The following is a 57,671-nucleotide window of genomic DNA, read 5'->3' as shown; positions in this document are numbered from 1 at the left end:
ACTGCAGATACGTTTTAGTTTGTACTAAGCAATCTAAATATGCGTTGGCAGCACTTAATGCGTTTATGGTCTGCTTAAACTCTTTAGAACCTGCGTTCATAACACTCCTCCATTTTTATAAAAATAAATGTATTTAATCCATCATCTGATATGCCATTCTTCCCTAATTGTATTAAATGTAATCTCATCTCTACACATATTATAAAACTTCACGTACCGTATTTATTAATTATATTTAAAATATAGTCACCAAGGGGATTTCTATGCCAAGAGAAAAAGCATCCCTCTGGATGCCTCACTTACCCTATTTATTAATTAAATACATTTTCATCATGATGATATAAGGGATACTTCTAAAGGATAAATTAAGAACTATTTCTTCATCCTCTCTTCAACCCAACTAATAAAACTAGTACTTAGTTGCTGTTCTTGCAACCAGTCTTGTAGCTTTCTATATTTATACCAATATGTTTCCCAATTCTCTTTTACAGACTCCAATTACTTCGATTTAGTTGTAAAATATATAAATTGCTCTTCAGTAAATTTAGCCATATTTTTCACTTCCTTTTTTTCTTGCACTTTCACGAAGCTTATTTTTGTAGTACAAACGCAACACTATCAAGCTAACAAAACCGGTTGAGCTCAAAACAAAAAATGAATTTCATTACTATAAAAGTCTCTATTTTTTCATTTTGCTTCACTGGAGAATTTTTAACTTAATTATAATGGACCATAACCCTAGAAGCGTTAAAATATTAAACGCCCTTAGATTCTTATTTGGCTAGCAGCCCTAATATGCTTGAATTATAATCTTTGTAAGCGCTAAAAAAATAATTGCTGAAATAGAAGTTAAGCATATAATTAGAAAAGGACAAACTTTCTAAGGTGAGAAGTTTGTCCAAAAATATAATTTCTTTGATTCAACAATATAAAATTCAGTTCATCTAGGAATTTTTCCATCTTTTTTTATATGTCACTATTTTTGCATCAGAATTAATTCTAGTGAATTAGAATAATGACCTAATACTTGCTAGGACAGTAAGGATACCTATAACAATAACAAATACATTGCTCATCTTCCCTCTATATTTAGCTAGTACAGGCACTTTATGAATTGCATACATTGGTAATAGACATAAGATAGCCGCAACTAACGGACCGCTAAGGGCATCAATGATTCCAAGAATACTTGGATTGGTATAAGCAACATACCAGCATGTTAATACGACAAAAGTAAGAATCATTGTCTTAACTGTTTTCTCTCCTAAATCTTTCCCACGTTTTTTACCGGACTTGATAATCATGTCACGCATTACCTCATACGCTCCTATATAATGGCCAAGGAAAGACTTTGTAATAGCCATAAACGCAATGATTGGAGCTGCAATAGTGATTACTGGCGAATTAAGCTCATTAGCAAGATATGATAGGATTGACAAGTTCTGTTCTTTTGCCACCTTAAGATCATCTGGAGTCAAACTTAAAGTACTGCTCCAAACAAAGAACATAACAACAGCGAATGTCATGATATAACAAACTTTTTGTATTTGAGCACACTTGGCATCAGTAGCGTCTATTCCATACGTAGCTCTCTGTTTCATAACGAATGACGAAATCATAGGAGAATGGTTAAACGAGAATACGATGATTGGTAGAATCATCAATATCGTTCCCAAATATCCTGTTCCTGTTGAAGCAGTAGAAACAGCTGAAAAGCTAAGCATTGACGTATTCCACTGTGGAATTAAAGATATTGCGATAAACAGTAGAGAAGCTATGAAAGGATACACTAGCATACTCATGATCTTTACAGTAATATCTTGACCAAAATTCAATATAGCGATAAGACCAAGAACTAATACAAGTGATAAAATAGCTCTTGGAGGCTCTGGCATGTGCAATTGATGCACAATAAAACTACTTGCAGTATTTGTAAGTGCAACCGAATACATAAGCACGATCGTATAAATTGAGACGAAATATACAATGTTAAAAATGATACTTGCTTTATTTCCGAAATACTCTCTTATTGTACCTGTAATCCCCTCTTCGGCAGAATTAGAAGCGTATATCATTTTAGCAAGCGCCCTATGTGAGTAATACATAACAGGATATGCAAGTATAGTAATTAACAGCAATGATAATAAACCACCTGAACCTGCATTAATAGGTAAGAAGAGGACTCCTGCTCCAATTGCTGTTCCAAATAGACTCAATGCCCAGGTAGTATCCTGTTTATGCCACTTTTTAGGATCCAGATATTTCTCATTTTTTACTGCAGTATTATCAACTTGAAATTCTATGTTTTTTGCAGTATTCCCATTCATATAATAATTCCTCCTAGTTTCCTATTCTTACTTCTCTATTTAAGGCATCGGAATATAGATCGTTCTTGAAAAATGAATTGCTTATAAAGTGCGCCACATCGTATTTCCTTCTTCTAAGTTAATCTAAATCAAAAAATTAGCGAAGCATCAACCTGACAGGGTTGTTACCACTTACAAAATATTTCAATTATATAGTAGTATATTTTATTAGTAATTCCCCCAATATACAGACATCCTTAGGCGAGCAATAGAGAATACATTGTTAACTTTTTCACAATATACCCGATAATTGTTCATTAATTTAATTGTTTCTCTCCAAAGATTTTATTTTTAATTGCAATCCCTGTAGGTGTAGCTGCAATTCCACCTAAACCTGTCTCTCTTAGTTCGCGAGGCATCTGTCTTCCAACTCTATACATTGCTTCAATAACCTCATCAGCATTGATGATATTGTTTACGCCGGCTAATGCGATGTCCGCTGCTGCTAAAGCATTTGCCGTTCCAATGGCGTTTCTCTTTACACAAGGAATTTCTACTAGACCAGCGACCGGATCACAAACTAAACCGAGTAAATTTTGTAATGCAATCGAAAAAGCTTCAGAAGATTGCTGTGGCGTTCCACCTGCAGCTTCTACCGCAGCTGCAGCTGCCATTGCTGAGGCACTGCCTACTTCAGCTTGACATCCTCCGTACGCTCCTGAAATACAAGCGTTGTTTGCGACTATTGTTCCAAATAACGCTGAAGTAAATAGAAAATGAATCATATCTTCATGGCTTAACTCCAACGTATCTTTAATACTAAATAGGACTCCCGGAATCGTCCCACTCGCACCTGCTGTTGGAGTTGCACAAATAGCTCCTAATGCAGCATTTACTTCATTAACACCGATAGCACTTTGAATCCCTAACACCATCAAATTTCCAGAAAGGGTATTCCTATTTTCTCGATAGTTTTTAATTTTAACAGCATCACCTCCGGTTAAACCAGTTGGAGAAAATACACCATCGCCCTCGATACTTTTATTTATAGCATTTTGCATAGTCGCTAAATTTCGTTCCATTTTACTCCAAACTTCTTCATAAGTAGATTTAGTTTGTTCAATTTCCTGTTCAATTGCTAATTCATAAATTGTCTTTTGGCTTTTATTAGCTGCATCCACAATTTCTTTTATGGCCATATACATATTTTTTCACTCCTTAATGTAACTAAAGAATAATGAGCTTAGCTATATTGCTTAAATTTCCTAATTCCTCCTGGACATTACCAGGCAATAGCGTATCCAAAGCAAATGCATATAAAAATTTCCTGTTTTCTTCTAAACTATGAAAGTTGTTTATTTCCACATCATATTGTTTAAAGATCCTGCGTAAGACAAATTCAAAGTCAGCTCTTTCAGAAATCGCAATAATAACTGGCAATGGCCCCTGCAGGTCTAAGCTAAATCCGTCAATTTCAACATGTTTGATTTCAATTAATCCACCGCCAACCGAAATCCCCATCGTTCTAATACTTCGATTTTCATCCTCTAAATATACATCTGCCGTATTTGGATGGCCAGCAGGACTATCACCTGCTTCTTCAATAAAGGTAATTTCAATTCCTTTAGATTCTGCTATTTCAATAGCATCTGGCACTTTGCTGTCATCGGCAGCAAATCCTAATATCCCAGCAATAATTGCAAAATCAGTTCCGTGACCTTTATGGGTTTCAGCAAATGATTCATAATACCTTACCACGACTTTTTTTGGAAGACCTTGAAATAATTTATTGGCTACTGTTCCAATAGCCAAAGCACCTGCAGTATGTGAACTTGAAGGACCTATCATTATGGGCCCAATCACATCAAAACAACTTTTGTATTTAACAACCTTTTGTTCTTTAATAGATGCTACATTCATGTTCATATAAGCACCCCCATAATTTATTATTTTTAATTGCAGTTGAATCTAAGTTACTAAAATGACTGATTCAAAACAAGACCTCATTGAAGACGCTTTCATTCTCGTGTCAAATACACTTTTCCTTTTGATCACATACCTTTCTTAGAGTAATCATGTCAGTATGTCCAAATTTAAAAGGTTACTTACAATGTCATTAGGATTTTTGCTAAAAAACTAGGTTTGATACTTTCTCTAGAGGTAATAAATTCTTTCTCGACGCCCTCATTATAGCTTGTATATTTATGAGTACAATATTTTTTTATTTTTAGAAAGATTGAATAAACAGAATCTTGAATGGGTAATAGATTACACTTAGCATGTAGCAATTGTGTCCTTTGTTTGAAGCTGTATTAGTTAGTAGAAAAGCAAAAATAACACAGAGTTCCTTTCATTAACACATTGATTATATTGGAAAATCATTATAATGATACTTATATTATCCTTTGTTGAAACATTTAATTTTGGACATGAAAGCTGTTGCAATAAATGATTAATAAAGATAGCAAGTAATAAATTAATGAACTATAAAATCATTTTTGAATATTAATCATTAATTTTGCATTAATATTAATTTTTCAGAAAAAAGGAACTTCTTTTTATAATCTTAACTTAAAGTAATACTTTGGTAATATCCAACAATTTACACCATCCCCTTTACAGTTATGGAAACCCTAATTAGATTTAAAAAGAGAGAAGAGCTCATCGATGCTCCTCTCTCTTTTTTATTTACTTAAGATTACTATTCAAATTGCTTATTGCATCTTTAAGCTGACTTTTAAATTATAAACTTTAATTTCCATACTTCTTTACAAGCCGATAAATGAAAAAAGTATATGTTCCTTCAAAATTAAGTTATAAAAGAGTTATGTTTTCCTGTAACATATTATTCATCCTTCTATTCACAGACAGTACGCTTCCACACTAAATAAAATCTCTCCGTAAACGTCCAATAGCTCTAAAATATACAAAAATTGAGAAATATGAAAAAGACACTCTTATGAGTGCCCTTCTTAGCAACTAAGTCCGCTGCAGCTATTACCATATCTCATATGAATTTCGCCTGTAAGAGGAAATTTTAAGTTCATATTTAATTATTAAAATAAGCCGCACCAAAGTTTTCATTAAATCTTTTACACCAAACAGAAACCGAACCATATTCACTTACATCTATCCCTTCAGGAATTTCGTAGTTTTGGTCTCCTTTATTTCCCTTTAATTTTCCTAAATCAATATACTGATAGTTTTTTACGTCTTCATTATTTTTCAAACGATTTGTAGGAACTAATACAACTCGTACATCTGGCCCATTTGATGTTGCAAAATTAGAAAGTCGTAAAACACGTTTTCCATCCGCTAATTGGTGAATTTTTGCCGTTCCAGTTGTTTCATGGACACCGGTTTGAAACTGACCTTCCCTTAATACTCGATCACTTTGTTGCCTTACTTCAGTTGATTGTATCTCTGTTTGTGGCAATGATTCATTTACGTGCTTATCAATAAATAATTTCTCTGGTCGGAACAATGACCATAATATCCCCAATACAATTATCAAACCACCTATAAGCCATACATATTTTCTTTTCATAAAGTAAAAAACCTCCTGTATCATACTGTGTAGTAGTATGTTAACAAGAAGGTCTTTCATTTTTCTAACGTAAATGTTACAAAAGTCTTTCAGCCATCTTATTTTTTTACTGATGTGATGGGAAGAGTGAACCAAAATTCACTTCCCTGCTTACCATCTGCGCGATTCCTTACACCAATTTCCCCTTTGTGCATTTCAATCAATGATTTTGCAATAGCTAATCCAAGTCCGGAACCTCCAGATTGTGAACTTCTTGATCGATCTGTTCTAAAAAAACGTTCAAATACACGTAATTGATCATTTGGAGAAATTCCCATTCCTTCATCCCGCAAAATGAATTGAACCTGTTGAGTTAGTTTATTTTCCACTACAGTCAATTCAATTGTTCCAGAGATAGGAGAATATCGAATTGCATTATGTAATAAATTACCTATGACCCTTTCTATTTTACAAGGCATAATCAAAAGTCGAGGTAATGTATCAGGGACATCCAATTGCACATGGATTTGTTTGTCTCCTAATAAGACAGAATGTGACTCTAATACATCTAATAGAACTTTATCTAAATGTGTGAAACTTGGGTGAAAATCTACTTGCTCAAACTCTAACTTTGAAAGATCAAATAAGTCGTTAATTAATCCATTTAATCTTTCTATTTCTTTTAAAACCGTTGCTAAGTATTGCTTTTTCATTTCAGGATCTTCAATCAGGTTATCTTGTAATGCTTCTATCATCATTTGCATGCTAGCCATAGGTGTTCGTAAGTCGTGTGAGATATTGGTAATTAGCTCCTTACGAGAGTTTTCCTGTTCCTCTAACTTAGTAAACCCTTCTTCTAATTTTTTTGCCATCTGTTGAAAGGCTGTTGCCAATTCTTTAAACTCACGTGGTTCTTGCCCAATTATATACATCGTTTTAAAGTGTCTATCACTAAATTGTTTTGTCAATTTTATTAAATTTTGTATAGATCTCATGATAGGACGTGTCATTAACCAATAAATAAACGTTGAAATAATGAATGCCACAAATGCAATTACTGTTAATAACCGCGTTTGTTCCGGTTCAAGTAACATTTTGGTCTCACTATACCATATAGCAATTACCATAATACTGGTACTTAATAGATTCATGAGTAACAATTGAATACGTAATCTCATGTTTCATTTCCTCCATTTGGCTCAAAGCGATATCCTATACCCCAAACCGTATGAATCCAACGATTCTTTATCGTATGCTTCTCGAGCTTTTCACGTAAACGACTCACTAACACGGTAACTGTATTTGATGCCCCTTCATGTCCAAAATCCCAAATTAATTCAAGAAGCTGCGAGCGAGAAAATACTTGTTTTGGATGCTTTGCCATGAGATAAAGTACCTCAAACTCTTTTACCGTTAACTCCACTTCCTTATCACAAACAAGTACATATCTGGTCTTTGGATATATTTTTAAATCTGGAAACTCTATCACTTCCAATAGGGATTCTTTCGCTTGTATTGGTACATGGCTTCCTCTTCTTAGTATAATTTGAACCCTTAATACTAATTCACGAGGGGAAAATGGCTTTGTTAAATAATCATCAGCCCCCATTGTTAAGCCTAAAATTCGATCCCTTTCCTCTCCCTTAGCAGTTAACATAATAATAGGGACATTTGACTGTTGACGAATTTCCTCGCATAATTCCCATCCATCTTTTTTTGGCATCATCAAATCTAATATAATTAACTCTGGTTGATGTGTAAGAAATAAATCCCAACCTTCTTTACCATTTACAGCGGTATAAACTTCATATTCTTCTCTTTCTAAATACCGTTTGCATACTTCTCGAATATTCTCTTCATCTTCTACGATTAAAATTCTTTTCTTCATATACTATCCTCACTTCTTTTTCACCAATAACACAAAATTTATTTTTCTATTATCCAATAAAAATATCTTTATAGGTAAAGATATAGAAACTAATCACATAAATAAATCAGAATTCCACATTTCAGCCTCGAAGCGAATGAAAATTCGGAAAATAAATTATGTAATACAGATAGTAATCTTAACATTTGATTACTTATATGACTAGATAAGTATTTAAAATAGTAGTTACTAAATTATATAAATTAAAAGGAATGAGTCCGATTCAACATCGAACTCATTCCTTATTAGTAACCTAAATTATTGTATCTAACTTTTCGGATTCAATTCATTTCCGGTTCCCTTTCCAAACTTAGCAACAGAACTGTTACCTATTACTGAACTCTTGATAGATTCCATGCTATAGTATCAGTCCCATTCTCTCCATTACCATATTTCATATAATCGATTAAATATCCTACCTTTAACTTGTTACCATTAGATAGTATGTTCCATTGCTTATGGTGTCCAGTGAAATTCTTTGGATATGCATGATTAAATTTAAAAGTACTTGCGTTCTGTTTTTGATCTAAATGGATATAACTATCTTGAAGTTTTAAATATGCATAATCTGAATAAATAGGATTTCGAAATTTAATTAATACCTCTTCATCCTTTTTAATTGGTTTTCCAGGTTTAGGTTGACCTACTCTTTCAATAATTACATTCACTTTTTCATTGCTAGATTTTTCAGCCAAAAGATACTCCCATTTATTCCCGGCTTGATGACTTCCCCAATAAGCTGTATTTCCATATGAAGCTACGGTATAAGGAACTCCTTCTGTAACAAATTCACCTGAATTATCTACTACATAATCTTCAAATTCTTTATTAGCTTTAATTTCAGTATCCATCTTTTGTGTAGGCGTTAGATTGTGTGCGTCATTGATTTCAAATGTAACCTTTCTGTGCGCAGCAATTTCAGATTTAATAGGGTGTATATTTTCTTTAGACTCATATGTAAATCCATTCTCACGTTTAACTAGTGTTACTGTTTGTGACGGAGCATTCCATTTCTTGCTATAAGTAGTAGGAATCTCTTTACTCACTCCAAATAAACCAGGTAAAATTGTTGCCCTAATCTTTTGCGTCACAGAATCATAACTACCTTCTACTAATGTTGGTTGCTGTAGTTTTGCAAAAGCACCGTGTACAGAGTCATTATGTAAATAACCGCGATCTCCATGTCCCGCTTTTAAATTGTTCAATGCATCAGTTCCATTATTAGCTGAAACCACTGATACGTTATTAGTACTTTTAGCCTTATTTACAATATGATTTACTTTTTTCGTATCTATATTTACATGTTGAAAAACTTCGTTATAGGATAAAACTGGCTTATCAGCATGGGATTTGTCTTTAGGAGTATATACCCTAAACTTTGATATATTTCCTATATCTGTTTCTAATTGTTCAGTAGCTGCATTTACTCTAGACTCATATCTCCCTGAATCCCCCAAATGCATAATTTCTTCACCTTTTTCAATAGATAAATCCATTGTACTTGTAGGTAAAACTTCAATCGAAAGAAGTTCCCCTTGTTCAACAGCTTTCAATTCATCCAAAGATAAGACAATATTCGCATCTGCTTGTCCTTCTAAACTGTCAATTACTACTTCTGTTTTATTCCGTCCACCTTTTTCTGTACTTAAATAGTTTGCTTTATAACGATCTTGTGTTGCCTTTACAGTATTAATAATTTTGTTTCCTAAACGAATATTAAAATGAGGCGAAACATTTTCAGCGGATGCTGTTCCTACATTCTTATATTCCAAATGTACCCGTAATTTTGCTGCGTTCGCTGTATCCACAGTTGTTGCAGTAGACCAATCAAAATTATTTGTATAACTCTCCGTTTCCGTAGTTGTTTTTGAATATCCGTATCCCACATTTGCTGAAACACTTCCGGAAGGAACAGGACCGGCTGCTGAGCCTTCTACACCACCTGAACCACTTAAACCTATATTAAATGAATGTTGTGTAGATACACTTTTTTCCCATCCTCTGCTAACTGATCCGCCATTATTATCCGTAATAGTTGCAATAGGAATTACTTCAATTCGTTTGACACCAATTTGCAAATTCGGCATGTTGGCAACTATCGGATTGAAATTAGTATCAGAATCGTTGTTATAATTCTCAACCTCATACATATCAGTAAAAGGATCACCATCCGTATTTGCATTCATAGGATTCGATATAAATTTTGGTTTCCCTTTATCCTTCTCGGGATCCCATGCTTTCGCTTCATTTTTTCCAGTTTGTGAATTGAATGCAATTCTATATCCATTAATCTCTAAGTCGTTAGAAATACCATCTTTATCCCAATCGTTGTTTGCCATTTCAATTTTTTGTGTAATGAGTGAACCTATTTCCCCATCAGATCCGAGCGTGAAATTCTTATCTTCTTTTTTTACATTTGCATTCTCTTTGAATATTTCAACTGTACCTCCTGGATTCGGTTGTTTTACATCTGCTAAAGCAGGAGATGCTAAAGTCAGTGCCATCGATACACTACCTAATACACTAATTGCTGGCTTCAATTGTTTCATTGTTATTTTTCCTCCTTGGTTTCTAGGTCAATTAGAACACCTACTAGTAAGATTAATTTCATCATATATAACAAATCTTTCTTTTCTCTCTCATAACTGTTAAAAAAGTCTCTCGTAAATGTTACAAAACACTTACAGAGTTTTTAAAATCTATATATAAAACATCAAAAAGCCGTAATATGAAGAATCGATTACAATATATACAAAAAAGCAGCTAGCCAAAGCTAACTGCTTACTCATTTATAAAATTTCAGTAAAAGAATGTATTAATTTTGAAGTGTGCAAATTGGAAGAGTTACTTCAACTATAGTTCCCTTATTCACTTCACTCTCAATAAATACCTTCCCCTGGTGTGTTTCAATAATTTTATAACAGACCATTAATCCTAAGCCGATTCCCTCTTCCTTAATACTGTAAAAAGGTTCTCCTAAATATGGTATACGTTCTTTTGGAATCCCACATCCTTGATCGATAAAGCGAATCCTTATTTGATTATTATCAAGTTTATCAAATTGAATCAAAATTTCTCCTCCTGTTGGCATGGATTCAATTGCATTTTTTATAATATTAACAAATACTTGTTTTAATTGATTTCCTTCACATGGAATCAGTGGAATACCAGGTGTAAAATCAATTCTAATTTTTATATTATTCATCATTGCTTGAGGTTGCAGTAGCATTAAAACTTGATCCATTAGCACACTAATATCATTAGGTTGTATCTTTACCACCTGTGGTTTGGCTACCGCCATAAATTCATTAGTAATACTTTCTATACGCTCAATCTCTGATGATACTATATTTATATAACCCTGATTATTCTCAGTTTCCGTTGATTTTAATAATTGCATAAACCCTTTCATTGCGGTTAATGGATTATTAATTTCATGAGCCATTGCAGTCGCTAATTGTCCTACGACAGCAAGTTTTTCAGATTTCCGTAGTAATTCTTCTGTTTTTAGCCGTTCAGTAATATCACGAGAAATACTCAGGAAAACTTTTTTACCATTTAAGTTAAAAACACGGACACTAAACTCAGTTGTTATTATTTTTCCTGTTGGAAAAGCATATTCATCTTGCAAAGTGAAGGAAGTTTGTCCCTCTCTAATTTTTTCTAATAACCTTACAATCATTTTAGAATCTTGTGGTACGACATTTGGAAATGGTAACGAGAGCAGCTCTTCTCTACTATATCCAAATCTTTTACAACCAACAGGGTTTACCTCAATGAATCGACTTGGAACATGATTTTCATTCAGCTCTACTACATATACTGCATCAGTTGCTTGTTCGATTAGTGCACGGTACTTCATTTCACTATCTTTTAATTGTTGGTGTAATCGATGTCGTTCTCTTTCTGCTTGTTTTCTTTCAGAGATGTCTCTACATATTGCAGATAAAGCTATTACATTTCCTCTTACGTCTAGTATAGGAGAAACTGTCAGACTGACATCAAGTAGACTTCCATCGTTACGTCGTCTAACAGTTTCTAATCTAGTAACTACGGATTCTCCTGTTAGAATTTTCTGAATATTTTCAAGTGATTCTTCCATTAAGAAATCTGGTACACAGGGTAATCTCTTACCTACGATTTCTTGTAGTGACCATCCAAATATCTTTTCATAAGCTTTATTTGCTTGTAAAATATGCCCTTTTCGATCAGAAATGGTAATAGCATCTACATTATGCTTTATAAATGATTCTAGTAATTCTTTGGTAGCCCTTAATTCTGATTCTACCTTTTTTCTTTCGGTTATATCGACTGTAGAACCAACAACTTCAATAACTTGTCCATTTCGTTTAATCGGCCTAAGTGCAATAAGAATAATTGTTTTATCATCTGGCCAGGGTAATTCGAATATAATTTCTTTCCCTTCCCATGCCTGAAGATAATACTTCATCAATTGCGGAACTAAATGTGGTGGAACAATAGAAGCATCAATAGTCCGTAAGCTTTTTCCTACCACCTGTTCAGAATAAAATCCTTTTTGATAATAAAACTGTCCATCACATAAAGTGTGTATAAAGTGCTTACCCACTTTTTTAAATTTAAAAATCCCTCCTTGAAGCTCATGTACGGTATCTGTAAGTTCTTGCTTGGATTTTTTTAATTCCCGATTCATTTTAGATAAGTCCTGTGTTAAATAATACAATCTCTGATAGGCTTCCATAAGAAATAGCCCAATTAAAAGTCCTAACGCTATATATAATAAACCTCCAGAGTAAAGTAACGTAGTATTAAAGAATACACCAACTAACCACTTTATTCCGACAAAAATAGAAAAATATAAAGATGCACTTTTAAAAGGATGAAGGTTTTTAAAATATGTTTTAAAAGTAGAAAATAGAACACTCATACTTAAATATGCAATCACAGGTGGCTCCCAATACCCACCAATGAAAAAGATACGCATTATAATTATGCTAATTAGTGTAATCCAGCCAGCAATGCGACCAAAATAAATAAAAGATAGAATAAGAGGAACAACTCGAAGATCGTAGGAAAATCCCATGTATGGAAAAGAAAAGAGCATCAAAGTAACTGCAATAATTCCTCCATAGAATTTTTCGAAATATCGCCTGGAATGAACCAAAAACACTTGAATAAATATCGCTGCGCTAACTAATAAAGAAAAAATAGAAATATTGATGAAATAGTCTTTAATAATCATGTAATGTCCCTCCTTGCATTAAAGATATATTCGACAAAAAAACAGAAATTCCTACAAATAGTATAAACAGTTCAGGTGCAAAAAATATAATTCCGTACATGATAATACATGTAAATAGTATCATATTGATTCAAATCGAAAACCAGGGAATCTTCCATATGAACCTGCAAATCCCCCAAAAATAAGGTGTTTATTTAAATGTTATGTACAAAAAAACGTAGGAATATTTAATTCCTACGTTTTTTATAAATTAATCAACTCCTTCACTATTACAATTCTTCTAATTCCTCAATTTCGGCTTTTCGCTTTAAAAATATTGCAATATCTTTATTCTCCCTTTCTATTAAACCAAGAGCATGTCTATCATTTAAAGCTAATTCTTTATAACCCCATATATATTCTATTGTTGTCGCTTTACTATGTTTATGATCCGCAAAATACCATTCTAAAGGTTGTAAAGGGTTCGATACTTCAAACAATTCCGCTGGGTACCATGAAGGCAAGTTTTCATTATCACCCAAGATTAGATAGTCTAATGCTCTATTCAATGAACTAATACCATAAACCACATATTCCTTATCGGTTTCTAAATTTATAATAGAGTCTCGATTATATCCTTGATCTAATAAAACCTCTGAAAATGTATCTCCTGAATTTTTTATACATAGTACCTTCACATACAAGCTCCTATCAACAAAAAATTAATTTTTAAATTTAAAATCATTAAATTCTCCTGTTCTATTATTTTTAAAATAATGAATTGCTACAAGAGTTACATTATGCGCCATTTGCGCCTAGCCACCTTCTTTGGGTCAACAAGAATCTGTCATTGGTATTCTCGTTAGAACTATTCTTTGTGGATTTGAATTAATTTTTTTCATTGCAAGTCGTTCTTTTAATGTATTTGCAGGGCTTCTACCTGCGGAGCCTCTTCCTAATATTTCAACTTCATATTTTTTATTTTTTATAGCCTCTTCTAGTTCCTTTTCTTTTCAGGTTTGCGTAGATTTCATGTCAAATTACAGAAGTGAGTCAGGTCACTCTAAATCGTAGATTAGAAGAACATGAATAATATTCTTTTTTGAATTGTAATTAAACCTCAGAGTGGCACCCCATACCCAGAATCATTTCCTTACCCAACAGAAGTTAATAAAACATGGTTAATTATTGCTTCACCGCTTTGGCTACAAGTGCTGCGTATGCTTCTGCACCTACTTTGGTTAAATGCACACCGTCAGGTGCAAAGTAGTCTTTCTTTCCAGCACTTGCTGCATACCAATCAACTAGAGTTACATTCGGATATTCAGATGCCGTTACTTTCAGTCTCTCATTCACGATTGATTCCCACGGACGTGGTACTCTCGTATTAATAAATATGATTTTACGTTCGTTTCCAATTTCTTTTATTAATGAAACAAGTTGCTCAGTAGTAAAGGCTCCATTTGTACCTAATCCAATAATGACATAGTTTCCTAAATTCCCTTCATATTTTAACTGTTCAACTACCGGAATCGCTTTTGACAGCTGGCGACCAATTTGCGCATCAATCCTAATATCAGGAAAAGTATTTTTTAAATACGGAGTAATATCAATCATAACGGAATCACCTATCGCAGTAACCGTGAGTGAATTTTTAGGTTGCGCAGAATTTACTTCTCTTGATTCCCCTTGTTTTTGAGGCGTCTCTTGATTTGGATTTTCCCAAACTGCAACTGGATGTGGCGCCGGTTGTGTTTGTGCTACTTCCACCTTATCTTGTTGAGAATTCTCCTTAGCCTTACTAGCTTTTGATAACCCTACGACTGCTATCGACGAAACGAATAATGTACAAATTAAAGCTAACTTAACACCTAAAGTGACATTTTGAATTCTTAAATTCTTAAACTGAATGTTCCGGAGCGCTCCTTCTCGGATTGGTTTTTCAATAAACTTCCATGAAATTTGCGCAATCAATATAATCAAAAGAAATTGAAGGATTGCTCTTATTAGTGAAAAATCCCCAGCATTTACCTTTGAAGTCGTCAATGTAAGAATTGGATAATGCCAGAGGTATATACCATACGATCTTATCCCTATCCAACGTAAAGGTCTAAATCGTAAAAATTGAGCAATACGACTAGCTGGATGAGCTAGATTTGCCACTAACAATGCTGTTGCAATTGATAAGAGAACCATTCCTCCCTTGTATAGAAATGGATCATATTGATTGGTCTTCCAAAACATAACCAAAATAATAATAAGGGCAATGCCCCCCACTACATCAAGAATGAAACGCGCCTTTGGGATAATTTTATTTGCAAGCCTATTGCTTGGCCAAACTAAGGCAAGTACCGCTCCGATAAGTAAGGAAAAGGCCCTCGTATCTGTACCATAATATATTCTGCTTGGGTCAGCTCCAGGTTCATACAAAATTGCCATCGCTAAAGCTGAAGCAACGGCTCCCAGACAAATTAATAAAATCATACGGGATTGTTTTTTTATGTAGTAAAGCCCTAAACTAATGATAAACGGCCAAACAACATAGAATTGTTCCTCAACTGCTAACGACCAAAAATGATTCAATGGAGAAAGCTGGTTAAAATTATCAAAGTACGATAATTTATGATAAATATACCACCAGTTACTAACATAAAATAATGCCGCTAATGAATCTCCGCGCATTTTTTCAAGTAAAGAGCTATGAAACATCGTAATCCATGCCAACGTTATAACGAGCATAACAAGCATTCCCGGAAGCAATCTTCTTGCCCTACTAAGCCAGAATTTTTTTAAATCAATTCTCTTATTTCTCTTCCACTCTATCGCTAGAATATCTGTAATTAAATAACCTGAAAGTACAAAAAATACAGTAACTCCTAAAAACCCTCCAGGCATCCAATTAAAATTAATATGATACAAAATAACACCTAGTATAGCTAGACCCCTTAGACTGTCCAACCCAACCATATAACGACTATTTTTTTTAAAAGGTTTAGTCATCCTACATTCACCTCTATTTCTTGGAAATTAGGTTAATAATAACGGCATAAAATGCTATTAATCCCCTAAAATCGTATAAGCTAAACTATTACAAACATCTTTTTGTAAGGCTCTTTTTTTATCTTTACATGCACAGTAATTAATACTTTAACACGTTATCTGGCTCTGTTGTGAAAATTTTTAAGCTAGATGTTCTTGTTTCTCTTCCGAAAAAGAGGAATATGATATATAACGTATATTTGAACATTTCCCTGCAAAATAACGTTATAAAGAAGGGCTACTGGTTATGAGCAGCCCCTCTTTTACCTTACTTCACATATACATATGTTTCATTTGAAATCACATTTTATGTCTTGCCCTTACTGTCGTGTATTTTATATTGCAGCGAACCTTGCATCAGAACAATATGTGTTCTAGTGCAAGGTTTTTTTAACTAGAATAAATTCTGGGAAAGCAAATAAGGAACATGACAGATGTGATATTTTAAAGAAAAATAGTTTAAGAAAAATAATAGTAGCCATTTGCTACTATTATTTTTTTCTTTAAGTTATCGTAATATGCCTGGAATTCTAACGGGACGTGGTATGTCAATTCATCTAACAACCATTATGTGCTGAGTTCGTGAATGCGGAAATTTCCTTCGTGATTTTTGAAAAATAAAACAAAAAAGAAAAACTATCTTTGAAAATGGATGAAACCTACATAAATGTCAACTAATCTATGTACGAATTCCTTTGCTTTAGCTAGGTGTTCTAGGAAATAAGGAGCCATATGCCGGTCAATTTTTCAATTAACTTGGTGTCTAGTTTAGTGTACCATCTCCAATTAATGCGTTTTTTGGGGTTCAGTTCATTATATTTTCTACTTTGTCTTTATACACAACATATTCTTTTCCATCCACTACTGCTACCACCGCAAATTCATCATTTGGATTGAATGAAAGCCAGTCAGCCCACATGCTTGTATTAGCTCCTCCACTCCACATATGATGAACAGTGTTTTTAGTTAAATTCATAACTTTATAAGACGCATTTGGTGCATTTGTTCCAGTCTTTATTTCAAAAGTGTATGCGTTATGGATTTTTTTATAAAAGTAAAAAACGTTTGATGGACGAAGTAGATTCATAAAATCTTGTTCTTTCTTCTCTGCAATTTTTATGCCTTCTAGTAATGTGACAACATCTGCTCTTAATGTTTTCCAACTGTCTTTAGCTGAATTCAAGTTAGACTTTAAAAATTTATATCTATTTTGATCAGCTTTTTCATCAGCTTTATCAATATGCCCCATTACGCCCGAATATTGAGAGTCTAAATCATCCCATTGTGTGGACATATAAGTAAGAGCAGTAATAGCACTATCAATCGTACTATGCATATCACTAATATTATGAAATGCAACTCCGACTACACGATTTAATGTAATTTTATAATCTACAGTTTTACGTAATTCTGCTAAAGCAGGCTCTAATCGACCTAAATTATCTCTAGCAGTACCTATCATTATGCCACCAGAAATAAGCGTGGGGATAAAAGGGACTTTCACCATTATTAACCCATCAGATTCTAATTTCTTATAATAGTTTACTTGTCCTAAAACTTCATCTAAACGCTTTTGATCAGTCTCTACATCAGCTCCTTGGTTTTTTAAAATCGATTGCAAGGTCTCTTTATGGCTTCCAAATACTCTAACATCTTCTCCAATAGCGTTTTTAAATTTAGTTAATTCTTCTATTAATGCTTTTGCAGACTTTTGGTTTCGTTGAATCCCCACCCTTAAATCTGTAATCCCCTTTTTTAAAGTATCCCCATTTCCATTATTGATCGCCTCTGCTAATGTTTCATAATAATTTTCAAACTTTGTATCGTATTCAATAATGCCGGTCAATGTATCTAAAAGCTGTTTTTTTACTTTTGTATTCCATGTAACAGCATGTGCTCTTGCATTCTTTTGATCCTGTACAATTTTACTAGGTAAATCTGCATACCCATTAATAGAAATTCCTTCAAAACTCACATCCGGATTATTAATTAGCAAATAAGAATATTCATTCATAGCCTTTGCAAATAACCCAGCATCTTGTACAGTTTTTTTCATCTTTTCTTCATTTGCTGAAAGAGACATATCTCCATTGTTCGTTTGTTCAGTTTCAATTGCAAAGGTTGCTACTGGTGCGACTGCATAGGTAGTTGTCATAATTAAAAATGCTGATACAGCCAGTATTTTATAAGGTTTTTTTTTCATCTTTTCTTATTCCTCCTGTATAGAGTATGATTTCAAGTCCTATTCTTATTAAAAGACGATGTTGTTGCATAGATTCGATATTATTAAGCAAATCTATATAACCTGTCCTCTATTGATTAATTCTGTTACAAATTTTTAAAAACAAGTAAACTACATGACTAACTTTTTATTTGGATAAAACTCATATATAAGTGAAAGGCGAAGTCTTTAATGAGACTCCGCCTTTTTAATATATAAGGATTTGTTAATTATTGCTTTACTGTTTAACAGTGTAATCATAGACTCTCTATGTTACGGGTCACTTTGCAACAGAATAAATATTCCCCTATTTTTGTGGAGTAACAGTTTCCACTTTTAATTCCTTTATCCCCTCTTTTAATGTAACCGCATCTGTTCTTAATGTTTTCCAACTGTCTTTCGCTGCATTTAAATTAGGTTTTAAGAATTTAAATTTATTTTGATCCGCTTTTTGAGCTGCATTCTCAATATGCCCTAGAACGCCCGAATATTGAGAATCTAAATCATGCCACTGCGTTGACATATAAGTAAGAGCGTTAATAGCATCATCAAGCGCCTTGTGCATTTCATTAATATTACTATAAGCAACTCCAACTACACGATTTAATGTTACTTTATAATCCACGGTCTGACGTAATTCTGCTAATAAAGGCTCTAACTTACCTAAGTTGTCTCTTGCTACTCCCACTATAATACCGCCAATTATTGGTAGACCCAAAATAGCACCCTTCATTACATTAAACCCATCAGATTCTAGTTGTTTATAATAGTTTACTGATCCTAATACTTCTTCTAGACGCTTTTGATCTGCATCAACATCTGCACCTTGGTTTTTTAGAATCGACTGCAAAAGATCTTTATTGCCTCCAAATGCTCTAACATCTTGTCCAATAGAGTCTCTTAATTTAGTCAATTCTTCTATTAATTGTTGTGCGTACTTTTGGTTTTGTTGAATTTCACCTCGTAAATCTGTAATTCCTTCTTTTAAAGTTTCTCCATCCCCTGTATTAATCGCCTCAACCAATGTTTCATAATAATTGTCGAACGTTGTATCATATTCAACAATACCAGTCAATGTATCTAAAAGCTGTTTTTTTACTTTCGTGTCCCAAGTAACAGCATGTGCTCTTGCATTCTTTTGATCTTGTACGATTCTACCAGGTAAATCTACATATCCATTAATAGTAATTCCTTCAAAATTTACATCAGGATTCTTAATTAGCATATAAGAATAGGCATTCATAGATTTTGCAAATAATCCAGCCTTTTGCAAGGTCTCTTTCATTCTCGCTTCATTTGCAGAAAGAGCCGTATCTCCATTGTTCGTTTGTTCAATTTCACTTGCAAAAGTTGCTACTGGTGAGACTACAGAAGTTGCTGTCATAGTTAATAGAGCAGATGCAACGATCAGTTTGTACGGGATATTTTTCATCATTTTATATTCCTCCAATATAATTTTTCATTTTCAGTTCTATTCCTGTTTAAAAGCGATGTCTTTTGAAATGAATTCTGCATCTTTATGAATATCATTCCAACTTTCTTTAGCAGCTTTTAAATCATCCGGTATTAAAGAGAATTTGTGGTCTTGCATAGAATCGATATTATCCAGTAAATCTGTATAATTTGCGCCCATTGTATTCCATTGCTTTTGAATATTTGTTAGAGACAATATCGCTTGATCTACAGTCTGGTATAGATATGCCAATGTTTCTTTCGCGTTAGTAAGCGAAAGAACTGCTTGATTAGCACGATCTGCTTTCATACTTAATTCTCCGATTTTGTTAGAAATTTCGTTATAGGAGTCCATATGCTTAGATGCCGTGACACCAGCTGCAGTTCCTAGACCGATACCAGCTGCTCCAAGAGCTGAAAGTCCACCAACAACAGCCGGTGTTGCTGTACCACCAGTTACAACAATTACAACTGCTCCTCCAATAGCTGCAATAACTAAAATAGCTGCTCCCAATCCACCACCAATTGACCATGCTAATACATCATCAAAATGTTTTTTCTGAGTAGAACGAAGTTGCTCAATTTCAGCTTGAAGTTGTGGAATCGTTGCCTGTTGACCTGCTAATATTGCAGTTAATCCACCTTTCCCATCTGGACCACCAACATTATTTTTAAAATCTGTAGAATTTTGATATAGTTTCCCTTTGAAGTCTTGTAGCATCTTAATTACATCTGTAACCTCTTTTGAATTTGTATTAATTGTTGTAATTAAATCATTTATGCCCTCTTTTAGACCTGCCTTATCTTTCTTTTGTACAGTATCTACTAATGTGTCGTAATAATTTTGAAATTGTTCATCGTAATTTACAATATTACGAGCTGTTTTTTGAATCTGTGGCTTCGCTGTATCTAACCAATAATTCGCATTGATTCGTGACAGTTCTTGATTAAGATGAATATTTTTGAGCAACTCTCCTCCTTCTGATCCTAAATCGATATTAGATAAATTTACATTCGGTTGCTTAATCATTGTTTTTGCGTACAAATCCATTACAAGAATATGAGACCCTGTTTCAGCCAATGCTTTCTTCAGTCCTTCAGGACCTAAAGCATAATTGCCTACTTTTTGTTCTTGAGCGGTCGTTTCTTGTGCAAACGCATGAATAGTGTTACCAGTAGTAGCAGTTATAACCGTTGCCAAAGTGGCTAAAGTTAGCACTTTGAATGGGAATCTTTTCATAACTATTCTCCTTCTTTCGCTAGATTCTTAGAATCTTTATATTTTTTCAAAAAACGTAATATTAAAATTTATACACCTGTTCTTCAAGGTAACTTATTACATTTTTTAATTGTCTTAATGTATCTTTTTGAGACTGCTCGTTAGTTGCATCAACATTAATAGATAATTTTGTAATGTTATTTTTTATTAGATCCAAATCTGCTTTATAGCGCTTTAGTAGGTCAAGTTCTACATCTACTTGGTTTGCAAACGTATGCAAATCATTTTGTGAAAGAAGAAGCATTGATTTTTGTAAATCTGCTATTGATAGTTTCGTTGTTAAATCATATATTTTTTGGTTTTGTTTCTCTAAGTCATCTAAATATGCTCGCTGCTCTGCTGTTAGTTTATTTACTTCTGCGAAGACACCAAATGTTTTCTTAATTTTTTCAGTATCAATGGCTTTCATCAGGTCATATTCTTGCGTTTTTGCGGCTGCAGCTGCAGCTATTTCACCTTGTTTGCTTTTCTCAATTGCTTCACGAGCTGCTTTTTTGGCCGATTCAATTTCTAGAGCAGTTTTACCTTGTTCTGTCGCTTCTTGCGCTGCTTTTTTCTCAGCTTCTAGAATAGAGTTGTTAATTTCTTTTCCTTTGTTATACGCTGCCATCCCTGCTTGAGCAGCCGGTTCAATAATTTCTTTTGAAAGACTATAAACTTCTTTGAATATAGCAAATCCCTGTTCATTTAAAGCTCCTGGTATTAATGCAATTTGTTGTAAATCATTTTGAATTGCTTTTTTGGTATTTAATATTTCATTTTTTAACTGATCTATTTTTCCTGTTCCATCTGTACCTAATATGCCTTGCGCAGTTGCCACATCAGTATCGAAATCTTTTAATTTTTTATCAAGCTGTAATTTAAGATCAGTTAACTCATTAATTTGTCGTTGCGCATTTTCTTGATTCGTCATAGCCATTTCTTGAAGTACTTCAAGTCTATCCAAAAAACCTTCTCTATCTTCATTATTGTCTACATACGATTTTAATGTCGGATAATAGCTATTAAATTTCGTTACAAATCCTTTGCTTTTTGAATTTAATAGAATTAACTGTGGATAGAGTTCCGATGACCATTCTTTCATATCTTGTTTGATTAGAAATTGATTTGTATTTAAAGCTGGGACTTCCTCTAGCTGTACATTAGGACTCATTAAAGATTGATCAATATACGTTTGGATTAATTTAGATTGCGCACCTAATTTTCGTAATGATGAAGAAATATCCATGTTTTCCTGTTGAGTTTCTGCTTGAACGATTGGTGTTGCCAGAGTATTGATAGGAATAGTTGCTCCAGTTACAATGGATGTTATTAAAAATCCTGTCATTATTTTATTTTTCATTCCGTACACTCCTTTACCATTTTTTTTATAACTTGATTCATATAACTGTACAACCTAGCTCTAGGCTCTCTGCTTACACACGCCTGAGGAAGAAGAGGTCTTTCATATAGGATGTTATCGTTATTATTTACTTCTAATAGAATCTAAGGATTTTACTTCCCTCTCATTTAGCTCTATTTTTCAAATAATAAACGATAAAAATTCATCAGCTATATTTGAATTAGCTGCCCAATGAATAGTAAAATACTTCCACCCCTAGAGCTGCTGTTTAACTTACAGAACCATGAAGATAGATAAACCATTGAATCTAGGGTTAATCCTGTCATGACTTTTTTTAATATCAATTTCATAATAGGGTTTTTAGTTTTTTCAGCAAGAGCCTTACAAGACTACAAAAGATGAACTTATACTGTACATTGCTTATACTTATATTGCGGAATTAATTCACTTTTGCTATGTAGAAACTTAAAACCCTATTTTTTAAAAGTAATACTTTTGAGATTCTACATCCGCCAAAAATAAACTGATTATTAAGAAAATTAATCGCAACATACTTTACTTGCAAATTTATTAACCTCTATTAGTTCGCTCTTCTCCTTTCTTTGTGGTCATACCAGTTATGATGTTCATTAAAACATTAAATTTCTGATGCGTAAATAGCGAAATTTTGTCGATTGAGCTCGATAGTTTAACTGTTAAGTAAAAATATACGTTAAAAAAATTATATCGATATAATTAATTGGAAATTGCATCTCTGTAATTGTAATGATTACAAATTAAAGTGTATACGGTTAATAAATAACCATTTTAGCTCAACGGAGCAATTTCATTTTAAAAAAAATACTTATAGAATAATTTAATAGGTTTTTTTATACTTTTTTACCTTTATTTAGTTATGTATAATTGCATATAATATAGATATATCAAGTGATATATGTTATATTGTTAAACTTTATGTAATAGTCCCTAATATCACCATTATTAAATACTCAACATGCCAACCACTTTAATACTTAACATGAAGATATCAATCTATAAACTTATTTGTTATAACTATAGTTTTTAAAATATAAAAAAGCCGCAAAGCTTTCTCGAAAAGAACCTTTGCAGCCTTCTGTTTTTTTGTCTCCTGAGAAAAATAATGGATAGTGTACTCATAAATTAACAACATGTTATAAATCTTACCCATGTCTTTTAGCTTCACTAAATGTTTCATAGATTCTTCAAGATCTATTTGAATACATATTTCTTTTCTAGATCAATCACATACCCTTTCTAGAGTAAAATAAACAGTATGCTCAATTTTTTGAGTTACTTGAGCGTATATTAAAGTTTTTTCACAAGAAACTGATACTAAGCTCATATTACTGTATATTTTTCACGATACTGTCTAGGTGTCATGTTAGTTGATTTTTTGAAAACCCTTGTAAAATAGCTTTGGTCGTTAAAATTAAGCCAAGCACAAATATCTGATAATGGATATGTAGTAAGTGTTAATAATTTTTTTGCTTCTTCAACTCGTTCCCTTTGAATAAATTCACTTAAAGGAATTCCTACTTCTTTTTTAAATAATTTAGATAAATAAGTAGGCGTAATATCCAAATGATTAGCGAGTTCATTGAGTGATATTCCATCGTATACATTTTTACTAATATGGTTCATACATGTAGTAACCGCATTTGAAAATTTTTGCGCATTGAATTCTTTCACTCGATCTGCAAAAGTACGTAAAGCATCTCCTGACAATCGCCTTACAGAGTCCACGTTATCTAGTTGTTCCATGGTTTGGATATACAAAATACTAAGTGCAAAAGCAATGTCTGGTGGGAGATTACCTTCTATCGCATATCGAGTAGCTAAAGTAATCGCAATAATCCCATGGTTTTTTTGGTTTCTAAGTGGATCCGCTGTTAAAATTAATTCAGTATCTTCCTGCGAAACTGCATACATATATTGCAACAACTTCTTTCTATTTCCCTCTTTGATTGCTGAAAAATAATTATGTACTAATGCCATGTTGTGAGTTTTTGGTTTATTTTGTTGACGTTTTAAAATATATAGATCGGGTTCCACAATTTTATAGGGAACTTCCTCTAACACTTTATTTTTTTCTAAAACAATATTAACATCTAACTTTTCATTGAAAATCATGTAATGCAATAAAATCCCCATATCAATTAAAGCATTTTTTTTTGCCTCAGGTAGGGATTGATAATAAGTTAGTCTTTCTTGAATATTAATATTTGAGTTAAATTCTTTTCGAAGTTTAAATGTCACATCATCTGATCCCTTTGGATGTATAGTTGGGCCAATTATTATAGTCCCTTTTATATAATCATGATTTGCTATATGAATTAGGATAAAATTTTCAAGATAACTGTTACATCTGAAAAGGGGCAAATTATCGGGATCATTTTCTTGATAAATGTCACTAAGATGTTCTTCTTTAGAAGAATAAAAAGGACTACAAATATCATCAGAAGTAGACTGATATAAGATTTTTTTGTCTGTGGATAAAATGTGAACGGGTACATTAAAGGCTTTATGTGCGAGATCACACAAGTGTTGTATATCGATAGAATTATTCATTATCTTCTCCTTTTAATTAGATTAACTAATAAATTTTTACATCTTTACGGTATAAATTCATAAATTATTTTCCGTCAGGTATAACTCTCAACAAAATATTACTATAAAATATCAAAATAGTACAATTCACGACAAAATATTACTATATTTTTTTTATAAAAATCATATATTATTTAATTGTAATTAGCATTTAAATATCAGAGTAGCGTAGATAAGATAAGATAAGTAAATGAAATAAGCGAGGATTTTTTCTTAATTCTACAAAATTTAATCATTGAACTTGAAAAAACAGTAAAAAACTTACAAAATACAGTGGTAGTCTATGCGAGTACCAAGCTGGAAAAAAGATTCAAAATATGGCTAAAGTAACATGAGATACTGTACCATCGCAAGAAACAACAGTCAAAATTTGAATTCAATTACATGTACAAATTGAATTCAAAAAATGGATAATGCTAAATTAAATGTAAAACTGAAAAATTACTGTGTTTCAGATTTTAGACAAAAATAACAAAAAGTCGGGAAATTAACAACAGAGGAAAATGATAAGGATATTTATGAACCACTATGCTTTGAAAGTACAAGCTAGAGGAAATTCAAGTATCAAACAGATACATGTTACTTAAAGATTTAATTGAGAGAAAGGTCTTTTCATCAGTACAAAAATAAAAATAGAAAACACAAAAACAGAATGGAATATTTAAAATACTGGTGATATAGGGACAACTATTTTTATCTAATTGGTACTATATTACTAGTCGCAACATTAGTTTTACTTCCCACCAAAAAAGAAGAAATATATAGATTTTAAAAATACTAGGAATAGCAGCCGGGATAGAACAGATGAATAACCTATTTATTGGTTGTTCATCTTTGTATTATTAGTCTTTATATTACCTAGTTTTATTATTACATCACATATACTTATTATTAAATTTTCAAATACAATAGCTGTTAATTAACAAAAACAACATCCATAATTAAGGTGCACAGTAAATTGACCTCAAAAAAATTCTTAAGTGACATATCTTTAAATCCATTTAAATATTAAGTATACTTTGTACACTACTTTTTATAAATTGATATATATACCCCTCTTAATTTCTCACTTTATTTTTAATTAAGAATCAAATTATTTATGAATGAAATTGTATTAAATTGGCTTAAATATTATGGAATTAAAATTACGAATAATAACAAAAAGGTTTTAAACAACCTTACACTAATCGTATCGAATTTATTTTATACTGATACCTATAACATTGACTAATCCACAAAAGGTTGTTACAAAGGAATCTGAGGGTCTGTTTTTCAACTTCAAAATTTATTTTTTGAAGTTTTTGTAAATAAAAGGAAGAGGAATCCATTTGCACATGAATTCTTCTTATTTACTGCATTAACTTAGTGTAATCTGTATTGACCTGTTAATTGTTCTTCAGCCATTCGAACTAAACGTTTTGTAATTTCTCCACCGACAGATCCATTTGCACGTGATGATGTATCAGGTCCTAATGTGACTCCTAATTCACGAGCAATTTCATACTTCATTTGCTCGATAGCACTTGCAGCAGCAGAAACAAGAATTTCATTTGTATTACTTTCGTGTCTTTGAATATTCATAATTGCACCTCCATTATATTTGTATATAACTTGTGCCTAATTATGATATTTATGCATGAGTAACCTAGTTTCTTCTATAAATGAACGCCAGGACTCTACTTTTCTTGATTTTTCTTGACTATTTCTTAATGTGTAGATATTTGAGTACTCTATAATTAATCCTCCTCAAAAGTTAAATAATGTACATTGCATTTCAGTATAAAAATAAAACCGCCTGTAAGAACGGTTTCTCTTTTCGTTATTTTTTTATGGCTCTACGCTTTTTTATTTAATATATTTTATGTTACGTATGCCTAGACGAATTGACGCGAAGATAAGGTAAATCATTATAATGACGTAGACTACTAACCAACTCGTATAAATATATGTACCCTGAAATCCATTTTCAGTAATCCAGTTAGTGATCCACATTCCACCAAAATAAACTGGGATTGTTAACAAGCTTACGTCTTTAGGATCTGTTGCAAGATAAATCATTAGAAATAGAAAAGCAAGTGCCCCTATCGTACTAACATTTTCAAAAACCATTATCGGAAATCACCTACTTTATGATTAATAATATAACAAGTATTAATTTCTTACCCCTTCCGTGGATAACTCGTTTCGCGGTTTTCATAACTACCATTCCTTGGGGTAAGTATATCAAATACCAAGGTAAATTTCCCCAATAAGTATGATGTCTACTTAACAGTTTCTTCTTCGGCCAGTAATAGAATACTAATTTTTATTGCAACATATCCGCAAAGGAAGTACCTACATTATTCTTTCGCTTCATATGCTTCTCTAAATAGATTTTTGTTGTTTGAATATTTTCATGCCCAAGCGTTTGCATTAAATGATATAAATCCGCATTTCCTTGTTCAACTGCCATGATTGCAAATGCATGCCTAAATGTATGAGCGGTTACTGGATTTTCACGATATTGTAGAAACTCTAAGTTTGTCTTTTTTATCATGTCGGTTACCTGATTTGATAACGTTTTAGGGTTATAAAAATTCCCTCTTTGATTTACAAATACAGGATCCTCATCTCCTTGATCTAATATGGTTTGAAACCCTCTTTTCCTTCTCACTTCACAGATACACTGATACAAATGTTCTGAAATGAAAAGTTCACGTACCTTTCCACCTTTTCCTATAACTTTTAACCAATACTTTCCGTCATAGTATAAATCTTTTACTCTTGTCCGACACAATTCCTGAATACGTGCTCCAGTACTAGCTAATGCAAGTAAGATTGTATAGTTTACTAAATGTCCTCGTACTTTATAAAAATCTAAAATTTTTATTACCTCATCATATGACAAATCACGATTAGGTCTATCGTTTTCATTTACATTTGCGCGCTGTAGTTCCTCATGAAGTGGCTTATCAACATAGCCAAATAGGTGAAGATGTTTTAAAAATGAACGAATCAATACTGTTTTTTTCGCAAGCGTTGCAACGCTATAGCTTGAATTTCCCCTGCCATTCTTTACACTTTTTAACCAGTTACTATACTTACGTATATGCCAAGGCTGTAATACCTTCAATAAAGATTCATAGCGCTGTACGTCTTCCCCATTTAATTCAAATTCTTCCGCGTTCTGCACCATGCATTGACAAAATGACAAAATTTCAGAAACATAACTCTTTTTCGTATGCTCTTTCCTATTTTTCTTCTCATCCATATCTTTCTGTAAATGGACAAAATGATAGATCACTTCAAGGTCATTTAGAAAATCATATTTTCTTTTACCCTCTTTTTCTGCTTTCTCCATCTTTTGTTCTACAGCATCCATATAACGATTGTTATGTAGGAATAACACAACACCATTCATATCCTCTAAATATGTATCTATAAATCCTTTTTTATAATTTGTAATAGGTAAAACTTCATTTTCACTTTTACTATCCATAATTTTCATTCACCACTTTTTGCACATATTATTAAACTATATCTACTTATTAAATATACTATATTTTTCATTTCCTTTGTAACAATTGTACAAAATAAAAACATTACTCTTTCTATAAGAATCCTTCATTCTTCTTCATTAACCTTTACTTGTATTTTTTTATAATTTATTAGTAAATAGATATCAATTAATAGATAATACCTTAAATTTTAAATCTATTTTATAAAGAAATTAAATTTAAAAATATATTAACAGATAAATTGAATATAAAATTCTTTCGAACCACAAAAATTTGTAAGAACTTTAATAAATTCCATTTCTAATTTTAAATATATCTCATATTCTGATATGATATATACATATCTAAAATACTAGTAAACAATAGTTATGGAGGTGTCCTTTCATGACACAAGATTTATTGTTCATTACAAAACCTACTGTAACGACAAAAGAGGCAGCCGACTTATTAGGAGTAACGGTACAAACAATTTTAAAGAAAGAAAAAAATGGATTAATAGAATGTGTATATAAAGATAACTGGAAGCAATTCGGTAGTAAGATTTTCTATTTAGAGGATATTGAACGTTTAAAAGATATCGAAGAGATTGAGGGTTATAGTACAAAAGAAGCAGCTGAGATTCTGAATGTAGCACCATCTACTGTCTTTACATATATCAAATCTGGAAAACTACCTGCTTCAAAGATTGAAAAGCGCGGAAAAGAAGTATATATCATTAATAAAGAGGACCTTGAAACTTTTCAACTTACTTATGAAAAAACTACATCAAAAGAGCGAAAAACATTCATTGCTAAGATTCAAGACGAAGATATATATTTATATCAATTATTAACACATCAACATACGGGGAAAATAGGGAGAGTAATAGAAATTAATGGAGCAGACGGCAAGATTCTTACAGAAGACGAAGAAATCTTCCCTTTATCCACGTATAAAGAACATGATTACTCCTTTGAACCTTTCCGTAAGCAAGCTGTAATTACAAAACGAGGGTATTTATCTTTTTCCTTTAAAAAACCCCAACTATTTAATTCCATTACTTATAATCTTATAAATTTATTTTATAAAGAGCTAGGTGTCACAAATATGCGATTGAGTGTTTCATCTGATACTATTAAATTAGAAATTAAACCTTTCGTATTACAAGTTGATCCATTGCAATTTCAAGAAGAGATTAAATACTTACATTCTCATATGAAATCCGGTACGATACTTCCACATGTTGAAGGAATTTATTTTAAAAGTAATGTAGAGCCATTAACTTTTCATGCAGATCATGAATTTAAGCAGAAAATAGTTCAAATGGCAGCGAGTGCAGGTATGGGACAGGAAGAATTCTTATTACAAGCTGTAAAATCTTATATAATAAATTTAGAGCAACAATAAATATTTCTTAAAAATAAAACCCGTAGAAATTAAATATTTCCACGGGTTTTATTTTTACCTAAGATCCTTTAAATTATTTTACAACAATATAGAACTTACCAGGCATTTTTTCTTGTGCATCCTGAAATGTTTCTAGAATTATATCTGCCTCTTGACCTAACATTTTTTTACTTTCCTTAAAATACTCCCACTCTATTGTTAAAGGAAGAATAACCCATGCTGTTAGACAATCCCATAACGCATCAGCATTTTCTCCATAATAATGAGGTAAATCTAGTTTTTCCTTTAATACTTTGTGTAATACCTCTTCACTTGTAAATTGTCTACCGTCTAATTTTAAAAATTCCATACATACTCTCCCTACTTTATCTCAGTAAATGTTTTATAATGATCTGAAGTTTTATAAACTAGTCCATCACTGGAATAGACAATTCTATTATTACCACGATAATCTGAAACATAATTAATATCTGCTTCGTACCATGTTCTACCAGGTGCATTTGGTAGTTGCTTCTTTCTGTTTTCAAATATATCGCCACCTATACTTTTACCAGGTGCAACTTTATGCAGATTCCCATCCCTATTCACCCAACCAAGCGCTTCAGCTTGTTGCTTTGTGATGAAATTATCCGGTAATTTCTTATTTTGTTTTATGTACTGAGCGACTTCATCAAAACCCGTAGGATATTTCGTAAATTTTGTACTTTTGGCTGCCGCTTCTAAAGCCTTACCTTTCTTCTCAAGGTCTCCAGCCTTCCCTACAACTTTACCGATAACCCGTGTTGTACCACCAGATACGACAGCCAATGTACCCCATACATAATCTTCTGGATCATATTTTTGACCTGTTACTAAGTCTTCCCCTTTGATGAGTTGTCCAATTTCTTTTCCTGTACCAATTATAGGCGTCATACCCAATACGAATGATACATCTCCATCATTCTTACGATCATATACTCTAGATGGATCGCCACCTAAATCACGAAGTGCATTACTCAAGTCAATATTTCCAACATTGATGGCAGCAGCAGGAATATCAATCTTATGACTTGCTATTCTATTAGCGGAGTCCATAAATGTATTTGCAAGGTCTAATCCCATGTTGAAATCTGTGAAGAATCCTGGGACTTTCGCATCCAATGCTTGTAAATCTTGCGCAATAATTGGAGCATTTTTTCGCGTTACTTGTACAAGTTCCTCCATCCCAGGTTTTGCCTCATCAATGGAATGTTTCAGATTAATGGAGCTATTTACAACTGGTCCTAAATCTTTAACTACACCAGATAACCCCTTCGATAACTCTTGCATATTCAATGTGATTTGATGAATATCTTTATTAATTTCATTTTGACATTCAATGGCTTTGGCCGAAACCACATCTAATGCTTGATAATAACCAACATAGGCCTCAATAAGTGATTCATAATACTGGAGTATAAAACTGTATGTCTCTACACCAAAATCTAGTAATTCTTTTCCATCAGCTCCAAGTAATTTTACAAGTTCTTTCCTTTGGGTAACGGTTAAATTTTTTATATCACCTTTCATTGCATTTACTAGTTCTTGTAACTTACCATGTGCTTCTTTCATCACTTGTATTTTATGCTGTACATCTTGCTTTGCGTTGTTTACGTTCCTTGAAATACTTTCCCAATGCTCTGCATCATCTACCAAACGATTTTCTTCTTCTTCTAAAATCTTAATCGTGTTATTTATGAGTGTTTCATCACTTTTTAAATAATCTAATACACCTTCAAATATCTTTACTTTTCCATCAAGCAAAGTGAGTGGACTTTTAGCCTCCTGATCAAAAATAATGGCATCATGAATGCGCACATATCCCTTTTCGCCTTGGTAATTAACCTCATACCAAGAACCGACTTTCCCCACTACTTCTATTAATTCACCTTTATTTACACTTTTTGCACGTAATGCTTTTTTCAAGTCTGCCTCAGGATATACTTTTTTAACAAGGGATTCTAATGTAACCCACCCTTTAATCATTTCTCCGTCTTGATTAAACGAGAATCTCTTGTCTTTATATGTAAAATCTCCTGTTTGTAATGCACCTGAAGGCTGTAGTAAGTACCAGTTAAACTCTTGCTTTATCCAACCATTTCTTGATTCATGAGAAGCATCAAAATAATACGGCTTCCCATCAACATTTGTAAAACCTGACTGTACAGAACCTAATGGACTAAAGTAATAGATTTTGCCATCAATATGTTGGATTCCGGTTTGCACTACACCATCGGTTCCCAGATAATAATCATATCCACCTGTATGTAACCAGCCCGTTTGCATAAAACCATCGGCACCAAAATAATAGCGTTTCCCATCAATTGATTGGAAACCTGTTATTCTTTGCCCATCTTTTTTATAATACGTCCATTTTCCTTCTTCTTGTACCCACCCTTTTTGATTATCTAAATAAAGTGCTTCTTTTAATTGATCAATCCATTGTAATCCATTCGCAAGAACCTCTGTATCACTATCTAATTGTTTATCAAATTTCTTTTGAATATTGGATGGAAAGTACTTTTCAGGATCTTTATGATACTCAGTTATCATAAACTGAGACAAATTCGTTGCTTCTTTTGTTACATCCCATGAACGAACTGGTGATTCACCAATTACAACAGACTCCAGTATTCGAACATATCCAACCTCTCTTTGATATTTGACCTGATACCATAAACCTTGCTTGGATATGACTTCTAAAACATCTCCATCCTTTACAGGCTTAGATGTCAATAAAAATTTTGTTTCTGGCTTTGGATAGATTCTTTTAACAGCAGAACGTAGAGTAATCCATCCCTTTTCCATATCCCCGTACTTATTAATTTCAAATGGTTTTCCTTGATAGGTAAATGTTCCTGTCACATACTTCCCATCTTTTAAATAGCTCCATGAAGTTGCAGAAAAACTCCATCCAGTCTTTAGTTTACCAGGTTCACTATAATATAAAGTATCTTTCCCTACCTGCTTTCTTCCTTGGAATAGCCTTCCATCTTTAAAAAAGGAGTACTCTATTCCATCTAACGTAATGTTATCTCTTTGCTTACTCCCATCTTTGTTGTAATAGTACCAATTCTCTTTCTCCTTCACCCAGCCAACTGATTCATCATTTTGCATATCTGTTACTTTCATAATCGTTCTATATAAGAACATAGAAAATTGCTCTCTAGTAACAATGCCATTTGGATTAAAGTTTCCGTCACCTGTACCACTTGTTATGTTGTTACCGGCTAATATTTTGACATATTCGTTGGCCCAGTGACCTTTCATATCCGTAAATTCTACATTTCCTTGCGGTTTTAAATCGAATGTTTTGACAAGCACAGTTGCCATTTCGGCACGTGTCATATTATTTTTCGGATTGAATTTTTTTTCAGCATTTACACTGAAAATACCACGTGCTGTTAGTGCCAAAATTTCCTTTTTGAAATTTCTGTCACCAATATCAACAAATGGATTATTTGTACTATCTTGCGGTTTTAAATATCGATACAAGAAAGCAGCGAGATGTTCGCGAGTAATAGGATCCGCTGCACCGAAATACCCATTTCCGTATCCTGTTATGATCTTATTCTCCACCATATACATCATTTCTTTATACGCCCAATGAGTTTTAGGAACGTCAATAAAAGATGATAAATTCACTTGACCATTTTGTTCTGCATACGCTGTTCCTACTGTACTGAATAATAAAATACATACCATAAAACTTAAAAATAATTTCTTAATTGTATTCATAATAGCTCCTATTCAATTGTTAAAAATATAATTGCAAAATCAGCACTTATTTTATCCTTCATTTACGGCGTTTTATATAATTATCAAATTTCTATTCATACTGATATTTCGCATAAGGACAACCTAAGTCATTCTGTCTGACCTATAATTGATTCATAAGATGTTTCATTTTTTAAATGGAGTAACCCATTTATGGAACCTTCTTAACATACAGTAAAACTAAGTTTTTTAATTTAAAAATCTCTTAGTGTAAAATTCGCATTATGTTGACGAAATCCATAATAATACCAATCTCCTTTCTCATTGACGCGGCCTATTTGATTTAAAACTTCGACTTCCTTTTTAAACATTGGTGCATAGGTAGAAAATAATTAAAATTATGATAATATAAGTCCTATGATTTTCTTCATACTCGCATCTCCTTATCAATTCGTAAAAACCTTTTAATTATATATTGCATTTAATTAATAATAAAATAAAAAAATACAAATATGCATAATTGCATATTCACCTTCTCAATAGGGTGTACCCTATTGAGAAGAAATCATTTCCTTGATATTATTAGTCTCATAGACTCATAGACTCTCAATAACACTTATCAAAAATATGTACAAAAAGAGGGATGAAAATGGTCTATGGATACGCACGTATAAGTGCACAAGATCAAAATTTAGATACACAAATTGAACAACTTATAAAATATGGAGTAGATGAAATCATAAAAGAGAAAATTAGTGGAGTAACAAAACAAAAGCCGGAGTTAGATACGTTACTTTCAAAATTAACTACTGGGGATACCTTAGTCGTAACTAGAATGGATCGTTTAGGTAGAAGTACCATTCAACTGTTACAGTTAGTAGAACAATTTTGGGAAAAGGATGTTCACTTTGCAATTTTAAATTTAGGAATTGATACAAGAACTCAAACGGGTAAGTTCTTCTTAACTGTCATGGCTGCCTTTAGTGAATTAGATCGTGAAATGATTAAAGAAAAACAACATGCGGGAATAAAGCTAGCAAAACAAAAAGGAGTGTATAGAGGAAGAGTAAAGAAATATACGGATAAGCACCCAGTTATGAATCATGCGATTGAATTGCGCAAGCATACCAATAAAACTGTTAAAGAAATATACCAAATTACTGGTGTGAGTCCGGCCGCTCTGTATCGTAGATTAAAAGAACTTGAATAAAGTTCTTTTTTGATTTGTAATTAAATCCCAGAGTGGCCCCTCATACCGAGAATCGTTTCCGTACCCCTGGGAGAGAAACACATGCCTATCAGGGTAAAATTAGCTAAGTTCAAACTCATCCAAACTTTTTTGTTCTTGTACAAGGGCATAAAACTCTCAACTATTCCGAGAAAAATCTCTATTCAGTTAAATTTCATATCTTTAATTGAGCAAAAATCACAAAAATTATCCAACTTTTGTATAAAAGAATGAGTCAATTGAACTTAGAAAAAGCGTGTTTTAATAAAAAAAATTTTCCGAATGCACTTTTTCTTTTTGTTCTTCTATCAGGGATCATAACGTTAAATTAATCAAACATTTTTCGAAAACAACAACAGTTATTTACGAGAATACAACCTCAACTTAAAAAAGACCACCCCTTTCAATAAAGGAAGTGGTCTTCCTAAATTATCTATTTTCTTAAAATAAACCTATAATAACTTTGATATCTCTTTACTCAGTCATCCGATTATAGGAATAAAATCCATTAATACATGTAATTCTATCCCTATTAAAGCAGAAATAAAAATGATTTTTAAGAAAATACTCTATTTATAAGTAAACAATATTATTAATCTAAGTATTATAAAATTAGTAACTCACTTAAGAAGTTTTAAAAGACAAGCTTGTTAATGATGTTCCAACACTTAAGTCGTCATTTAATACGAGGGATAAACAAGCTACTAATGGTAATGTAATGGTAATTGAGCCATCACAATTAATCACTATACTAGGACTAGATCCACACTCTTCTCCACCACTTACAATTGATTCTACCCCACCACTCGGAGTAAACGTAACTAAAAGACACACATCGATACAAATATCATTTAAAGTATATGCCATTACTTATACCCCTCCCTAAAACAATTTATAATAAGCTATGTGGGGTCACCATATCAATGCGGGAAAATTGTACGTTTAGACACATTTTAGACACAAAAAACGAGTGTGTAAATTTAGATGATAGTTATAATTTCAAAAGTGGATCAGATTTTTTATTATAACTAAAAAATCTGATCCACTTATTTGTGTCCTTAAAAATAATCATATTTGAAAAAAGTAATAAATGAACTTTCATTCATCGTTTAATAGGTTTTAACTTTTTCTATTCTATATAGAAATATTTGTTTACTTTTCTGTAATATTCACAAAATTAACAGCTCTCTCGTCCTCAGTACCTAAAGCCGTATTCACTTTATCTATTTCCTTTCTTAATTCTGGTGCTTTCCCTTGATTGACTAAGTTAAGATTCCCAAAAGATTTATTAAAAGATAGAAATTGTCTTGTTTGTTCTTTCCCATTTATTTCTTTAAATAATGTATCATCTACAATTAATAGGATTACGTTGGATCCACCACGATATGGAGATAGCCATACATCCCCTTTATATTGAACATTCATTTTTTTCTCATCAAATGTTAGTTCTTTCAAGTCTTTATATTCTTTATTTGCAAATATGATAGTTTCATCTTTTTCTACTTTTGGTAACGAATCAAGAGGGACTGAAGATAGGAGCCCCTCGTTATTATCCCTTTCACGAATAAATCCCTTTGTATTCATTTTTTCAGCAGTTGTTCTACTAATAAATAGTAAATTACTAGTAGCAGTATCCATAGAATCCCCAAATTTAGTTGGTAACTTTATGTCAAGCTTATTATTATCTATAGTCCCTTCTTTTAATTGATATAGGTCTTGTGAGGTTGTTATATCTTTGTATGAGTCAATTATAGAGTTTCTTGTTTGTTCGTTTATCGTTCCTACTTCTATTGAAATTCCATTTGCTGGAGAGTCTTTTGTACCAAATAATGAACATGCTCCTAACATGGTAATCGAAATACTAGCTACTATTAATAATCCAATTCTTTTTTTCATCCTATATTCTCCTTCTTTTTAAATTAAAAGATTGTTTTATACATTTTTTTCAAATATTGAGCACGAACAAAGTAAAAGTATATAATTTGCATAACTAAGAAACAAATCAATACCACAACGGAACTACCCAAGACTGAAAAATTGGCTAACTTTTGTAAGGCCATAAAAGCAACTGTACTATGTGTAATCGCTATTGCAATTGGTAAAAAGAATAACAATGCAAGTTGACGTGACACAATTTTCTTTAATTCAGGTTTACTTAAACCAACTTTTGCTATCATTTTATATTGCTGCTGATTTCGTTCTAAGTCTGTATATAATCGGAAATATAAAAAGCTTGCAGCAAAAGTAAAGAAAACGATACCTATTAATACACTCATGATAGATGCAAGTCCAAAACCTTGTTTCATCACTATCCATGTAAAAATTAAAGACGAAAATGTATATTGTTCGTTGTATACTTCAAGTTCACTAATACCCTGATTATCTTTCTTTAAAGTAGTCACGATTTTTTCAGCAACCTTTTTTGTTTGATCCCAATTTTTCACAATAAAACCATTGATAGTGAATTGACCGTAGTGACTCTCTGGATCCACAATCATTTGATTATATACAGTATCCGGAATAATAATTGTCGTTATGTTTGTATCTTGTAGTTCTTTTGACGTTAGTATTTTATTTACATGCATAGCTCTTTTTATATTTCCATGCAACAATTGAAAGTCATTTTGATTAGATTTTGCATTAGCGACTTTTTTTGAAGGAATGACAAAACTACTATTTTGATCTTTTAAGCTTTCTTTTTCAAAATCAAATGACTCTGCTAACCTATTGTAATCACTTATTTTTATAACGCTTAATAATACATTACTGTTATAAAGGGTATCTGGAATTTGTTTTATTGAATAAGCGACTTGTTTGAATTTAAACCCACCATTATTGAGTTCGCTTTCTATTTTTTTTAGATGCTCTTTTTCTAAAGGATTATTATTATAAGACTTATAAGAAAATGCAAAGGGACTATTTGATTCAGCCATGGATGAGTTACCTAATCCCATACAAGTTCCCACTGCAGTGAAGGCAACAGCAGAAATAATAGTTACCATAAAAAACATTTTTGCATTATCTTTTAATTGATACACTAAATCTGAAATGGTGAGTATGTTTGTTTTCTTAAAGAAAATATTTTCCCTTTTCTTTAATACACGTAACACATACACACTGAGCTGTGTAAATAAGAAGTACGTTCCAAGTACAACAAAGCTCACCCCTGTCGCCATCATGAATAATACATATTTCATATCCATGTAATGAATTGCGTGAACACTATGGAAAACAGCCGTATATCCTAATCCAATACAAATAAGTGCGAATAAAGATAGCCCAAAGGATGCTTTTGGTTCAGGCTTTGGCTTTTCTTCTGCTTTTATTAATTCTACTAATTGCTCTACATTTACTAGTCGAGAAGTGAAAAGTGAAATAAATAAAAACAATAAGAAGAACGCTCCAAATGTTATCCCAATTGCTTTAAAGGGCATGTAAAATGGGAGTCCTTTATCAATCATTAACAAATTGTTGCTCATAATTAAGATAAACTTAGAGAACGCCATTCCAATTGTAATTCCTGTTAAAGTGGAAGCGATACCAATTATTATATTTTCAATAAATACTAATTTGTTCAATTGTGGGCGTGACATCCCATGTAGCATTAGAATTCCAAAATCTTTTTTTCTTGTTTTTAAAAATGCACTTACAGAATATAGGATAAAAAAGAATGAGAAGAAAAATATTAACCCCTGCGATATCTGTAATCCTGACTTTGCAAATGTATTGATTGTTACACTGGCAGCAAGATCGCCTTGTAAATTTGGATGAAATGCAAGTAATGCATACGTAAAGAAAATCATAATGGCAAACGTACTACTTAAAAAATGAGCCAAATATGTTCGTTTACTTCGAATGACGTTATTAAATGCGAATTGTCGAAAAGTCATGTGCATTTCCTCCTAATAATGCTAAAACCTCTAGAATTTTTTGATAGAATACTTTGCGATTATCTCCACAATAAATCTCATTGTATAACTGTCCATCTTTGATAAACACAATTCGATCACAATAACTTGCAGCCATTGCATCATGTGTCACTAACATCATCGTTGTGCTATTTTCTTTATTAAGCGTTGTCAATAATTCCATCACATCACTAGCAGATTTTGAATCCAGATTTCCTGTAGGCTCATCCGCAAGTAATAATTTCGGATTATGAATAGTAGCACGTGCGATTGCCGTTCTTTGTGCTTGTCCACCAGAAATTTCATACGTACGTTTATCTAATATTTTAGTTATCCCAAGTTTTTCAGCAATAGCCTCAACTTTCTCTTCCATTTCTCGAGGACTTACACCATCAAGCGTAAGTGGAAGAACAATGTTTTCTTTCACTGTCAATGTATTAAGGAGATTAAATGATTGAAAAACAAATCCTAATTCACGTCTTCGAAATAAAGACAACTGATCTGGAGATAACAGATATGGATTTTCTCCATGAATTAATACTTCTCCTGATGTTGGAGCATCTATAGTAGACACCATATTTAATAGCGTTGTTTTACCACTCCCAGATGGTCCCATAATTCCTACAAATTCACCTTTGTTTATTTTTAAATCAATATGGGATAATGCTGTATAAGAAATTTTCCCAGGATAAACTTTCCCTAAATCTGAAACATGTAGTATCTTCACAATTATTTCACCTTCCATTTCTCTTTTCGATACATGAAGTGTAACCTATATATAGTATGTCTCATATCGATTCCCCTAACATTTATCTAACAAGTTTGTAAGATTCAAAAGAAAAAACCGATGAGTAATCTTACTTTCATCGGTTAACGAGATGCATACGGGAATATCTTATGATTTAGTTTTCCACATACTTCTTTAACAGGTTTTGTTTTCTTTAAAGTTAGAAACTTTCGCAAATGAACCGACGATTCTAACTTTCTTCCAATATATCCCCATACGCCATATCCATTCTAAAGGTCCCATTCTGAAGTACTTTAACCATATATTACTATAAATAATTTGTATAACAATAATGGATAGACCGATACCTAAATAGGTTAAGAATGAGAATTTTTCATTTTCTAAATAGTCAAAAACAATCGATGTATGCACAATATAGTTTGACATAGACATTCGGCCAAATGCGATTAAACATGAGAACATACTTCTTACCATGGGAATCATACTTAAAATGGTTAAGCCAACAATATAAAATAGGGGCAGTACGAAAGAACTAAAATTATTCATCCAGCCATAAGAATAGTATGTTAAAAAGAATAGGAGGACTAAACCTGTTACAAGTAATACCTTACATCTTTGTAGGTGATTGAAAAAAGATACCTGTCCTAAAAATATCCCTAAAATAACCATTGAAAGCCCGCTTAACATGCTTACTAAAGATACAATTTGATTATTAGTTGATTCACCTTCAATTAAAACCATGTCACGTGTGAACCAAATCAATATTGCAATAGCGATAAAAACGACAATGTTAATCACCGGTGGTATATACTGAAATACAAATCCTATTAGCCCATAAATTGCATACATAATAAATAATCCACCGGCAGGGACCCCTACAAATGTACATGTAACACCAATTAATAACAGGATACTAAAACGCCGGATATATATTAAATTTGCCCTTTCACCCCTCTTCTTTAAATTTGACATTAATAATGCAGAAGATAAGCCTAGAAGGAACATAAATATATAAATAAATTTGGATACCATGAAAGTGTAAATGAAAGAGCTAAAATAAGGATTGGCATCAGTGCTCACCATACTCGTGTTTTGAAATATATTTGTAAAAGTAATGCCTATAAGCGCAAATCCCCGTAAATAATCAACTATTTCAATACGTTGCTTTTGTATCATAATTCCTTTCTCCTTTCAGTTTTGATTCTACATACAATGTACATATTGCATAGGATTTTTCCTATCGATTTCCCTAACATTTATCTAACAAGTTTGTAAGATTCAAAAGAAAAAACCGATGAATAATCTTTCTTTCATCGGTTAACGAGAGGCATACGGGAATACGATTCTAACTTTCGTTCCCTTACCTACCTCAGATTCTAGCTCAATCTTATGATTTAATTTTTCACATACTTCTTTAACAAGATATAATCCCATTCCCGTAGACTCTTTAAATTCCCTACCATTTTCTCCAGTATAAAATGGATTGAAAACACGTGGTAAATCAGCAGTAGGAATGCCCACTCCATAATCTCTTACTTCCAAAATAATTGCTCGTCCTTTTGAATATGCCGATATTATTACTTTCCCTTTCTTACTTGATGAATATTTAATTGCATTTGACAGTACTTGATTGAGTATAAATCGAAACCATTTCTTATCTGTTTCTACAATAAGACTCGGATCTACTTTTACTTCTGGATACACATAACTACGTATAAACAGACGTTTGTTTTCATGAATAACAGAATCAATCATTCCCAATAATTGCAATCTTTCTACATGAAAATCCTGTTCAAATGTTTCTAAACGAGCAACATATAAGACCATTTCTAATCCTTTTTTGATTCTTTCCGTTTCTTCATTAATACTGTCAAATCGAGAGTCATCGGCATCTTGTGTAATTAACTCAATAACAGAAAGAGGTGTTTTCATTTGATGAACCCATTGATTCATAAAAGTCATTTGTTCTTGTTGTTTTCGTTCCCATTTTTTTAATTGGTTTTGATAATATCGATATTGAGTTTGTAGTAATTTATCTAATGCCATTGATAATGGAGTCAAATCACTATCTTTTATTAAATCATTTAAAGTTTCTATTGGTGTTGATAGACGCTTGTAGAATGAACGATGACTATAATAACGATATATTAAATAACCCATTAATAAAAAAACACCCAAAAATACAGAATATAATGCTGTCAAAATATGTGGATAACCATCAAACCAATATATAAATAGGATGATAAGTAATTGGGCAAATGTATAACAAATAAGTGGAATATGTTCTTGTAAAAATAATTTCATTATTCCTTTCCTTCCTCCTCCCAAGTAGCATGCAGACGATATCCAGCACCACGAACTGTCTCCAGTGCGTTTTCGATACCTAAATCTTGCAATTTCCTTCTAATTCTACCTATATTTACACTCAATGTATTCTCGTCTACATACGAACTATCCCATAGTTGTTCTAAAATCACTTCACGTTTTACAAGGAGCGGAGACTTTGTTATCAATATTTCCAATAAAGTTGTTTCTTTTCTAGTAAGTAAAATTGCCTTATCATCTAGTTGAAGTTCCATTCTTTCTGGGAACAGGAATAACCCTGATTGCTCAACTATCCGTTCTTTTACTTTGGGAGCATATTCACCGTATGCTCTTCTGAGTTGACTACGGATTTTAGACATTACAACTTCATAATAAAAAGGTTTCGTAATGTAGTCATCACCACCATTTTCTAAAGCCATAACTTGATCCATCTCTCCACTCCTTGCAGATAGAAATACAATTGGACAAGTAGAAATAGCTCGTATTTGGCGACACCAATAATAACCGTCAAAACTAGGTAAATTTACATCTAATAGGACTAGATCTGGTTTAATCTTTTGAAATATATCTAAAATATTTTCAAAGTCCTCTATCATAACACTTTGGTATCCGTATTTTTTAATATGAGTTCCCAGTAATTCAGCGATTTTTATATCATCTTCTACAATCATGATTGTATTCATATCGTACTCTCCTCTAATTTAAGTGTGATTTTTAAAGTTTGTTTGGCTTTTTATATTTAATTTTTAAGTTAATTTATTTAAAAGAAATAATATCTTACATACGCCCTAAAATGCAATTAATATCAAATAAAGCTTATATCTTTTGTTTTTTTATTAATAAAAATTTAAAGAGTAAATGGATTGGTTTTTTTCAGAATATAGATGATTTTCATTAAAAAAATGAATTGATATTAGTAAGGGTATTTGAATAGGTAATAACTCAATATATCCATTAATATTTTTTATCCAATTTACTTTAATTAACATATATTACTGTACTATGTGTACAGAAAATTGTATGTTTCTGGACACGTTAATATGGAACAAAAAATTATAGGATTTCTCCTTTTTTCATGTTCAAAAACCCTGTAAACTTATCTATGTTCAGATAAATATATAGAATTAAGTTATTGAACAAAAGGAGAGAAAAAGGAATGAAGGTTGGATATGTTCGAGTATCTACAATTGATCAAAATTTAGACTTACAGTTTGATGCTTTGAAATCTTATGGATGCGATAAAATATTTCAAGATAAATTAAGTGGGGTTAAAGATAAAAGGCCAGGCTTAGAGGAAGCGTTTCAATATGTACGTCCTGGTGATTCCTTGGTAGTTTGGCGATTAGATCGCTTAGGTCGTACTATGCGACATCTTATTCAGATTGTTAATGAATTGAATGAACGAGGGATCAGTTTTTATAGTGTTCATGAAAATATTACAATGGATCGTTCAAGTGCTACTGGTCAACTTATGTTGCACTTATTTGCATCTTTTGCGGAATTTGAACGTAACTTGATTCGTGAACGAACGGAAGCTGGTAGAATTGCTGCACGAGCAAGAGGGCGCTTTGGTGGTAGACCAGAGAAACTAAAAGACAAGGAAATTGATATGATACAAACCCTTGTTGCCAATAAAACTCCTATTAAAGATGTAGCTCAAATGCTTGGAGTCTCTCGTACTACGGTTTATCGATATTTAAATAAATAGGAGGAAATAATATGGTAACAAGGGAGCTTCTCACTTCATCACAAAGGGCGTATTTTTATGAAATTCCTGAATACATGGATCAACGGGAGATACTGTGCTATTACACAATATCTGATGAAGAATTACAGATTATAAATAAACAGCGTGGAGCCGCTAATAGATTAGGGTTTGCCATCCAAATTGCATACTTACGTTTTCCTGGAAGACCATTATCTGTAAATGAAAAAATTCCGGATTTTATTGTACATACGATTGCTAAACAATTAGGAATTTCACCTTCAGCTATACAAAATTACGCACGTGAGCGTGATACAACTCGTCGTGAACATCTCATTAAAATTAGAGGTACATTTGGATTTCGAACGTTTACTATAAAAGAATATCGAGAGTTAGCAAGTTGGCTTCTTCCTATGGCAATGAAACCAGATCAAGGACATCTTTTAGTAGAGGCTCTTGTTATAGAAATGAGAAAAAGAAAAATCATTCTACCAGCTATATATGCAATTGAACATTTAGCATGGGCTGTACGTGAACGATCACATAGAAGGATCTTTAAACAATTAACAAGAAGTCTTACTTCTTCTCAATGTAAGCAACTATATAAGTTATTAAGCATAGGAAAAGGATACAAGTATTCGTATTTATCATGGCTTTGACAACCTCCAGGTGTTGTTTCTGTTAAAAATTTCCATAAGGTTATGGAGAGAATAGAGTTTATTCAAAAATTAAATTTACCATTAGATAATGGTCGAGAAGTGCATCAGAATCGATTGTTACAGATGGCACGTGAAGGATCACGTTATTCCAATCAACATTTATCTAGGTTTCATGAGCTCAAACGCCACGCAATCCTTATGGCTTTTCTTATTCATATTTATGCTTTTTTAACAGATCAAGGGATAGAAATGCTTGAGAAGCTAATGGGTAGAATGTTTAATCGAGGAGAGAAGAAACATAAGGACCACTTTCAAAAAGACGGAAAAGCGATTAATGAAAAGGTTCGTTTATACGCCAAAATTGGAAAAGCATTAATTGAAGCAAAAGAATTAGAACAAGATCCTTTTGAATCCTTACAATCTATCATTTCATGGGAACAGTTTGTACAATTAGTAGAACAGGCAGAATTTGATTATTTAGAACTACTAGATAATCACTATGGTCATTTTCGAAAGTTTGCCCCCAGATTATTAAGAACTTATTTATTTAAAGCATCTAAAGCAAGTAATACTTTATTTCAGGCTTTAGAGACATTAAAAGAAATAAATCAAACAGGAAAACGAAAAATTCCTGAAACAGCTCCGATGGATTTTTTTAAGTCAAAATGGTTCAAACATGTAATCAAAGATAATGGTATTAATCGTCATTACTATGAATTCGGTGTCTTTTCAGAATTATGTAATCACCTCCGTTCTGGGGATATGTGGGTTATAGGAAGTAAACAATATAAGGATTTTGAAGAGTATCTATTACCACAAGAAAAATGGTCTGAATTGAAGAATAAAAAACAAGTTCCTTTAACAATTCCAACAAATATCGATCAGTATTTACAGAAGCGATTTCAGTTAATGGAAGAGCAACTTTCTAAGGTAAATCATTTAATTCAAAATCAACTATTGCCAGACGTTTCAATCTATGCAGGAAAAATCCAAATTTCACCTTTAAAGAAAATGATTCCAGATGAAGTTGAAGATTTAACTAGGCTTATTTACAGTGTATTGCCACGTGTTAAATTAACAGAATTATTGGTAGAAGTAGATAGCTGAACACAAAATAGCCCCTTCTCACCAGTAGCGGCTATTTTATATGAAAATACTTCATTAGTTTATATATCCTAAAACACTTACAATCTTACTCGCTTTTAAATTATGAATATGATAATAAATTTCTAAACCTTTTCGCTCAGCTCGTAACACTTTGCCCTTCATTTTTGATAAATGTTGTGAAACCGTCGATTGTGGAATATTCAGTAATTCTGTTAATTGTGTTACATTACACGTTTTTCTCGCACTTAATTCATTTACAATTTGTAAGCGGATTGGATGCGCCATAATTTTCAAAATATCTACATCTTCTTCTGAAACTAAACTTTTTCTCATTTCACTTGTATATGTTGTCATAGGACATTCCCCTTTTATATGAACTCCTTTTATTTTGATCTATTTCCAAAATATTTAAAACTCCGATGTAAAACCTTTATATAAAAATAAGGGAATTTTAAATTTTTAAAAACAGAACGAAATACAATTCACTTTATTTATTCTTTCATTACATATAAATAATAAAATATTAATATGTGCTCTATGTGAAGTTACCCTAAATTTATAATGAAGATTTTTCAAATCATTCACATGTAACTACCTATTTTTCTGCTTTGTGTTTCCCTTCTATCTTTGTTGTTTTCTTTCCTTGAGCTTTTCATTGTTTTCACTAGGTACAGGAGTGTTGGTCATATAAAGATCGATACTACTAAGTCGTTTACTACGAGGAGAATATTTCCTTCCTTTCTATTTTCTTGTACAACTTAATCCTGTAATCGTTTTTTTGTTGTTCTTTGGTTAATAGATGAACGCTCACACGAGATGAGACTTTATTGATTATCAAAGTTGGTCCGCATCAGGATCTAACAAATGAGTCCAAGTAATTAATGCTGTCAACATAACAAAAAGAGTCCTGATTGATACGGACTCTTTTGTGAGTTTTTACAAAAGTAAAATTTTAAACACATAATTACATTTCTATTATTTATTTCAGCACTTGAACAGATGCTGGTTTCCACCCCTGATTCTCTACCCAATCAATATCAACCTTATATTTTTTATTACTTTGCTTATCTCGTACACTACCGTAGGCTTTATTATCACCATTATTCCCAATAAAATCGAAAATCAATTGGCTCTCTGGAACATCAACAGCATAAGAAATTGCTTGTTTCATCTCACTCCAATCTACTGTCCCTTCTTTAAATTTCATTTCAGGTTTTGCTCCTTGCACTGTACCAATTGGCTTCCAAGAAGGATTAGTTTGAGAACCCTTTTCTTGAGATGCCGTTTTTTCTCCCTCTTTATTTTCATTTCCGTTCATTTTTACCGATTTTTCTGCTTTTTGTTTCTCTTCTAACAGTGCTGCTTCTTTCTCCTCACGTTCCTTCTCTTCTAACTGCGCTGCTTCTTTCTCCTCACGTTCCTTCTCTTCTAACTGCGCTGCTTCCTTCTCCTCACGTTCCTTCTCTTCTAACTGTACTGCTTCTTTCTCTTTACGTTTCTTCTCTTCTAACTGCGCTGCTTCTTTCTCTTTACGTTTCTTCTCTTCTAACTTTGTTGCTTTCTTTTCTTGAGCAATTGCTTTCTTTGATGTATCAGAAGGGGAAAACAACTGGTATGTCACTATACCAACTGTCACTAATACCAAAGTAAATGCAATATTAAAAACCACCTTTTTACGACGATTTTGTTGTTTTTCTTGAAACCTGCTTACTTGTCCCATTTTTTAAACCCCCGAGTTTATTTTCTCTTCTAATCTTTATGCATTATTCTTATAATTCTTAATATTTTTATTAAACGATGGAAATAAATCACAATTCCCATACAAGATTTCATATCATAATAAAATTTGTGTTGTTTCAAGCATCTGACATATGTTATTCAAAATATTTTAATACATTAAAAATTGATAAACTCCTGTTCGTAAGAAACCTTCAATTTTATTCAAAGATGATTCCAATTACGTCCACATTAGATCTCCTGTAGAAATCTTTTTAACAATTAAGCCCCTTCTTCCCTTATTTATAATTTTTAAATTAAACTGCCCTCTATGGTACAATAAAGATGTGTTGTTTTCTACTGGGGTATGTCGTAAAATCAGAAGGGATTTTATCTCTTTTACCTTTTTTTCAGAGTAACTTTCACCACTAGGAAACTCTATTATTCCTAATGTAATCTTTAATTCGCTTTCATCAAAAGTCCAATCCTTATTAAGTTCCCTTATCTTTTGTATAAAGCTTCTTTTGGTTTTTCCTATATAGATCAATGTTTCATTTTTAGCATATACTCTAGAGATTGCAAATATTCCCTTCTTAAAAGCTTCTTCTCTACTATAAAAATCATTTAAACTATACAATCCATACCATTTAATATGTACTTTTTCTATTAATCTCACCTCATTTTTAGATAATATTATAATTTCTGAATGTTCGAATTATTGTGGATACATAGCCTTGATTACTTGAATTATAAATAGTGCTTTTCAATAATACATTTTATTATTACTAATTTCAATAATGCAGAAAAAATACAATATTATAGTTTAATTACAAAACTATCTAAAAACAAAGTGATGTCGTACCAAATATTTTATTTTTTTCAATATCAGACTATCGTGAACAAAAGTTAGAGAGTTATGGAATAAAATATAATGTGCATTTACATGCATTTCTTTTTAAAAAATGTTTTGTAATTGCAACTGAATTAAAAAAATATAGATTTTTATGACTCCTTTCGGGGGATATTGTAAAGTGGGATCTTATATATGCACATTACTATACCGAACTAGATTTCGGTATAGTAATTTTTTGTAACTCATTGATTTTTTACCAAACACGTATAAAAATTAATAGTATGAAAATAAAAAAGAACCTGCAAATCTGCAGATTCCCCTGATAATAATTTATATAAGTAAGACTCGAAAATATAATACAATGATTCAAAAATAAGTTCAAGTAAATCAAAAGAACCCGCTGGAGTTAGGGTTCTTTCAGAAGTGATGATGTTTTCTCAGCTTCGCAAAGTGAGAAAATACAAGAATATAATACATCGAGATTTAGAGAATTTCAATAATTAATAGATAAGGAATATTTTATTTATTATGCAATGCTTGTGTTTTTTTATTCAAAATATATTATAATCTATTTATTTAGATATTATTCAGAAAGTATAAAACTGTTAACTAAATATCGGAGTATTTTTACATATTCTATTAATACTATTAATTCTTTCTTCAAAAATTCCCCTAAAATGAAAAGATACGATATTCTTTCTGTAGAATCATAGGAAAGGATGGCGTTTCTTTTAATTTTATGGAGTACTAATTATTTCTTTTTTTATAATAAGAAAGGAAATTTATTATCATAAAGTATACCTGAGTCTATTGGTTTCCTAGCCCGAAAGAGATAAATAGCTTTGTTCCCATTCATGAAATAGTACAATGTATGCACAATTACATATCTAATTAATTGCTTTTAGTGTTATATTTTAATAGCGATGAATGCTATTATTTCATAAGTTGTCAACAAGCGTTATGTATGAGAAAAAGGAAGGGGCCAAATAGACCCTTCCTTTTTCTACTAATTAACTAAATTACTCTCTGGTAAAAATTTAAAAAGTGTTGCAAATAAGTTGCATCACTTTTTTAGATAAATACGGGAAGTAACTCTTACGATTCAATGAGTCTTTTTTCCTACCTTTGAAAAGTTCGTTTAGGCTTCAATGCCCTTATTCAGTGATATTTCAGCAGTTCCTTTATTTTTCATATTTAATATTTTGTTCCTAAGCCATGAATATACTTAGAAAACCTCTAAAAACTATTTGATAATCTTTTAAAATCTAACTTTCTTATAATACTCTTTGCTATTTCTTCAATATTTTCATTTAGAAAGAAATGATTACCTTCAAAAGAATGAAGAGTACACGTTTTACTTGTATATTGCTCCCATTTTATTACTTGATCATATGTAGTAAATTCATCATTTTCCCCATTAAATATAAGAAAATCAATATCACACGGTTGTATATTATTGTCATGAATATATGTCTCGACAATTTTAAAATCTGCTCTTAGAATTGGGAGAAAAATCTCCATTAATTCTTCTGATTGAAGTACCCCGGACGGTGTACCTCCCATTGCAATAACTTCTCTTTTAAATTGCTCATTAGAAAGATTATGTCGGATATTTTTTATTTTACTATTTGGATGATTTCTACCGGACAAAACAAGAAATTCAGGCGATACGTTTTTAGAATCTTTTATTTTTCTGGCTACTTCATAGGCGATCAAACTTCCCATGCTATGCCCGAATAGAATGTAGGGCGAATCATCTATCTGCATAACTATTTTATTGTAGACATCATTCACAGCCTCTTCCATACTTTGGTACAAGTTTTCTTCAATTCTATATCCTCTACCAGCTAACTCTATCGGGACTACCTCAATATATGGATTAAAGTGATTTTTCCATTTTGCGTAACTAAACGCAGATCCCCCAGCATGTGGAAAGCAAAAAAGTTTAGTCTTCTGCATTGATTTTCTCCTTACTTTCAAATTTGTATATATTTTGGCAAATTGCATAAATGTCTTTAATTATTATCTCTTGCGGAAATTCATCCCTTGTTGCACAAGCAGATATCTTATAATTTGGCTCAATGTTATATTGTCTAAAGTAAAAGTTTTGAGGTATATACTTATATGAAATTAAAGTTGGTGACTCTTTTTTTATAGAGAATGAATTTAACGGGATATAAAGCCCTTTTCCAATCGTTTTTATATAACTTTCTTTTAATGTCCATAAATCATAAAAATAATTAATTTGTTCATCAGCATTTATATTAGATATATCATAAAATTCTTCCTCTGAAAAAAATTCATTTGCTAATTTAAGAGCCTCTATCTCTGAAACCTTTTCTATATCAATACCCACATTAAAATTAGCAGTAGTACAAACCACCCATTCTCCTGAATGTGACAGATTAAAATGAAAGTCAGAAAAATTTTCAACAAAAGGTTTTCCATACTCATTATATATAAATCTAATTTCTTCATTATTAATTTTATACTTTTGGCAGATTAGAGATCGGATTAGTAAATCCCCTATCAGGGTCCTATTAACGTCGCATGAGTTTAATAAACGCTTCATTCGTTCTTTCTTCTCATTTGAAACCAAGTTACTAAGTTGCTTAAACAAATGACTTTCAATATTCTTTGGTATTTTCACAGCTTGAATGTGTATGATAAATCACTTCCTTTTTTAAAGGATGGCTTCATATATGTGCGTTACATAAATTCAAATTAACTTTATTAAATTGCAAATACAATAGAAAAGGTGCATATTTACATATCAATGAAAATATACACCTTTCCTCAGTAATATCATCAAAGCATTAGCTTCTATTACAAAAAATGGAGAGCATTTACATCATTCTATGAGCAGCTCATATAGGTTTCTATGTCTCTATCAAGTAAATTTTCCATTATCCTCTTAAAAAGTAATACTCTTGATATATTCATTATTGCCTACACTTTATTTGCAGTTATTGGGCTGCCCTTTTCGTTCATAGCGTTGCATCTTTTGCACTCTCTACTTTTCAGTAAATGAAAGGGATGTTTCTTTTATCCCTTCAAATTCATTTAATAGGTACTTAGCTATCTTTTCAACTGCGGGGAAGTCTACTATTTCCTCATGTGATCCAGGGACAGAATACTTATTTACTCTTCCTTTTAATAAAGGTCCCCAATTTGTAAACAACTCTTTTCCTTCCTCAGCACTAAAGTAGATAACTTCTCCAAAGTATGGTATCAAATCATTCTCTGCCATTAAGTTCAGGCATTTCCTATGAGCATTGATAACTTGCTTCAAATTCATAAGATTTGCATCAGGCGGGAGTACTCCTTCCATAATTAATCGCTCCACAAGCATATCTTGCTTATGGACGAGGCCTTCTTCCTGCTCAGTAAGATCTCTAGGAATGAAATGTTCAGATATATATGAGAGCATATCCTCCCTTGTTTTACGATCTTGCTCTGAAGGTACTTTAGTATCCATTAGTACCAAAAACTCAACTTCCTCTCCTTGATTCCTTAATACAGTTGCAATTTTATAAGCAATTGCACCGCCTAAAGACCATCCTCCAAGACGATATGGGCCTTCTGGCTGAACACGTTTTATTTCTTCAATGTAAAGTTGAATTACTTCCGGCAAGGTCAAATCATCAATTTCTCTCTTTTCTATGAGAGGATTCTGTAAACCATAAAATGAACAGTGGTTCTTAAGCAATCTTGCTAGTTGAATGTAACAGAATACATTCCCCATAAACGGATGAACGCAGAAGAAAGATCTTTTTTCTGATTCTTGCAGTGGAACCAGCGCTGATACTGATTTCGTCATATCATGCTTATCACGAATAAGGCATGCGATTCCTTCCACTGTTGGATTCTTAACCAATGTAGACACCTTAATCTCTTTTCCAAACTTCTCCCTAATTTTTGAAACTAATTTAATTACAAGGAGAGAGTGTCCCCCTCTATTAAAGAAATCATCATTTACATAGACAACTTCTATCTGTAACAAATCCTGCCAGATTTTAATCAACTGATATTCAATTTCATCCCTTGGAATGATTGGTGTAGAGAAGTTATTTTCTCTTTGAATAGTTAAATTGTTCAATGCCTTTCGATCAACTTTTCCATTCGTTGTAAGAGGAATCTCGTCTATCTTAATAAAGTGTGCAGGAACCATATAATTCGGTACTTGTCTCTTGAGATATTCACGCCAATCATGCATACTTCCATCTCCAACTACATAAGCAACCAATCTCTGCTCTCCTAATTTATCCTCTGTTACCAAAACTACTGCTTCTTTTACCAATGGATGCCTCTCTAGATTCGCTTCAATCTCTTCAAGTTCAATACGAAAGCCCCTAATTTTCACTTGATTATCAATTCTTCTCAAGTAATCTAAATTACCATCAGGTAAATAACGAACCAAATCTCCCGTACGATATAAACGCTCTTCTTCATTAAATGGATGACGGATAAATCGCTCTGCTGTTAATTCTGGACGATTCAAGTATCCTCTCGCTATACCTGCACCACCGATATATAGCTCACCTGTTACACCAACTGGAACAGGTAACAAATTTTTATCCAATACATAAGTTTGAACGTTCGGCAACGGACGTCCAATTGTAACTTTCTTACTATCTGTTTGAATATGATAACACGTTGCATCAACCGTACATTCTGTAGGACCGTATACGTTATAAAAATCAATTTTTTCGGTCTCTACTAGCTGTTCCCATAATGACGGCATGATTGCTTCACCACCGACTAATATCTTACTTGGTACATGAACATCAGCACTTATTTCTAGCAATCCCCCATCTATAAGTAATTGAAGTAATGAAGGTGTCATATCAAACATTTCCAATTTATTCTCCCTAATATAGGACACAAATTGTTCCGGATTAGTGCGAACTTCACTTGGGATAATATATAAACTTGAACCATAAAGCAACATTTGTAATTGCTGAATAGATACATCAAAGGCAATTGACGCATTCAAACCGACGCGCATATTACTAGGTATCTCATGTGAGAAAACTTCTTTTTGTAAACCATAGGATAGGTTTATTACAGAATGGTGCTGTACTAAAGCCCCCTTTGGATTCCCTGTCGAACCAGAAGTATAGATAACATACGCTAAGTTTTCCCCTGTTACCTCACATATTGGTGAAAGTTTGCTTTCTTGAGAAAGCATTGCTTGGTCCCTATCTAGGCAAACTGTCTTGATGTCTTTAGGTATCCATCCTAGTAATACCTCATTTGTAACTAACACTTTAATTCCCGTGTCTTCTAAAATATATTGCAGGCGGCTTTCCGGATTAGATGGATCCAATGGAACATAGGCTGCTCCAGCCTTCCAAATTCCCATGAGACCAACAACCATCTCAACTGATCGATCAAAGCAGAGGCCAACTAATGACTCTGTCCCAATTCCACATTTCTGTAAATGATGGGCTAATTGATTAGCTCTTTCATTCATCTCTCGATACGTTAGTTGCTGTTTATCATCTACCAATGCCACCGCGTCAGGTGTACGATTTACTTGCTCTTCGAATAGTTGATGAATTACATTCTCACGTGGATAGGATATAGCATTATTATTCCATTCTTCCAATAGCCTTCTTTGTTCAGCCTCCGTAATATATACTAGTTCCGATAGATTTTGATCAATGTTTTTGAGCATTTGCATTAACACTTTGTGTAAATGACCCAACGTTCGTTCAATGGTTACTCTATTAAACTTACTACGGTCATACATTAACTTTAACGATAACTGGATTCCTGGAACTATAGCCAATCCTAGTGGGTAGTGGGTTTGTTCTACCCCTTTCAATTCACCAATTTCCAAATTTCCTGAAGATCCTTCTTTCACTGGATAATTTTCAAACACATATAAACAATTGAACAGCGGTGTACCTCTAGGAACCTCACTCCACCCCTGAATCTCTGTCAAAGAAGCATACTCATATTGTCTTCTTTCTATCTCTTCCTCTTGTATCTTCTGCAACCAATCTATTACTTTTATATCATCCATCAATTGAATTCGCGTCGGTGACGTTGTAATGAAAGGACCTACGATGTTTTCAACATCAATAATCTCCGTAGGACGCCCTGAGCTTGTTACACCAAAGACAATGTCATTTTCTCCACTATATCGGCTCATGAGATATGCCCATGCACCTTGAATTACTGTACTCAAAGTAAGTTTATTTCGTTTCGCCCATCCTTGTAACGCTTGAGTCTGCTCTTCTGATAAATAGGTAACCTTTTCTGTATAACCTTTTTCTTCCTCTTTACTTTCTAAGCCCAGCAAAGTTGGTGCAGTAAAACCTTTAAGCTTTTCTCTCCAGAATTGTTCCGCCTGCTCCTTATCTTGTTCCCTGAGCCATTGGATATATTTCTTATATGGTGAGGGTTTAGGTAACTTTACAGCTTTTCCATTCATTCTCTTCTGATAGACTGTAAGTAATTCATTAAAGACCAATGGTAAACTCCATCCATCCAGTAAAATATGGTGATGTGTCCAAACAATCCGATATTCTTCCTCACCTTCTTGAATGACCGTTACCCGCATCAATGGCGCTTCATCAAATTGGAAGGCTTGTTTTCGATCTAATGCCAAAAAGACTTTTCTTTTTTCCTCTATCTCTTTAGTTGTCATTGTACGCCAGTCTTCTTTGTTCACTTTAAATGGGATATTTTCATACACCACTTGTAATGGTTCTTCAATTTCGTCCCAAACAAATGCTGTACGAAAAATTTCATGCCGCTGAATTACAGATTTCCATGCCTGCTCAAAAGTAGGAATATCCATTTTTCCTTTAATCATAAAACTTAATTGCACTATATACGGTGCAACATGTTCATTCCCTTGGTCATGCAATGTGTGGAAAATCATACCTTCTTGCAAAGGTGATAGTGGATATAAATCAGTAATCTGATTGTTCTTTCCACGATTCATTTTGTTTAGTACATTTGTCAAACCTACTTGGTTAAGATTAGCCATTGCAAAATCCGAAATGGTCAGTGCAGATTCTCTATCTGAAGGTTGAATCAATCTGCTCAGTTGATATAGCATATTCTGTGCCATACTTTGAATCTTTGATTTGGCGAATTGTTCAACATTGTATACCCAAGTGAACTGAAGTTTTCCATTCGTTACAACCCCAATTACATCAATTACATGCGATCGCTTGGAACCGGCAGCATGATCTAAACGCTTAAATTCGTTCTCCGGCATAAACATTGCATCGCTAGAAAACATTTGATCAAATTGTCCAAGATAGTTAAAACTAATAGACGGTGTATGTTGAGAGCTCAATTGCTCACACATTGTTGCGTTCATGTAACGCAACACCCCATAATCAACACCCTTATTAGGAATTTTGCGAACTTGTTCTTTAACTGCTTTTAATGCTGCAATTGGCGTATTAGCACTAGTAATATTTAAATGAACTGGGTAAATACTTGTAAACCATCCCACGGTTCTCGATAAATCAACATCTTCAATAATCTCTTCTCGACCATGTCCCTCTAAATCTACGCTTAATATCGGCTGCCCCGTACATGCTGCTGTAGCTTGTACCAATGCTGCTAATAATACTTCATTGATTTGGACACGGTGAGTGCTTAAAGTCTCTTGCAATAACATACGGGTCTCATTCTCATTTAACACCACAGTAATTTCCTCAGTTACTGCGCTTACTGGATTACTTATAGTACCATCTACTGGCAGTATAACTACGTCTTGTTCACCCTGCTGCTCCCAGTAATGTAGCACTTCTTTTGATATTCCAGTTTCAGCGTAATGTTGTAATTTCTCCGACCATTCTTTAAAAGATGTACTCTTCATAGGTAATTGAATTTTTTGCCCTTGGACTGCTTGCGTATATGCTGTTTGCAAATCTTCCAATAAAATTCGCCAAGAAACACCATCCACGGCTAAGTGATGAATTGTCCAAAATAATCGGCCAGTCTTCTCACCTTCATCAAAATACACCATTCTCATTAACGGACCATCATGTAAATTCAATCTTTCTTGTGCAACATTAATCTCTTTTTGAATAACTTCATGCCAATCCGCTTCCGGCACTTCGTCTAATGAAATGACAGTCAGCATCAATTGTTCTTCAATTCCTTCATTCCACTGTTTCCAAGCCCCATTAGGTAAACGTTCATATCTTAAACGCAGGGCATCATGATGAAGTAGAAGGTTACGCGCTGCCTTTTCCAGTGATCCTATGTCCAATTTTTCTTTCGTTCTAAAGAACATGGATTGATTCCAATGATGTGGGTTAGGATGATTTTGTGCAAAAAACCTTTGCTGAATAGGTGTAAGTATCGTCTCTCCAGTTATAATTCCTTGTTCAGCTTGTACACCTTGTTCTTCTTTGACTACTAGCGCCAACTCAGCAATCGTTTGGTGTTCAAATAGTTGTTTTGGTGTCAACTGTAAACCAGCTTGCTTCGCACGAGAGACAATCTGAATGCTAAGAATTGAATCTCCACCAATTTCAAAAAAGTTATCATAAATACCAATACGTTTTGAACCTAGCACACTTTCCCAAATGATAGAAAGCTTATGTTCACGTTCATTTCTTGGGGCCGCGTACCCTTCTTGTGTTCCTTGATAATCTGGTATAGGTAACGATTTCCGATCAACCTTTCCATTTATGGTTAGCGGTAATTCTTTCATTTCGACAAAGTAGGAAGGTATCATATGGATTGGTAGTTTTATTTTAAGATACTCACGCCATTCTTCTAAACTGCCTTCGCCCACTATATAAGCTACTAACCTCTTATCTCCCGACTGATTTTCCCTAACTATTACAACTGCCTCTTTTATCAAGTCATGCTCCTGTAAAGTCGACTCAATCTCCCCAAGTTCGATTCGAAATCCTCTAATCTTCACTTGATTATCCATTCTTCCTAAATAGTCTATATTACCATCAGAAAGATATCTCACAAGATCGCCTGTTCTATATAATCTCTCGCCTTCTTTGAATGGATGAGAAATAAATCGTTCGGATGTTAACTCTGGACGATTTAAGTATCCCCTCGCTAGACCCGCTCCTCCGATATAAAGTTCACCCATCACACCAACTGGAACTGGCAACCCATTTCTATCCAATACATAAGTTTGAACGTTAGGCAACGGACGCCCAATCGTTACTCTTTCACTATCTTTTTTGATATGATAGCATGTTGCATCAACCGTACATTCTGTAGGACCATATACATTATAAAACTCAATTTTAACAGTCTCTACTAGCTGTTCCCATAATGACGGCATAATCGCTTCGCCGCCAACCAATACCTTACTTGGAACATGAACACCATCGTACGTTTCTAACAGTCCGGCATCTATAAGTAATTGAAGCATTGAAGGTGTTATATCAAAGATTGCTAACTTGTTCTCCCTAATATAAGCTACAAACTGTTCCGGATCACTTCGTACTTCATTCGGAATAATATACAAACTTGAACCATACAACAGCATTTGTAATTGCTGAATAGATGCATCAAAGGCAATTGACGCATTTAAACCGACATGCATGTTAGATGGTATCTCATGTTCGAAAACCTCTTTTTGTAAACCATGCGACAAGTTTATTACAGAATGATGCTGTATCAAGACACCCTTTGGATTCCCCGTCGATCCAGAAGTATAGATAACATACGCTAGGTTTTCTCCTGTTACTTCACATTTTGGTGAAAGAATGCTTTCTTTTGAAATCATTGCCTGATCCCTATCTAGACAAACTGCCTTGACTTCTTTGGGTATCCAACCTCCTAATGACTCATTCGTAACTAATACTTGAATTTCAGTGTCCTCCAAAATATATCGTATGCGACTTTCTGGATATGATGGGTCCAATGGAACATAT

General features: G+C 32.8%; 37 protein-coding genes and 2 pseudogenes (2 of these 39 cut by a window edge). 4 read left to right on the top strand and 35 right to left on the bottom strand.

What is annotated here, in order from left to right; translation table 11 throughout:
* The 20 genes and pseudogenes from MKX31_RS27930 to MKX31_RS27835 form a co-directional block, all read right to left on the bottom strand.
* Window positions 1-100 carry the start of a hypothetical protein gene (locus MKX31_RS27930; RefSeq protein WP_262787723.1) on the bottom strand. The gene continues 662 nt to the left of window position 1, outside the view, so only the first 100 of its 762 coding nucleotides appear in the window; its start codon is at window positions 98-100; its stop codon lies beyond the left edge, outside the window.
* Window positions 101-372: 272 nt separating this feature from the next.
* A pseudogene (locus tag MKX31_RS27925) lies at window positions 373-552 on the bottom strand (hypothetical protein).
* 455 nt (window positions 553-1,007) lie between these two features.
* A complete protein-coding gene (locus tag MKX31_RS27920) occupies window positions 1,008-2,327 on the bottom strand; it encodes an aromatic amino acid transport family protein (protein WP_098625564.1) in 1,320 nt (439 codons plus the stop codon).
* Window positions 2,328-2,623: 296 nt separating this feature from the next.
* Window positions 2,624-3,511, bottom strand: coding sequence for an L-serine ammonia-lyase, iron-sulfur-dependent, subunit alpha (gene sdaAA, locus MKX31_RS27915; protein ID WP_262787721.1), 888 nt, complete (start codon window positions 3,509-3,511; stop codon window positions 2,624-2,626).
* A gap of 22 nt (window positions 3,512-3,533) precedes the next feature.
* The gene (gene sdaAB, locus MKX31_RS27910; RefSeq protein ID WP_016135625.1) at window positions 3,534-4,232 is read right to left on the bottom strand and encodes an L-serine ammonia-lyase, iron-sulfur-dependent subunit beta; all 699 of its coding nucleotides are present in this window, start codon (window positions 4,230-4,232) and stop codon (window positions 3,534-3,536) included.
* Between the two features lie 1,123 nt (window positions 4,233-5,355).
* Window positions 5,356-5,853 carry a DM13 domain-containing protein gene (locus MKX31_RS27905; RefSeq protein ID WP_098103410.1) on the bottom strand — a complete coding sequence of 166 codons (498 nt, stop codon included), beginning with the start codon at window positions 5,851-5,853 and terminating at the stop codon, window positions 5,356-5,358.
* 98 nt (window positions 5,854-5,951) lie between these two features.
* A complete protein-coding gene (locus tag MKX31_RS27900; protein WP_061672474.1) occupies window positions 5,952-7,010 on the bottom strand; it encodes a sensor histidine kinase in 1,059 nt (352 codons plus the stop codon).
* Complete coding sequence (locus MKX31_RS27895) at window positions 7,007-7,720, bottom strand: response regulator transcription factor (RefSeq protein ID WP_061672473.1); 714 nt, start codon at window positions 7,718-7,720, stop codon at window positions 7,007-7,009. Before MKX31_RS27895 ends, MKX31_RS27900 begins: the two co-directional genes overlap by 4 nt.
* A 371-nt stretch (window positions 7,721-8,091) precedes the next feature.
* Window positions 8,092-10,308, bottom strand: a complete 2,217-nt coding sequence (locus MKX31_RS27890) for a binary toxin-like calcium binding domain-containing protein (protein ID WP_340981795.1) — start codon at window positions 10,306-10,308, stop codon at window positions 8,092-8,094.
* Window positions 10,309-10,574: 266 nt separating this feature from the next.
* Window positions 10,575-12,980 carry a PAS domain S-box protein gene (locus MKX31_RS27885; protein WP_311235659.1) on the bottom strand — a complete coding sequence of 802 codons (2,406 nt, stop codon included), beginning with the start codon at window positions 12,978-12,980 and terminating at the stop codon, window positions 10,575-10,577.
* Between the two features lie 269 nt (window positions 12,981-13,249).
* A complete protein-coding gene (locus tag MKX31_RS27880) occupies window positions 13,250-13,657 on the bottom strand; it encodes a hypothetical protein (protein ID WP_340981792.1) in 408 nt (135 codons plus the stop codon).
* Between the two features lie 487 nt (window positions 13,658-14,144).
* The gene (locus MKX31_RS27875; protein ID WP_340981791.1) at window positions 14,145-15,959 is read right to left on the bottom strand and encodes an acyltransferase family protein; all 1,815 of its coding nucleotides are present in this window, start codon (window positions 15,957-15,959) and stop codon (window positions 14,145-14,147) included.
* Between the two features lie 844 nt (window positions 15,960-16,803).
* Window positions 16,804-18,201: a hemolysin BL regulatory component HblB gene (gene hblB / locus MKX31_RS27870; RefSeq protein ID WP_340981790.1), complete on the bottom strand. Its 1,398-nt coding sequence runs from the start codon at window positions 18,199-18,201 to the stop codon at window positions 16,804-16,806.
* A 325-nt stretch (window positions 18,202-18,526) separates the two neighbouring features.
* Window positions 18,527-19,654 (bottom strand): hemolysin BL binding component B, encoded by a 1,128-nt coding sequence (gene hblA / locus MKX31_RS27865; RefSeq protein WP_000977258.1) that lies wholly within the window; start codon window positions 19,652-19,654, stop codon window positions 18,527-18,529.
* A gap of 36 nt (window positions 19,655-19,690) precedes the next feature.
* Window positions 19,691-20,911: a hemolytic enterotoxin HBL lytic component L1 gene (gene hblD, locus MKX31_RS27860; protein ID WP_340981789.1), complete on the bottom strand. Its 1,221-nt coding sequence runs from the start codon at window positions 20,909-20,911 to the stop codon at window positions 19,691-19,693.
* 61 nt (window positions 20,912-20,972) lie between these two features.
* Window positions 20,973-22,292 carry a hemolytic enterotoxin HBL lytic component L2 gene (gene hblC / locus MKX31_RS27855; protein WP_222655544.1) on the bottom strand — a complete coding sequence of 440 codons (1,320 nt, stop codon included), beginning with the start codon at window positions 22,290-22,292 and terminating at the stop codon, window positions 20,973-20,975.
* Window positions 22,293-23,651: 1,359 nt separating this feature from the next.
* The gene (locus MKX31_RS27850) at window positions 23,652-24,881 is read right to left on the bottom strand and encodes a helix-turn-helix domain-containing protein (protein ID WP_340981788.1); all 1,230 of its coding nucleotides are present in this window, start codon (window positions 24,879-24,881) and stop codon (window positions 23,652-23,654) included.
* 1,401 nt (window positions 24,882-26,282) lie between these two features.
* A complete protein-coding gene (locus tag MKX31_RS27845; protein ID WP_074651217.1) occupies window positions 26,283-26,501 on the bottom strand; it encodes an alpha/beta-type small acid-soluble spore protein in 219 nt (72 codons plus the stop codon).
* A 264-nt stretch (window positions 26,502-26,765) separates the two neighbouring features.
* Window positions 26,766-27,029, bottom strand: a complete 264-nt coding sequence (locus tag MKX31_RS27840; RefSeq protein WP_016089710.1) for a hypothetical protein — start codon at window positions 27,027-27,029, stop codon at window positions 26,766-26,768.
* A 196-nt stretch (window positions 27,030-27,225) separates the two neighbouring features.
* On the bottom strand, window positions 27,226-28,398 hold the full coding sequence (locus MKX31_RS27835) for a tyrosine-type recombinase/integrase (RefSeq protein ID WP_340981787.1): 1,173 nt from the start codon (window positions 28,396-28,398) through the stop codon (window positions 27,226-27,228).
* 403 nt (window positions 28,399-28,801) lie between these two features.
* Between MKX31_RS27835 and MKX31_RS27830 the strand changes: the two genes are divergently transcribed.
* Window positions 28,802-29,803, top strand: a complete 1,002-nt coding sequence (locus tag MKX31_RS27830) for a helix-turn-helix domain-containing protein (RefSeq protein WP_222655528.1) — start codon at window positions 28,802-28,804, stop codon at window positions 29,801-29,803.
* A 73-nt stretch (window positions 29,804-29,876) separates the two neighbouring features.
* Here the strand turns inward: MKX31_RS27830 and MKX31_RS27825 are convergent, their stop codons facing one another.
* Complete coding sequence (locus MKX31_RS27825; RefSeq protein WP_154132225.1) at window positions 29,877-30,152, bottom strand: barstar family protein; 276 nt, start codon at window positions 30,150-30,152, stop codon at window positions 29,877-29,879.
* 11 nt (window positions 30,153-30,163) lie between these two features.
* Complete coding sequence (locus tag MKX31_RS27820) at window positions 30,164-33,559, bottom strand: S-layer homology domain-containing protein (RefSeq protein ID WP_340981786.1); 3,396 nt, start codon at window positions 33,557-33,559, stop codon at window positions 30,164-30,166.
* A 628-nt stretch (window positions 33,560-34,187) separates the two neighbouring features.
* Here MKX31_RS27820 and MKX31_RS27815 point away from each other — a divergent pair.
* On the top strand, window positions 34,188-34,748 hold the full coding sequence (locus MKX31_RS27815) for a recombinase family protein (RefSeq protein WP_340981785.1): 561 nt from the start codon (window positions 34,188-34,190) through the stop codon (window positions 34,746-34,748).
* Between the two features lie 642 nt (window positions 34,749-35,390).
* Here MKX31_RS27815 and MKX31_RS27810 read toward each other — a convergent pair.
* The 7 genes from MKX31_RS27810 to MKX31_RS27780 form a co-directional block, all read right to left on the bottom strand.
* On the bottom strand, window positions 35,391-35,633 hold the full coding sequence (locus MKX31_RS27810) for a hypothetical protein (protein WP_222655525.1): 243 nt from the start codon (window positions 35,631-35,633) through the stop codon (window positions 35,391-35,393).
* A gap of 285 nt (window positions 35,634-35,918) precedes the next feature.
* Entirely contained in the window at window positions 35,919-36,662 is a 744-nt protein-coding gene (locus tag MKX31_RS27805; RefSeq protein WP_222655524.1) for a lipoprotein BA_5634 family protein, read from the bottom strand.
* 23 nt (window positions 36,663-36,685) lie between these two features.
* The gene (locus MKX31_RS27800) at window positions 36,686-38,656 is read right to left on the bottom strand and encodes an FtsX-like permease family protein (RefSeq protein WP_222661463.1); all 1,971 of its coding nucleotides are present in this window, start codon (window positions 38,654-38,656) and stop codon (window positions 36,686-36,688) included.
* Window positions 38,631-39,401 (bottom strand): ABC transporter ATP-binding protein, encoded by a 771-nt coding sequence (locus tag MKX31_RS27795; RefSeq protein WP_272939127.1) that lies wholly within the window; start codon window positions 39,399-39,401, stop codon window positions 38,631-38,633. Before MKX31_RS27795 ends, MKX31_RS27800 begins: the two co-directional genes overlap by 26 nt.
* Window positions 39,402-39,596: 195 nt before the next feature.
* Window positions 39,597-40,598, bottom strand: coding sequence for a DUF418 domain-containing protein (locus MKX31_RS27790; RefSeq protein WP_064474285.1), 1,002 nt, complete (start codon window positions 40,596-40,598; stop codon window positions 39,597-39,599).
* Window positions 40,599-40,739: 141 nt separating this feature from the next.
* Window positions 40,740-41,726 carry a sensor histidine kinase gene (locus MKX31_RS27785; protein WP_340981784.1) on the bottom strand — a complete coding sequence of 329 codons (987 nt, stop codon included), beginning with the start codon at window positions 41,724-41,726 and terminating at the stop codon, window positions 40,740-40,742.
* Window positions 41,726-42,430, bottom strand: a complete 705-nt coding sequence (locus tag MKX31_RS27780; protein ID WP_048517110.1) for a response regulator transcription factor — start codon at window positions 42,428-42,430, stop codon at window positions 41,726-41,728. Before MKX31_RS27780 ends, MKX31_RS27785 begins: the two co-directional genes overlap by 1 nt.
* A gap of 473 nt (window positions 42,431-42,903) precedes the next feature.
* Here MKX31_RS27780 and MKX31_RS27775 point away from each other — a divergent pair, with 473 nt between their 5' ends.
* A complete protein-coding gene (locus tag MKX31_RS27775) occupies window positions 42,904-43,455 on the top strand; it encodes a recombinase family protein (RefSeq protein ID WP_222655519.1) in 552 nt (183 codons plus the stop codon).
* An 11-nt stretch (window positions 43,456-43,466) separates the two neighbouring features.
* A pseudogene (locus tag MKX31_RS27770) lies at window positions 43,467-45,215 on the top strand (DUF4158 domain-containing protein); the annotation flags it as partial.
* Between the two features lie 57 nt (window positions 45,216-45,272).
* Here the strand turns inward: MKX31_RS27770 and MKX31_RS27765 are convergent.
* The 6 genes from MKX31_RS27765 to MKX31_RS27735 form a co-directional block, all read right to left on the bottom strand.
* Window positions 45,273-45,572, bottom strand: a complete 300-nt coding sequence (locus MKX31_RS27765; RefSeq protein WP_088047359.1) for an ArsR/SmtB family transcription factor — start codon at window positions 45,570-45,572, stop codon at window positions 45,273-45,275.
* Window positions 45,573-46,197: 625 nt separating this feature from the next.
* Entirely contained in the window at window positions 46,198-46,938 is a 741-nt protein-coding gene (locus MKX31_RS27755) for a YrrS family protein (protein ID WP_222655518.1), read from the bottom strand.
* A 237-nt stretch (window positions 46,939-47,175) separates the two neighbouring features.
* Window positions 47,176-47,610 (bottom strand): hypothetical protein, encoded by a 435-nt coding sequence (locus MKX31_RS27750; RefSeq protein ID WP_002004029.1) that lies wholly within the window; start codon window positions 47,608-47,610, stop codon window positions 47,176-47,178.
* Between the two features lie 1,413 nt (window positions 47,611-49,023).
* Complete coding sequence (locus MKX31_RS27745) at window positions 49,024-49,746, bottom strand: thioesterase II family protein (protein ID WP_064474287.1); 723 nt, start codon at window positions 49,744-49,746, stop codon at window positions 49,024-49,026.
* Entirely contained in the window at window positions 49,733-50,437 is a 705-nt protein-coding gene (locus MKX31_RS27740) for a 4'-phosphopantetheinyl transferase family protein (protein WP_088047357.1), read from the bottom strand. Before MKX31_RS27740 ends, MKX31_RS27745 begins: the two co-directional genes overlap by 14 nt.
* Before the next feature lie 363 nt (window positions 50,438-50,800).
* On the bottom strand, window positions 50,801-57,671 hold the 3' end of the coding sequence (locus MKX31_RS27735; RefSeq protein ID WP_340981783.1) for a non-ribosomal peptide synthetase. 8,012 nt of this gene lie beyond the right edge of the window; the window shows 6,871 of its 14,883 coding nt (coding positions 8,013-14,883); the start codon falls outside the window, past its right edge; the stop codon is at window positions 50,801-50,803.

Source organism: Bacillus sp. FSL M8-0063 (genome assembly GCF_038005545.1).
Classification (GTDB): Bacteria; Bacillota; Bacilli; order Bacillales; family Bacillaceae_G; genus Bacillus_A; species Bacillus_A wiedmannii.
Note: the sequence above shows the minus strand (reverse complement) of the source record. Positions and strands in the feature narration are given on the sequence as shown.

What these genes read in the sequence shown, in the direction of transcription:
- MKX31_RS27920 (WP_098625564.1), bottom strand. Translation starts at nt 2,327, where the DNA reads ATGAATGGGAATACTGCAAAAAACATAGAATTTCAAGTTGATAATACT.
- sdaAA (WP_262787721.1), bottom strand. Translation starts at nt 3,511, where the DNA reads ATGTATATGGCCATAAAAGAAATTGTGGATGCAGCTAATAAAAGCCAA.
- sdaAB (WP_016135625.1), bottom strand. Translation starts at nt 4,232, where the DNA reads ATGAACATGAATGTAGCATCTATTAAAGAACAAAAGGTTGTTAAATAC.
- MKX31_RS27905 (WP_098103410.1), bottom strand. Translation starts at nt 5,853, where the DNA reads ATGAAAAGAAAATATGTATGGCTTATAGGTGGTTTGATAATTGTATTG.
- MKX31_RS27900 (WP_061672474.1), bottom strand. Translation starts at nt 7,010, where the DNA reads ATGAGATTACGTATTCAATTGTTACTCATGAATCTATTAAGTACCAGT.
- MKX31_RS27895 (WP_061672473.1), bottom strand. Translation starts at nt 7,720, where the DNA reads ATGAAGAAAAGAATTTTAATCGTAGAAGATGAAGAGAATATTCGAGAA.
- MKX31_RS27890 (WP_340981795.1), bottom strand. Translation starts at nt 10,308, where the DNA reads ATGAAACAATTGAAGCCAGCAATTAGTGTATTAGGTAGTGTATCGATG.
- MKX31_RS27885 (WP_311235659.1), bottom strand. Translation starts at nt 12,980, where the DNA reads ATGATTATTAAAGACTATTTCATCAATATTTCTATTTTTTCTTTATTA.
- MKX31_RS27875 (WP_340981791.1), bottom strand. Translation starts at nt 15,959, where the DNA reads ATGACTAAACCTTTTAAAAAAAATAGTCGTTATATGGTTGGGTTGGAC.
- hblB (WP_340981790.1), bottom strand. Translation starts at nt 18,201, where the DNA reads ATGAAAAAAAAACCTTATAAAATACTGGCTGTATCAGCATTTTTAATT.
- hblA (WP_000977258.1), bottom strand. Translation starts at nt 19,654, where the DNA reads ATGATGAAAAATATCCCGTACAAACTGATCGTTGCATCTGCTCTATTA.
- hblD (WP_340981789.1), bottom strand. Translation starts at nt 20,911, where the DNA reads ATGAAAAGATTCCCATTCAAAGTGCTAACTTTAGCCACTTTGGCAACG.
- hblC (WP_222655544.1), bottom strand. Translation starts at nt 22,292, where the DNA reads ATGAAAAATAAAATAATGACAGGATTTTTAATAACATCCATTGTAACT.
- MKX31_RS27850 (WP_340981788.1), bottom strand. Translation starts at nt 24,881, where the DNA reads ATGAATAATTCTATCGATATACAACACTTGTGTGATCTCGCACATAAA.
- MKX31_RS27845 (WP_074651217.1), bottom strand. Translation starts at nt 26,501, where the DNA reads ATGAATATTCAAAGACACGAAAGTAATACAAATGAAATTCTTGTTTCT.
- MKX31_RS27840 (WP_016089710.1), bottom strand. Translation starts at nt 27,029, where the DNA reads ATGGTTTTTGAAAATGTTAGTACGATAGGGGCACTTGCTTTTCTATTT.
- MKX31_RS27835 (WP_340981787.1), bottom strand. Translation starts at nt 28,398, where the DNA reads ATGGATAGTAAAAGTGAAAATGAAGTTTTACCTATTACAAATTATAAA.
- MKX31_RS27830 (WP_222655528.1), top strand. Translation starts at nt 28,802, where the DNA reads ATGACACAAGATTTATTGTTCATTACAAAACCTACTGTAACGACAAAA.
- MKX31_RS27825 (WP_154132225.1), bottom strand. Translation starts at nt 30,152, where the DNA reads ATGGAATTTTTAAAATTAGACGGTAGACAATTTACAAGTGAAGAGGTA.
- MKX31_RS27820 (WP_340981786.1), bottom strand. Translation starts at nt 33,559, where the DNA reads ATGAATACAATTAAGAAATTATTTTTAAGTTTTATGGTATGTATTTTA.
- MKX31_RS27815 (WP_340981785.1), top strand. Translation starts at nt 34,188, where the DNA reads ATGGTCTATGGATACGCACGTATAAGTGCACAAGATCAAAATTTAGAT.
- MKX31_RS27810 (WP_222655525.1), bottom strand. Translation starts at nt 35,633, where the DNA reads ATGGCATATACTTTAAATGATATTTGTATCGATGTGTGTCTTTTAGTT.
- MKX31_RS27805 (WP_222655524.1), bottom strand. Translation starts at nt 36,662, where the DNA reads ATGAAAAAAAGAATTGGATTATTAATAGTAGCTAGTATTTCGATTACC.
- MKX31_RS27800 (WP_222661463.1), bottom strand. Translation starts at nt 38,656, where the DNA reads ATGACTTTTCGACAATTCGCATTTAATAACGTCATTCGAAGTAAACGA.
- MKX31_RS27790 (WP_064474285.1), bottom strand. Translation starts at nt 40,598, where the DNA reads ATGATACAAAAGCAACGTATTGAAATAGTTGATTATTTACGGGGATTT.
- MKX31_RS27785 (WP_340981784.1), bottom strand. Translation starts at nt 41,726, where the DNA reads ATGAAATTATTTTTACAAGAACATATTCCACTTATTTGTTATACATTT.
- MKX31_RS27780 (WP_048517110.1), bottom strand. Translation starts at nt 42,430, where the DNA reads ATGAATACAATCATGATTGTAGAAGATGATATAAAAATCGCTGAATTA.
- MKX31_RS27775 (WP_222655519.1), top strand. Translation starts at nt 42,904, where the DNA reads ATGAAGGTTGGATATGTTCGAGTATCTACAATTGATCAAAATTTAGAC.
- MKX31_RS27765 (WP_088047359.1), bottom strand. Translation starts at nt 45,572, where the DNA reads ATGACAACATATACAAGTGAAATGAGAAAAAGTTTAGTTTCAGAAGAA.
- MKX31_RS27755 (WP_222655518.1), bottom strand. Translation starts at nt 46,938, where the DNA reads ATGGGACAAGTAAGCAGGTTTCAAGAAAAACAACAAAATCGTCGTAAA.
- MKX31_RS27745 (WP_064474287.1), bottom strand. Translation starts at nt 49,746, where the DNA reads ATGCAGAAGACTAAACTTTTTTGCTTTCCACATGCTGGGGGATCTGCG.